At 67.2% G+C, this 40,696-nt stretch carries 29 protein-coding genes; 16 read left to right on the top strand and 13 right to left on the bottom strand.

What is annotated here, in order from left to right; genetic code table 11:
• The coding region (locus ACFTZB_RS11710; protein WP_378431754.1) for a sulfurtransferase at nt 1–377 on the bottom strand (377 nt) is incomplete at its 3' end.
• A 75-nt stretch (nt 378–452) separates the two neighbouring features.
• Here ACFTZB_RS11710 and ACFTZB_RS11705 point away from each other — a divergent pair.
• Entirely contained in the window at nt 453–1,538 is a 1,086-nt protein-coding gene (locus ACFTZB_RS11705) for a beta-mannosidase (protein WP_378431745.1), read from the top strand.
• A gap of 3 nt (nt 1,539–1,541) precedes the next feature.
• Here ACFTZB_RS11705 and ACFTZB_RS11700 read toward each other — a convergent pair whose 3' ends face one another.
• Genes ACFTZB_RS11700 through ACFTZB_RS11685 form a run of 4 tightly spaced genes read right to left on the bottom strand, consistent with a single transcriptional unit; the run spans nt 1,542 to nt 8,185 of the window.
• Nucleotides 1,542–3,131 (bottom strand): ArnT family glycosyltransferase, encoded by a 1,590-nt coding sequence (locus ACFTZB_RS11700; protein ID WP_378431752.1) that lies wholly within the window; start codon nt 3,129–3,131, stop codon nt 1,542–1,544.
• Nucleotides 3,132–3,175: 44 nt separating this feature from the next.
• Nucleotides 3,176–4,675: a glycosyltransferase gene (locus ACFTZB_RS11695; RefSeq protein ID WP_378431743.1), complete on the bottom strand. Its 1,500-nt coding sequence runs from the start codon at nt 4,673–4,675 to the stop codon at nt 3,176–3,178.
• Nucleotides 4,672–6,132 (bottom strand): hypothetical protein, encoded by a 1,461-nt coding sequence (locus ACFTZB_RS11690; RefSeq protein ID WP_378431741.1) that lies wholly within the window; start codon nt 6,130–6,132, stop codon nt 4,672–4,674. The genes ACFTZB_RS11695 and ACFTZB_RS11690 overlap by 4 nt, the downstream gene beginning before the upstream one ends.
• Before the next feature lie 10 nt (nt 6,133–6,142).
• Nucleotides 6,143–8,185, bottom strand: coding sequence for a hypothetical protein (locus ACFTZB_RS11685; protein WP_378431739.1), 2,043 nt, complete (start codon nt 8,183–8,185; stop codon nt 6,143–6,145).
• A 384-nt stretch (nt 8,186–8,569) separates the two neighbouring features.
• Between ACFTZB_RS11685 and ACFTZB_RS11680 the strand changes: the two genes are divergently transcribed.
• Genes ACFTZB_RS11680 through ACFTZB_RS11640 form a run of 9 tightly spaced genes read left to right on the top strand, consistent with a single transcriptional unit; the run spans nt 8,570 to nt 18,477 of the window.
• Complete coding sequence (locus ACFTZB_RS11680; protein WP_378431737.1) at nt 8,570–10,093, top strand: sugar transferase; 1,524 nt, start codon at nt 8,570–8,572, stop codon at nt 10,091–10,093.
• Nucleotides 10,077–11,195, top strand: coding sequence for a glycosyltransferase family 4 protein (locus ACFTZB_RS11675; protein ID WP_378431735.1), 1,119 nt, complete (start codon nt 10,077–10,079; stop codon nt 11,193–11,195). The genes ACFTZB_RS11680 and ACFTZB_RS11675 overlap by 17 nt, the downstream gene beginning before the upstream one ends.
• Nucleotides 11,192–11,905, top strand: a complete 714-nt coding sequence (locus ACFTZB_RS11670; RefSeq protein WP_378431733.1) for an acyltransferase — start codon at nt 11,192–11,194, stop codon at nt 11,903–11,905. Before ACFTZB_RS11675 ends, ACFTZB_RS11670 begins: the two co-directional genes overlap by 4 nt.
• A complete protein-coding gene (locus ACFTZB_RS11665; protein WP_378431731.1) occupies nt 11,902–12,900 on the top strand; it encodes a glycosyltransferase family 2 protein in 999 nt (332 codons plus the stop codon). The genes ACFTZB_RS11670 and ACFTZB_RS11665 overlap by 4 nt, the downstream gene beginning before the upstream one ends.
• Complete coding sequence (locus tag ACFTZB_RS11660; RefSeq protein WP_378431729.1) at nt 12,881–14,227, top strand: hypothetical protein; 1,347 nt, start codon at nt 12,881–12,883, stop codon at nt 14,225–14,227. Before ACFTZB_RS11665 ends, ACFTZB_RS11660 begins: the two co-directional genes overlap by 20 nt.
• Nucleotides 14,224–15,318 (top strand): polysaccharide pyruvyl transferase family protein, encoded by a 1,095-nt coding sequence (locus tag ACFTZB_RS11655; RefSeq protein WP_378431727.1) that lies wholly within the window; start codon nt 14,224–14,226, stop codon nt 15,316–15,318. The genes ACFTZB_RS11660 and ACFTZB_RS11655 overlap by 4 nt, the downstream gene beginning before the upstream one ends.
• Entirely contained in the window at nt 15,315–16,526 is a 1,212-nt protein-coding gene (locus ACFTZB_RS11650; protein ID WP_378431725.1) for a Coenzyme F420 hydrogenase/dehydrogenase, beta subunit C-terminal domain, read from the top strand. The genes ACFTZB_RS11655 and ACFTZB_RS11650 overlap by 4 nt, the downstream gene beginning before the upstream one ends.
• Nucleotides 16,523–17,197, top strand: coding sequence for an antibiotic acetyltransferase (locus ACFTZB_RS11645; protein WP_378431724.1), 675 nt, complete (start codon nt 16,523–16,525; stop codon nt 17,195–17,197). Before ACFTZB_RS11650 ends, ACFTZB_RS11645 begins: the two co-directional genes overlap by 4 nt.
• Entirely contained in the window at nt 17,194–18,477 is a 1,284-nt protein-coding gene (locus ACFTZB_RS11640) for an oligosaccharide flippase family protein (protein WP_378431722.1), read from the top strand. Before ACFTZB_RS11645 ends, ACFTZB_RS11640 begins: the two co-directional genes overlap by 4 nt.
• 13 nt (nt 18,478–18,490) lie before the next feature.
• Here ACFTZB_RS11640 and ACFTZB_RS11635 read toward each other — a convergent pair whose 3' ends face one another.
• Together ACFTZB_RS11635 and ACFTZB_RS11630 are read right to left on the bottom strand one after the other, a co-directional pair.
• The gene (locus ACFTZB_RS11635; RefSeq protein ID WP_206006213.1) at nt 18,491–19,588 is read right to left on the bottom strand and encodes a glycosyltransferase; all 1,098 of its coding nucleotides are present in this window, start codon (nt 19,586–19,588) and stop codon (nt 18,491–18,493) included.
• A gap of 43 nt (nt 19,589–19,631) precedes the next feature.
• Nucleotides 19,632–21,452 carry a DUF4012 domain-containing protein gene (locus ACFTZB_RS11630; protein WP_378431719.1) on the bottom strand — a complete coding sequence of 607 codons (1,821 nt, stop codon included), beginning with the start codon at nt 21,450–21,452 and terminating at the stop codon, nt 19,632–19,634.
• A 184-nt stretch (nt 21,453–21,636) separates the two neighbouring features.
• Here ACFTZB_RS11630 and ACFTZB_RS11625 point away from each other — a divergent pair, with 184 nt between their 5' ends.
• Complete coding sequence (locus ACFTZB_RS11625) at nt 21,637–30,537, top strand: amino acid adenylation domain-containing protein (protein WP_378431717.1); 8,901 nt, start codon at nt 21,637–21,639, stop codon at nt 30,535–30,537.
• Entirely contained in the window at nt 30,538–31,950 is a 1,413-nt protein-coding gene (locus ACFTZB_RS11620; RefSeq protein ID WP_378431715.1) for a polysaccharide biosynthesis tyrosine autokinase, read from the top strand.
• 6 nt (nt 31,951–31,956) lie between these two features.
• On the opposite strand, the gene ACFTZB_RS11615 is transcribed toward ACFTZB_RS11620, so the two are convergent.
• Both ACFTZB_RS11615 and ACFTZB_RS11610 read right to left on the bottom strand, forming a co-directional pair.
• On the bottom strand, nt 31,957–34,299 hold the full coding sequence (locus tag ACFTZB_RS11615; protein ID WP_378431712.1) for a glycoside hydrolase family 65 protein: 2,343 nt from the start codon (nt 34,297–34,299) through the stop codon (nt 31,957–31,959).
• A 2-nt stretch (nt 34,300–34,301) separates the two neighbouring features.
• Entirely contained in the window at nt 34,302–35,027 is a 726-nt protein-coding gene (locus ACFTZB_RS11610) for an HAD family hydrolase (RefSeq protein WP_378431750.1), read from the bottom strand.
• Nucleotides 35,028–35,162: 135 nt separating this feature from the next.
• Here ACFTZB_RS11610 and ACFTZB_RS11605 point away from each other — a divergent pair, with 135 nt between their 5' ends.
• The gene (locus ACFTZB_RS11605; protein WP_378431710.1) at nt 35,163–35,699 is read left to right on the top strand and encodes an ester cyclase; all 537 of its coding nucleotides are present in this window, start codon (nt 35,163–35,165) and stop codon (nt 35,697–35,699) included.
• A 61-nt stretch (nt 35,700–35,760) separates the two neighbouring features.
• Nucleotides 35,761–36,894 carry a glycosyltransferase gene (locus tag ACFTZB_RS11600; RefSeq protein WP_378431708.1) on the top strand — a complete coding sequence of 378 codons (1,134 nt, stop codon included), beginning with the start codon at nt 35,761–35,763 and terminating at the stop codon, nt 36,892–36,894.
• A gap of 22 nt (nt 36,895–36,916) precedes the next feature.
• On the opposite strand, the gene ACFTZB_RS11595 is transcribed toward ACFTZB_RS11600, so the two are convergent.
• Nucleotides 36,917–37,663 (bottom strand): hypothetical protein, encoded by a 747-nt coding sequence (locus ACFTZB_RS11595; RefSeq protein WP_378431706.1) that lies wholly within the window; start codon nt 37,661–37,663, stop codon nt 36,917–36,919.
• A gap of 190 nt (nt 37,664–37,853) precedes the next feature.
• Between ACFTZB_RS11595 and ACFTZB_RS11590 the strand changes: the two genes are divergently transcribed.
• Nucleotides 37,854–38,225, top strand: coding sequence for a hypothetical protein (locus ACFTZB_RS11590; RefSeq protein ID WP_378431704.1), 372 nt, complete (start codon nt 37,854–37,856; stop codon nt 38,223–38,225).
• A 29-nt stretch (nt 38,226–38,254) separates the two neighbouring features.
• On the opposite strand, the gene ACFTZB_RS11585 is transcribed toward ACFTZB_RS11590, so the two are convergent.
• The gene (locus tag ACFTZB_RS11585) at nt 38,255–38,557 is read right to left on the bottom strand and encodes a hypothetical protein (protein WP_378431702.1); all 303 of its coding nucleotides are present in this window, start codon (nt 38,555–38,557) and stop codon (nt 38,255–38,257) included.
• Between the two features lie 43 nt (nt 38,558–38,600).
• A complete protein-coding gene (locus ACFTZB_RS11580; RefSeq protein ID WP_378431700.1) occupies nt 38,601–38,759 on the bottom strand; it encodes a hypothetical protein in 159 nt (52 codons plus the stop codon).
• Nucleotides 38,760–38,933: 174 nt separating this feature from the next.
• Between ACFTZB_RS11580 and ACFTZB_RS11575 the strand changes: the two genes are divergently transcribed.
• Nucleotides 38,934–39,377, top strand: a complete 444-nt coding sequence (locus ACFTZB_RS11575; RefSeq protein WP_072937494.1) for an SPW repeat protein — start codon at nt 38,934–38,936, stop codon at nt 39,375–39,377.
• 81 nt (nt 39,378–39,458) lie between these two features.
• On the opposite strand, the gene ACFTZB_RS11570 is transcribed toward ACFTZB_RS11575, so the two are convergent.
• A complete protein-coding gene (locus ACFTZB_RS11570) occupies nt 39,459–40,649 on the bottom strand; it encodes a TerC family protein (RefSeq protein ID WP_378431747.1) in 1,191 nt (396 codons plus the stop codon).
• Nucleotides 40,650–40,696 lie beyond the last annotated feature (47 nt).

Raw genomic sequence — 40,696 nt, 5'->3', positions numbered from 1 at the left:
CCCGCCGACGTCCACGCGCCGAGGCCGCCGTCGAGCATGCTCACGTCGGCAACACCCGCCCACCGCAGCAGCCACCAGGCCCGCGCGGCGGCGAGGTTCCCCGTCGCGTCGTAGACCACGACAGTGCTGCCCGCCCGGACGCCCCACCGGCGCGCGGCGACCTGGAGGTCGGCCACGTCCGGTAGCGGATGCCTGCCGAGTTCCGGGCGTCCCGGGGCGGCGAGTTCGGTGTCGAGGTCCACGAACACGGCCCCCGGAATGTGCGCGTCGAGGTAATGCTGCCTGCCCTCGGTGTCGCCGAGGGCCCACCGCACGTCCAGCAGAACCGGGGGAGCGTCGCTGCGCAACAGCGCCGCCAACTCGTCGATCGTCACCACAGGGCTCATCGCACCACTGTCGCACACGGTGGATTCGGGGTGCCGTTGACGCGAGAACCTGGCACCCTGGCACGCATGACGGGACGTCGCACGACGGCGCTGCTGCTTGCGGCCGCGCTGTTCGGGCTGACCGGGTGCGGAACGGCCGAACCGGCGAAGACGCCGTCGCCGGTGCCGCGGGTGCAGGCGTCCGCGTCCGGGCTGACCCTCGACGGCCGGCCGTGGTGGCCCGCCGGGCTGAATGCCTATCAGCTGGCCACCGACTGGTCCGTCAACCGCGGGTGCGGCGCCGAGGTGGATCTGGACGGCTTCTTCGGCGTCCTGCCGGAGGGGTCGCTCACCCGGTTCAACGCGTTCCAGTGGCTGGCGATCGACAAGGTGACCGGCGCGCTGGACTTCACGGGCATCGACAACGTCTTCCGGGCGGCCGAGGCGCACCGCCAGCTGGTGATCCCGGTGCTCGCCGCACAGGACGGATCGTGTGGTGACGAGATCTTCAAGTCGAGTGAGTGGTACGACGGCGGTTGGCGCAGCGTCGCCCCCGGTTCGGTGCTCAGCTACGAGGACTGGGTCGCGACGGCGGTGAAGCGGTGGCGGGATTCCCCGTCGCTGGCGATGTGGGAGCTGATGGGGGAGCCCGAACCGCTGACCCCGTTCCACAGCTGCACGGACACCGCGGGCGAGACACTGCGGGTGTTCGTCGACGAGGCCGGCGGCCTGGTCCGCAGCCTCGACGACCGGCACCCGATCACGCTCGGGATGATCGGCGGCGGCCAGTGCGGCACGGCGGGAACGGATTACGAGTTGGTGGGCGCGTCGCCCGCACTCGACGTCCTGCAGTACCACGACTACGGCGCCGACGGTGTTCCGCTGCCCGGCGACCGTTACAACGGTCTCGCCCTGCACATCGAGCAGGCCGAACACCTGCGCAAACCGATCCTCGTCGCGGAGATCGGACAGTATTCGGGGGCGGGATGCGTCTCCGTCGTGGAGCGGGCCCGGGAAGTGGCCGTGAAGATCGACGGCCAGCGTGCGGCCGGGACCGCGGGCGCGCTGCTGTGGGCGTTCGTGCCCGACCCGCGTCACGGCGAGTGCACGTACGACATCGGACCCGACGACCCGGTGCGGGGAGTGCTGCGCGAACGCAACGGCACCCGCTGAGCGTCACAGCACCCGGTACAGCCGCCAGGTGGGCTGGTCCTGGCCGTCGTTCGGGATCTCGAGTTCCAGCGTCGCGATGTCCGCGCCGGTCTCGTACAGCGTCGGGTACCGCCGGTTGACGGCATCGGACTCGCCGCGACCGGTGTTGGGGACGGCGAGGACGTACTGGATTCCGTGATCGGCGGGCCGGTTGACGATCGACGTGAAGTCCTGGTCGGACGGGATGACGAACGTGCGCGGGTTGTCGGTCGCGGTGTAGACGGCGAACCCGTAGACGGTGTCCATGAGCACCGACCCCTCGGGCAGATTCATCGAGTCGATGTGGCGGGCCAGTTCCCGTTCGGTGCGGAACGACGCGATGATCCGCCGCTCGGTGCGCCGCTTGTCGGACGTGTCGTTCGGCGCGGGGAACACCACGGACTCCAGCGCGTACTGCTGATCCGACAGGGTGGGGGACACCATCAGCGCACCGGTGGCGACGGGAGTGAAGACGACGAGGGCCACGGCGAGGGCCGCCGGAACGGAACGGGAGCCGACGACGAGGCGACGGGTGAATCCGTGCGGACCGTGCCGCCGCTCCACCAGTGCCCCACCCGGCGGGACGAGTTGGAACGCGAGCACCGCCATCAGCGGAAGCGCGCAGATGTAGAACCGCAGGAACGGGAACGTCAGTCCGCGCATGTAGCTGAGCGTGGCGAACGCGATCACCGAGGCGAGCACCACCACGGCTGCCACCACCTCGAGGTCGTGGCGACGCCACGCCAGCACCGCGACGATCGGGACCAGCAGCGGGAGGACGGGCCCGAGCACGACGGTCTCCGCGATCGAGAAGACCAGGGCGTATCCGGGGTCGGTGGATCCGCCGCCGCTCTGGGCGAGGATGCTCGCGTTGCCGTACGTGGACGAGAACTGCTGCAGGGCCTCACCCGTGATGAGCCAGCTGGTGGCCGCCCACGCCAGGAACGCCACCCCGGTGGGCAGTGCCACCAGCACGGCGTCGAGGGCCGCGGGAAACAGCAGTTCCCGCTTGTTCTTCCACCCCTGCCGCAGCAGGGTCGTCGCGAACACGAACACGGTCACGGCCAGTCCGGCGGCCAGCGCGTCGTACCGGGTCAGGTAGGCGAGGCCCAGCGCGACCGCGACGGCGACGAGGTCGTGGATGTCGTCGGTGGTGCACCACCGGATCAGCCTGCGGGTGGCCCAGCACATCAGCAGCAGGAACGGTGCCTCGCTCATGCCGTTGCCGCCGTAGAACACGATCATCGGGTTGAGCGCGAACAGGGCGGTGACCGCCCAGATCAGCCACGGCGGGCAGCCGCGATCGGCGCCGATCTTGTAGATCTGCACCACCGCGCCCGCCATGAACGGCGCAGACATCACCACCCCCGTCACACCCCACGCGGTGAGACCGGGCCACCAGTGGCTGAGCAGCACCGTCGGCAACTGCACCACCGCCGTCAGCGGCGTGAACACGAAACCGATCGCGGCGAGGTGCGGGTCCCGGCTGAACAGGACGCTGCGTGCGGCGGAAATGCGACTGAGCGCGTCGCCCATCAGAAATCCGTGCCCGACAGTCAGATACAGCCCGACCATCACGTACAGCGCGGTGCAGCCCCAGAACAGCCAGCGTGCCGGCCTCACGGTGCGGCCCCCGAATTCGACTTCGCCGCATCCGATTCGGCCGCGGTCGGTGTGCTCGCTCCGCTCAGCCCGTGGAACGTCTTCTCCCAGTACGACGGGTTCCGGATCAACTGGTACGTGCCCTTGATCGCCGCGATGCTCATCATCACCCAGTACAGCGGGGTCGTCAGTCCCGCGATCAGCAGCGCCGAGTTCCGGGTCTCCCGGCACGCGATCAGATTCATGTAGAGCACCGCGACGTTGCCGAACAGCAGCGAGATGAGCGCCGGGAAGTACACGTACGCGGGAAACTCCTCCTGGATCACCTGTGGCTGACCGAGGATCCAGGCCAGGCTGATCAGCCAGAACACCATGTTGAGGCACGCGATCAGCGGTGTCCCCGCCATGAGGGCCGTGAACCGGAAGAACCCGACGGCGCCGAGACCCCGCCACAGGCCGACCGGCCTGCGCATGTGCACCAGCCACGTCTGCAGGTAGCCCTTGTACCAGCGGGACCGCTGCCGGATCCAGTTGATGGCGTCGCTGTTCGCTTCCTCCAGCGTCGTGGAGTCGAGGACCGCGGTGCGGTATCCCGATTCGGCGATGCGCACCCCCAGGTCGGCGTCCTCGGTGACGTTGAACGGGTCCCAGGATCCGATCTCGTCGAGCACGCTGCGCCGCAGGTGATTCGACGTGCCGCCGAGCGGGATGGGTGAATCGCTGCGCATCAGTCCGGGCAGGATGAATCCGAACCACAACGCGTAGTCGGCGGTGAACCACGCGGTGAGCAGATTCTGGGTCCCGTTGTGGAACGCCAACTTCGCCTGCACGCACGCGGTGTTGTCGGGGAGCCGGTCGAACGCCGCGACGACCCGCCGCAGTTGCAGCGGGTCCGGGTGATCCTCGGCGTCGTAGATGGTGACGATCTCGCCGGTGGAGAAGTGCAGTCCGTAGTTGCAGGCCTTCGGTTTGGTCCGCGGATCGGCGGGCGGTACGAGGAGGATGGTGACCACGTCGCCGACTCCGGCGGCGTTCGCGGCGTCGATGGTGACGTCGTCGTCCTCCTCGAGGAGCAGGAGCACCTGCAGTTTCTCCTCGGGGTAACTCAGTGCCCGCATGGCCGCGATGAGATCGGCCACCACTTCCGGTTCGTTGTAGGCGGGGACCAGGATCGTGTACGGCGGCAACCGGTCGTCGGTCAGTGCGAGGGCGTCCTCGTCGGAGATGCTGACGATGGTGCTGCCGTCCAGGCCGCGGAAGAACAGGATCAGCCGGTCGGCCAGCGTCCAGACGTACGCGATGGTGCAGAAGAGGGTGACCGCCACCAGCGTGGGAATCGGGAAGAAGTACGCACACACGATCCCGACGGCCAGCAGGGCGAGCAGCAGGTTGCGCTGCCACGGGTAGAACGCGACCGAGGCGGACGACATCGGATGCTTCTCGCGCAGGCCGTTGACGGCGTCGTGGAGGGCGGCGGCCTTGAACTCGGTGTCGTACGTGTCGTCTTCGCGGGTCACCACTGCTGCGCCTCCACGATCTCGCGTGCCAGGGTTTCGAGCATCTCCCGGTCCTTGTACTCCGGTTCCGTGTCGGAGACCGCGGTCTTGCCCCGCAGCAGGACGGCCAGCGAGTTGGCGCCGTTGGACGCCATCGACGGCGCCGGTTCCGGGAACAGCGCGTCGGGTTCGTGGTTGTCGACGGTGATGAGGCTGACCCGCTGGGTGAGACCCGGACCCCGCACCCACACGAAGTTGAGATTGCTCCAGGTGAGCAGGAGGTCGTCGTCGACGACGGTGTACATCTCCGCGGTCACCCCGCGGCCGACGTCGACGAAAACCTTCGAGCTGACGCGGGCGTTCTGCAGTCGGTATTGGGTGTGGCTGGGGTACACCTCGAGTGTCGTGGGCCTGCGCACCGACAGCGTGTCCACCTGCACGGTGCGGGGGCGGTTCTGCACGTCCCACGCCGGGTTGGGTTCGGTGGTGCGGATGGTCTGCCGGGTGAGCCGCGACGTGGAACCGAAGTACTTGCGCGGCCAGCTGTACTCGGTGTAATCCAGTTCCTGCCAGCCGCCCGGCACGACGATCCCCGCGTGCGCGGCGGGAGAGGGGCCGGGCGAGACAGGGGTGAGGTTCTGGTCGGGCAGCGGCGTCACGAACAACGCCGCGGCGACCACGAACACCGCGACGAACGTGAAGCCGCTGTTGATGGTGGTGGGGCGGCGGACGGGGCGGTCGAACGGTGCCAGGCTGCCGCCGCGCCGCTTGTACACGTAGAAGCAGGCTCCGACGATGATCGAGGTGGCCAGGGCCGGACCGAGTTGGGTGGCGAACGTGGGCGCCGTCGGGAACATCCTGATCGTCACGTACAACGCGACGCTGCCCAGTGTCACCGAGCAGGCGAAACCGACGGCCGCGCGGCGGTTGCTCCGGCTGACGGCGATGGCGGTGGCGCCGGAGGCGAGGACGACCATGATCAGGCCGTAGTGGAAACGCTGGCCGCCGAGCAGGATCGCCAGCGAACGGTACGTCAGCGGACCGAGCGCCAGCGCGAGCACCCACACCGGCCAGAACCGGCACACCGGGCGGAGCCCGAAGACGAGGACCGCGGAGCTGAACACGAACACCCACGCCGCGACGACGTCGATGTGCATCAACTGGTAGTCCTCGGCGAACCGGGGCAGGAGCAGCACCTGGATCGCCAGGGTGACGAGCAGCCCGATACCGCCCACGATCTTGTCGGTCTGGCGGTCGTGGATGGGGAGTTCGCCCTCCCGCCGCAGCGAGATGCCGATCGCCGCGCAGATGCACAGTGCCGGGACGACGAAGACGTAGCCGATGGCGGTGCCCTCGGTGGTACTGCGCCACACGTCCTGCCACGTCTTCCAGAACGCGAAGACCGTCGCCGCCACGATGAGGATCCACCGGGCGGTGAGCCGGATCGCGGCGTCGAGGGCGACGTTGCCGATGATCATGGGGAGCCGCTCAGCGTGGCAGCGGACGGGTCCGGCGATGACGCATCACGACCGCCGCCGCGATCACGATTCCCACCAGCAGCAGGATCCCGGCGACGCCGAGCACCCACCCGACCGTCGTGGAGACGCCGGACGAACTCGCACCGCCCGCGGTGTCCGGTATCGACAGTTCGACGGGGTCGCGGTTCGCGGCGGTGAAGAGGATGTCACCGTTCAGGCTCGCCCAGCGATCCGGTGTCGCCCGAAGCCATTCGAGTGTCCGGTCGAGTTCGCCGGGCACACCGGTGGATCCGGCGACCACCACCTGCCGGGTGCCGTCGAACGCGGTCTGCAGTGACGCGAAGTCGATCGGTGCGCCGAACGTGACGGTGGTGGAGCCGTCGGTCCCCGGATCGGTCAGTTCGAACGTGGAGCCCTCGGTGCTCGACAGGGGCAGGGGGACGCCATCCGGGAGATTCCCGTCGGCGGCGATGAGGATGGCGGGCGACTCCGAACCCACGGCCTCGTCGATCGACACCCAGTGGGGGTCGAGTTCGACGGTGGTCAGCGATTGCAGTCCCGTCACCACGGCCACGGCGCGTGCTGTGTCGTCGAATCCGCCGACGGTGCCCGCGACGTCGACGCTCGGCAGCAACGACTGCGGCAGCGACTCGAACCCACCCGGATGGGGGGTGCCCGACGGTTCGCTGGTGACCTCGCTGTCCGGGTCGATCGACAGGGTGACCGGTTGTTCGAGTCCGCACTGGTTGGTGGCGCCCGTGGTCTGCAGGGCGACGGTGAGCGTGGTGACCCGGCGCAGCGCGTCGTTCGGCACGTCGATCCACCGGTCGATCGCACCGCTGGGTTCGGCGGCCCAGCTGGCCACCTGCCGGTCGCCGGCGGCGACGGAGATCAGACCGTTCTGATTGCTCGGCAGCGGTGTGTACGTGCCCTGCAGGTTGACTCGCACGGTGTCCGAGGCCCGGCCGAGCCGCGTCTGGTCGAGTCCGAGGGCCACCTCGACGCGGCCGTGCGCGGTGGCGCCGAGGTTGGTCTGGCCGAGCCCGCGCAGCGTCGTGGACGTGGGGGCGAGGATCGGCGGGTTGTCCATCGAACCGGCCGTCGCACGGGCCTCCACCGCGATGCTCGCCACCTGGCTGGTGATCAGCCGGCTCTGGTTCTCCAGCGTGCGGTCGTCGCCGGTCAGGCGCAGCGCCGGCGGACCGCTCGGTGCCGGGATCAACTCGGTCGCGGCGGTGCCGCTCTCGAGGATCACCACGGAACGCTCGAACGGGCTGTCGGCGGACGTCGGCGCCGACTGCCCGTCGGGAAGCCGCCGCACGTCCACCCGCACCGGTTGCGCGCCGTAATAGGCGACGACGGCCGCGCCGAGGTCGACCGCCGCCGCACTCTCCGCCGAACTGGGATCGCCGGGAACGTAGAGGTGCAACTGCTGCAGGACCGGCGGCAGGAAGTCCGCGACGACCGTCGGGTTCGCGGGAGTCCCGCTGTACGCGGCCCGGACGTCGCGGAAGGTCAGGCTGCGTCCCGTCCAGTCCTGGGGGCAAATGTTGTCCAGCGGCACCAGCGTGGTCCTCAGCGTGACCGCGACCGCCTGATCGGTCAGCTCGGCGCCCGCGAGGGGAATCGACACCGGCGCACTCTGAGCGGGCGCTCCCGGCAGATCCACCCGGCCGAGCGAACGGCCCGCGGACTCGACGTCGATCCACGCGCGCCCGACATTGCCGGGAAGGTCGACCACCCCGTCGAGCGATGTCGGCGTGAGTCCCTGCGGGACCGGCACGGTGATCGTCACCTCGTCGTGATTGCCGCGGAACGGCACCGCCTCACCGAACCCGAGCGTCCGTGAATCCAGCGAAACAGCCCCACTGGGCTGCGGTTCGATCTCCGTGGTCACCGGATCCTGCGCATGCGCCACCGGGAGCGACAACAATGCCAGCCCGCACACCGCGAGCACGGCGAGAAGTCGGGGAGTGTGTGAGCGGACAGGTGCGGCAACGGGCATCGGCGAATCTTTCGGTGCGGCGTGGCGGGCGAAGTCTGGAATCGGCACAAATGGGACGGTCGTGCCTGACGCTACAAGGGAATACGGCCGTGCGTGTGGCGAACAGAATTTGTCGGGCGGCAAACACATCCGTGCGGGCAAGTGGATTGGTACGCAGCGGTATCGCGCGACGGCGGTACTGAAACTATCCGAAAACTGGATATAGGACCGGTTTTTTGTGTGGGTTGGGAGCCCGAGGTCGGCTCGTCCGTCGATTCGCCAGGAGGCGGCGTGTGGATCAGAAGTTGTTGCTACTCGCCGGTATTCGCATGGATGTGGTAAAGATTGCCACAGAGTGAGCAGGAGACCGTCCGGTCTGCAATCATCATCACGGCAATATCACCACATACAGGTTCCGAACCCCGAGAGCTTGATCCGGAGGCGAAGCAGAGAATGGCGTCCAGTTCGACCGTTCGCAGCGCGGTGGACGCACATGCCTCCGATCTCGGACCTCGCGTGGTCGGGGATGTTCACCGCGTAGTCCGTCGCCGCTGGCAGACCGCGTACATCCGTCGTCTCGCGGTCACCGACGCCCTGGTCGTGACGGCCGCGGTCGCCACGGCGCAGTGGTGGAGATTCGGAGGCTCCGACGCCCAGGTACAGTCGCAGTCGCTCGACAACGTCAGCTACACACTCATTTCCGCAGCACTGGTTGCCATGTGGCTGGGAATGCTCACCGTGTTCCATGCCCGGTCGCCGCGAGTGATCGGCAGCGGGCCGGAGGAGTACCGGCGGATCGCGACCGCCACGATGCGCTTGTTCGGGATCATCGCCATCGCCGCGCTGCTCGCCAGGCTCGACCTCGCCCGCCTCTATCTCGCCATCGCGCTTCCGGCAGGTCTGGTGGGACTGTTGGTCAGCCGGTGGATGTGGCGTCGAGTGGTGTCGTACAAGAGGGCGCACGGACACTTCCAGACATCCGTTCTCGCTGTCGGTGCCCATCAATCGGTGCGAAGCCTCGCCGAGTCCTTCGATCGCGGCACCGCGGACGGCTTTCTCGTGGTGGGAGTATGTATTCCGGGTCATTCCCGTCGATTGGACGAGCACATCACGGTAGGCGGCCGCGCCATCCCGGTGCTGGGAAGTGAAAACGATATCGTGGACGCGTTGCGCGAATCCGGCGCAGACACCGTCGCGGTCACGGCCACCGAGCATCTCGGACACCACGGACTGCGGCAGATGGTGTGGGATCTCGAGAATCACGAGGTCGATCTCGTGGTGGCGCCGGGGATGATGGACGTGTCCGGGCCGCGCCTCGAGATCCGTCCGGTGGCCGGTCTGCCGCTGATCCACGTCGAGAAGCCGAGCTACCACGGCGCGAGCAAGTTCGGAAAGACCTCGTTCGACATCGCCTTCGCCCTGTTCGCGCTCGTCCTGGTCAGTCCGGTGATGCTCGCCGCCGCGGTGGCGGTCAAGCTGACCAGCAGGGGACCGGTGTTCTACCGGTCCGAACGGATGGGTCTCGACGGGAAGCCGTTCCAGATGTTGAAGTTTCGCTCGATGGTGCAGAACGCGGACACGCAGGTCGCGTCGCTCATGGACCGCAACGAGGGTGCCGGGATTCTGTTCAAATTGCGTGAGGACCCGCGTGTGACGCGGGTCGGACGGGTGCTTCGCCGGTTCAGCATCGACGAACTGCCGCAGTTCGTCAACGTGCTGCGACGCGACATGAGCATCGTCGGACCGCGTCCGCCGTTGCACCGGGAAGTGGAGGCGTACGACGGAGACGTCCACCGCCGGCTTCTCGTCAAACCCGGTGTCACCGGACTGTGGCAGGTGAGCGGGCGTTCGGACCTGTCGTGGGAGGAATCGGTGCGGCTCGATTTGTCGTACGTGGAGAATTGGTCGATGGTTGGCGACATGCTGATCATCGCGAAGACTCTGAGGGCTGTGGTGGCGAGTGACGGCGCGTACTGACATGCGGGTGTTGCTCGACGGGTACTGGTGGGTCGACGGACCACCCTCCGGCCGGTTGGTCCTCAGGGAGGTCATCGGTCGATGGGCACAGTCCTACCCGGGAGACGAGTTGTTTCTCGCCGTTCCGGCCGGGCTGGCCGCATCGGCGAGAGCGACTGTCCCGGAAGGAGTTCGCGTCGTTCCCACTCGTTCGCGGGTGCATCCGCTGATCAACGGCGTGGAATTGCCGCTCGTCGCACGCAGGATCGGCGACGTCGATGCGGTGCTGGCGCAGAACTTTTCCCCGCTGGGCTCGCCGTCCGTCGTGTACGTGCACGACGTGTTGTTCCAGTCGAACCCCGAGTGGTTCACGCGAGTCGAACGCGCATACCTGTCCCTCATTCCCCTACTCGCGCGCCGCGCGGGTTCCGTGGTCACGTCCTCCGAGGCGGAGCGGGTGCGGATCCGTACCCACAACCCGGACCTCACGCGGGTCGCGGCCTCCGGACTCGGCGTGGCACGCGGACTGTTGTCCGCCGAATCGGTGGCGCCGCCCGCCGTCCCGCGCACGGCCGAATTCGTTCTCACGGTGGGCCGGCTCAACGTGCGCAAGAACGTCCAGCGAATCATCGACGCGGGTGTGAACTCCGGGCTGATCACCCCGGAGTACCCGCTGGTCGTGGTCGGCGAAGCCTCCGGTAGGAATGCCCCGGTCGACCCGTCCTCCCGCGCCGCGATCGACGACGGCAGCGTGATCTTCACCGGGCGCCTGTCCGACGGTGAACTGCGGTGGCTCTACGAGCACTGCGACTACTTCTGCTGCCTGTCCCTCGGAGAGGGGTTCGGGCTGCCGCCCGTGGAGGCTCGGGCCTTCGGCGCACGCGTGCTCGTCAGCGACCTGGAGGTCTTCCGCGAAACACTCGGAGCGGACGCCACCTACGTCGACCCGCTCGACGTGGGGCGGATCGCGGCCGCCATGGCGGCACTCGCGAAGGCCGGAACGGATGGTCCGCGAACGACCGCCCACCGGGAATCGGCACACGACGACTGGCCGGAAGTGATTCGAGTGCTTCGTGACGAGTTGCGGCACGTCTCCACTCCGATCGTCGGTGCGACACGGTGACGGTCAGCCTGCTCGGTAACGCGTACCTGCACCTGCGTGGACGGGAACTTCCTCCGGACGTACCCACGTCGGTGATGGCGGGGTTTGCGGTACGCAAGGGAATCGAGGCTGCGCGCGGCCTGGCGCTCGGGGCCCGCTACGCGGGTGTGTCCACCCTGCACTTCCGTGGACGGCGCGTGACGGTGACGGGTGGAAGGTTCCTCAGTGTGGGCAGGGGCGTCTGCCTCGGTGACGACGTCCGGGTCGAGGCATTTTCCCGGAACGGAATCGAACTGGGCGACAACGTCACGGTGGGGCGCGGGGCGACCATCGCGGCATCGGGGGTGATCGCGAATCCCGGGACCGGAGTGGTGATCGGCGACCGGACCGCGGTCGGCATGTACAACACGGTCTGGGGTCAGGGCGGCGTCGTGATCGGACGCGACTGCCTGCTGGGCCCGAATGTGGTGATCGTCAGCGAGAACCACGTCTATTCCGACCAAGACACTCCCATTCGGCTCCAAGGTGAACAGCGACTACCCGTGATCGTGGGCGACGACTGCTGGCTCGGAGCCGGCGTGGTCGTCGTCGCCGGGGTCACCATCGGCGCGGGGTCGGTTGTCGGCGCGGGATCCGTGGTGACCGGTGACCTTCCGCCGGGAAGTGTGGCCGTCGGTTCACCCGCCCGGATAGTCGGCAGCAGGCGTGAGAAGGGTGGTGAGACCGGATGAGCGAGGAACAGAGAATCCGCGTCTCGGTGCTGGTCGTCACGTACAACAGCGCCGCCGTCATCGGCCGGTGCCTCCAGTCGCTGGCCGACGAGCCGGACATCGAGATCGTCGTTCTCGACAACGACTCGCACGACGGCACTCTCGACACGGTCGAGCGCGTCGCTCCCCGTGCGCGGATCGTCCGCAGTTCCGCGAATCTGGGTTTCGCCCGAGGAGTCAACGCGGCCGCAGCGCAGGCGCGCGGCGAGCATCTGCTGCTGCTCAATCCCGATGCCCGCATCGCCCCCGCCGACGTGCGCGCGCTCAGCCGGGTTCTCGGCGACGGCGCAGGCGTCGCCGCCCCCGTGCTGGAGAAGCCGGGTGATCGCCTCACCATCCGCGAGGGTGGTCGCCGGCCGGGCCTGTGGCGCGTCGTCTGTCACTACTACGGCTTGTCGCGGCTGTCCTCGACGGCGAGGGCAGTCGAGGGTCTGTATCTGCTGAAGCGGAACTCGTTCGTCAGCAGGGACGTCGACTGGGTTTCCGGTGCCTGCCTGATGACGCACGCCGACCTGTGGCGGGAACTGGGCGGGCTGACCACGCGCTGGTTCATGTACGCGGAGGATCTCGAGTACTGCCTGCGTGTCCAGGAGGCGGGCCACCGGATCGTCATGTCCGCCGAGGCGTCGGGTGTGCACACCATCGGCGAGAGTTCGGCGCCGTCGGGGGAGAGCAGGCCGAACTCGGCATGGGTGGTCAACCTGTACGACCTGTACAAGTGGAGGCTCTCGCGGTCGCGCGTCCAGAATCTGGCGTGGAAGTGCGCGGTGGGCGGCGGACTGCTTGCCCGCTCGGCGGCGTACCGCGTGCGGGCCGTGCAGGACCCGCCCCGCCGGCAGTCCTGGCTGGAGGAGTCCCGAAAATTCTCCTGGTATGCGCGGGACCTCCTGCGGGTGCCGTCGAGCGCGACGAACGGCGCCGGGGAGGTGATCGATCGTGAGCCTGCCCGTACGTGACGCGGTGGACCGGCTGTCGCCATCCCTGTGCCTCGTCCCCGGCGTCCTCGTCGTCGCCCTGCTCCTGCCGTCCCTGGTCGGCACCACGATCACACTCGCGGTGCTTGCCGGCATCGCGATCTCCGTTCTGTGCAGCCGCCAACCGAGGATCGCGCTGACGCTGTGGCTCCTGGTCGTGTGCTTCGTCCCGTTCTGGTTCGGCGCCACCGACCCGTTCTACCTGTCGCCGACCGCGCTGATGTCGCTGCTGGTTCTCGGTGCGATGCTGCTCTTCAATCGGTGGGAGCCGAACACGATCGACGTGTGCATCCTCGTCTTCTTCGCGTGCTGCGCGATTCTCGTAGTCGTCGGGTGGGCGCGGCCCGGAGACGTGACGAGTGCGTTGTCGCAGTGGCTGCTGTCGTTCCTGGTCGGCAGGCTACTGGTTCAGCGCGTGGGCACCGAGTTCACCTATCGCGTCATCGCTGTCCTCTTCACCGTCGTCGCGGTGTGTGCGGTGGCCGAATTCGTGCTGCGCTGGAACCCGTATTACGACCTGGCGAACGCGACGGTGCAGTACCGGCTGTGGGGACATTCCCAGTTGCGGGGCGGAATCATTCGTTCGGAATGGGCGTTCGGCCACTCCATCGCACTGGCCAATTCGGTCGCGCTCGCGATCCCGATCGTGTTCGCCACGACCTTCCGGACACGTGTGAAGGTGGTGTGCATCGCGCTGATGCTCGCCGCCGCGGTGGTCTCGTTCAGCCGTTCGGGCATGATCAGCGCCGCGTTCGCCGTGTTCCTGACACTGTTCTTCATGAAGGGCCGAAGCGAATCGCGGAGCGGGATGCTCGTTCTCGCTGGTGGTGTCGTCGGCGCAGCGCTGGCCAGCCCCTGGATCGTCGGCATCTTCGAACAGGCCGGTTCTGAGGCGGAAGACAGCGCCCAGTACCGATCGAAACTGAACGGCCTGATCCCGACGATGAATCCGATGGGAATCGCGAACGGATACGTCGAATCGGACGGGGTTCCCTACTTCAGTGGATTCAAATCGATCGACAGCACGTTCGTGCTGCTGGGTCTGAGTTTCGGCCTCTTCGTGGCCGCCGCGGCCATCCTCGGAACGGTGTGGCTCGCGTTCCGCGTGATCACCCGCACCGCGACGCCGCCGATGATCGGCGTGGCGGCCGTCGTACCCGCTCTCTTCACGGTCGCACTGATCACCCAGTTCGGTGCACTGCTGTGGTTCTTCATCGGGATGGTCTCCCTCACCGGAGCGAGACGGCAGGAAACCGAATCGCGATTCCGCCACGATCGACAATCGCAACTGACAGGGGCGGACTCATGACGAAGGTACTCGTACTCTGGGCCGACACCAGATCGGCCAATTTCGGTGTGCAGGTGCTGGCACGGGGTCTCGCCGAACTCGCGACCCGCGCGTGGGGACCCGAGACCGTCGTCGAGTTCCAGAACTACATGCCGGGCGACTCTCCCGTCTCGTTCACCACCCGATCGATCGCGCGCGATGTCGGCAGACGCAACGGGCCGATCAAGGCGAAGCTCCGCGAGTACGACGTCATCCTCGATTCGGGTGCCGGAGACAGTTTCACCGACATCTACGGGCTGAAGCGCCACGCGTTCATGGTGTACGCCAGCAGGTCGGCCGCGAAACTTGGGATACCCGTCGCGATGGGACCGCAGACGATAGGTCCGTTCACCACGGCAGCGGGACGGCGGGGCGGGAAGTACTGCCTCGACAGAGCGTCGGTCGTGCAGTCCCGCGACGACGTCAGTGCCGAGTACTCGGCGACGCTCGGCAGACCCGTCGATGCGCGCGCGACCGACGTCGTGTTCGCACTGCCGCGCACCGAGGTCCCGAAGTCGCGGGACGTGGTGGTCAACGTGTCGGGCCTGCTGTGGTTCTCGAATCGGCACGGCGACTCCGCCGGCTACCGGAATTCCGTGCGCTCTCTGCTCGGCGAGTTGCGGTCGGCAGGAAGGCAGGTCAGTCTGCTCGCGCACGTCGTGGATGCGGTCAGCGTCGACGACGACGTGGCGGCCGTCCGGGACCTCGACCCCGAGTTCCGTTCCGGACTGGAGGTCGTGGTTCCCCGCACGCTCGACGAGGTCAGGAACACGGTGGGTTCGGCGGAGTGGGTCGTCGGCGCGCGGATGCATGCGTGCCTCAATGCGCTGTCGATGGGCACACCCGCCATTCCGTGGGCGTACTCGCGAAAATTCGCACCCCTGATGTCGGACCTCGGGTGGGATCTGAGTGTCGACCTCGCCCACGAGCAGAACCCGGGCGAGGTGACGGCGCAGGTCATCACGACTCGAAAGGCCGCGGAGGTCGGTGACCAGGTAAAGGGGATTCACGACCTCGCGGAGCAACGCCTGAGTGCCGCGGTCGCATCCCTGCAGACGGTGGGGGCGGCGTGACCCGCACCCTCGAAGATGCCGTCCGCCGGGTGGTCGTGAACGGAAATTGCACCGGTTGCGGTGGGTGCACGCTGGTGTCGTCCCGCATCGAGATGCAGTTGGACGCGACGGGATACATGCGCCCGTCCTTCACCGCAGTCGCGAGCGATCCCGGCACCGATCGCCAAGAGCGTGCGCTGTTCGACGCCACGTGTCCGGGCAAGCGGGTCCGCGCACCCGAACTGCCGGGCGGCACCGCCCATGCCGTCTTCGGCAGCCACGTCTCGGTGTGGAAGGCGTGGGCCACCGACGAGAACGTCCGTGAATCGGGTAGCAGCGGCGGAGTTCTCACCGCCCTTGCCGGGTGGCTGGTGGAGACGGGACAGACGAGGTCGGTCATCGGCAGCAGCCCCGGGGACCGGCCGACGCGCAGTGTGCCGATCCGGATCGTCTCCAAGGATCAGGCTTTGCGGGCGGCGGGGTCCCGCTATGCGCCGGTCAGCAATATCCCGCTGCTGGCAGCCGGAGCCGCCGGCACCGCACTCATCGGTAAACCCTGCGAGGCGACAGCCGCCCGGCAATACTTCGATGCCATCGGCGCGCCGCAGGCGGATCATCCGATCCTGCTGTCGTTCTTCTGCGCCGGCACTCCCAGCCAGCAGGCGACCGACACTCTCGTCGAGGATCTGGGCTTCACCACGGAGGGGGTCACGGCGCTGCGCTACCGCGGCAACGGATGGCCCGGAACGTTCGCGGTCCACTCGGAATCGGACGTGCGGGAACTGTCGTACGACGAGTCGTGGGGGCAGCATCTGGGGCGCAGACTCCAATGGCGGTGCAAGCTCTGCGTCGACGGAACCGGAGGACACGCGGACATCGCCGTCGGTGACTACTGGCGGTGCGACGAGCGCGGCTATCCGGTCTTCGACGACGCGGACGGCGTGTCCGTCGCCATCGCTCGCACCCGGCGCGGTCACGAGTTGCTGCTCGACGCCGAGCGCCGCGGGATACTGCACCTCGAAGAGATCGACATCGACAGTGTTGTGCCGGTGCAACCGCTGCAGGTCGGACGCAAGCTGACCCTCGCGGGCAGGTTGCTCGGCCGGCTGGTGGGCGGAAGGCGCGTTCCCCGGTACGCGGGATACGGTCTGCTCGCACTCGCCGCGCGCACTCCGGTCGCCGCTCTGCGGTCGGCGGCAGGCACGTTCGTCCGCACCATTTCGGGTTGAGCGGGACAGGGTTCGACAAGATGGGTGGATCGACAGTGCCGACGGAGATGCAGCAGAGTTGGTGCGGACGGGTCGTGGCCCGGCACTTCGCGGCACTGCCGCTGAAACGACGCATTCTCGCGCTGGTCTCGCGTAGCGAAGGCGGACAGTTCACGTCACTCTCCCTCCGCGCAATCCTCGACCGGCACTACGGCGTGCGCGTGGGAAACCATTCCTACGGGTCGCTGCTCGAGCCCGGAATGGCAGACAGGGATACCGTCATCGGGTCCTACGTGTCCATCGGCCCCAACGTGCGCAGGCTCGGTGCGGCCCACCCCGTCGACTCCCTCAGCATGCACCCGTACTGGTACAACCCCGTACTCGGGCTCGTTCCGGCGGACGCTGACGTCGAGCGCACGGGGTGCGAGATCGGGCACGAGTCGTGGATCGGTGCCAATGTGACGATTCTGCCGGGATGTCGGCGCATCGGGATCGGTGCCGTCGTGGGAGCGGGTGCAGTGGTCACCAGGGACGTGCCCGACTTCGCCGTCGTGGTGGGAAGTCCCGCGCGACAGATTGCCGAGCGGCTCACGGAGGACCAGCGCCGGGGTCTGCTCGATGCCCGTCCCTGGGAACTCGCGCCGGCCGACTGCCGCGCAGCCCTGGAACGACTCGGAGACGGTGTCCGATGACGGCGGCCGCACGGCTCCGCACGCTCGTGGTCGCGGATTCCCCGGTGCAACTGGTGGTCGGGAATCTCGGGGCCGCCGCGCTTTCGCTTCTCAGCGCACCCATCGTCGCGCGGGCGATCGGTCCGGACGGCAGGGGAGAGACGGCGGCGGCGATCGCTCTGTTCTTCATCGTGCCCATCGTTCTCGCGTTCGGGATTCCGCTCGAGGTGCGGAGAGTGGCGGCGACGACGGACGGTAAGGCAGTCCTGCGCAGCGCGCGGGTCTTCTGTGCTCTCAGCGTGCTGTTGTCGGTGCCAGTCGCGGTCGTCGCCGCGCTGACGTTGTTCGCGGATCTCGAGGACACGGCGCAGATGATGGTCGCGGTGGGCCTAGCCGTCAGTCCGCTGGCGATGAGCTGGATGTGCGACAGCAGCGTTTTGATCGCACACCTCCGCTACCGGGCGGTTCTCGTCGTGCGACTTGCGTACCCGGCGATCTACGTCTCGCTCGTGTCGGTCTGGTGGATCCTCGGACTCGCTACGACGGCAACCGTTCTGGCAGCCAACGTCGCGGGAACGGTGGGGACGTTCGCCGTGGCTCTGACGCTGACGAAGACCTCCGTCCGGGGCGAGTACCACCCGCTGGGCTCGCTACGGAGAGGTGCGGTGCGATATGCGGGAAGCGCGGTCGCAGAATCCGCGTCGAGCAGGCTCGACCAGGTTCTCGCCCTACCGCTGCTCGGCGCCGCGCAGGCGGGTATGTATTCCGTCGCGGTGACCGTGGCGGCCGTTCCGCTCGCACTCGGGCAAGCGCTGGGGGCGTCGTTCTTTCCGCTCGTCGCCCGCACCGAGGGTGCGGAGCGGGCGAAGCTGAAGGCGGAGGCCGCGAGGGTCGGTGTCGCTCTTGCCCTGCTGAGTACACCCGTTCTCGCGGCAGCGTCGTACGTAGGGATCCCGATCGTGTTCGGCGACGCCTTCGAACCGGCGGTCCGAGCGGCCGTGGTGGGCACGATCGGTGGCGGTGCGATGCTCGCCGCTTACGTGTGCTCGATGGCCCTCGCGGCCGAAGGGCGAGGCGTGCGCATGACGATCGCGCAGATCGTCGCCCTGGCTACGGGCATCGGACTTCTGTTCGTGCTGGGGCCGCCGTTCGGTGCGGTGGGCGCCGCGGCGGCATCGTCGGTGTCCTACCTGCTCCTGCTCGCGATCCTTCTGGTGTCGCTGAACGTGCCGCTCGGGAATCTGCGATTGCGGACTTCGGATTTCACGGAGTCGGTGGCGCGTCTGCTGCGCCGAGCCTGACCAACCCGCGGCCTCACCGGGCGAGGTCGAGCAGGGCTTCGTGGTATGCCGCGCACACCCCTTCCCACGTGTAGTCGGTGGCCTGTCGTGCGAGTGTTCTGGTGCTCAGCGTGTTCTGTAATTCATGATCCGACAGGACTTCCGCCATCCCATGGGCGATGGCGTCGCTGTCCGGCTCGACGAATCGTGCGGCGGTGCCGAGCACCTCCCTGTTGAAGACGGTGTCACGGGCCACCGTGGGTGCCCCGCAGGCCATGGCCTGAACCAGCGCGGGATTGGTACCTCCCACACTGTGACCGTGGAAGTAGGCCCCGGCGTGCTGCCAGAGGGCGAACAGTTTGTCGTCGTCACTCACGTGGCCCAGCCAGTGAATGCGCTCGTTTCCCGCCGCGAGTTCGGCCGCTCTGGCGTCGAACTCGCCCCCGTAGCCCGAAGATCCGACGATGACCACGTCCCACTCGTCGCTCAAGTCCTGGGCGGCGGAGAAGAACTCGCCGACCGTGTTCTCGGGGACGAAGCGGGCGACCATCAGAGCATACGACCGGGTATCGAAACCCTCGACTGGATCGAGTTGTGGCGGGACGGTGCCGCCGTAAGGGATGAACAGCCCGTCGCGGCGGAACTCGTCGGACCACCGGCGTTCGAGTTCCTTCGAGTCGTAGACGAGCCGGTCGCCCAGCCTGGCGGTGAGATGGGCGCCGCCTTTGAACACCGACTTCGCCAGCCCACCCCACTTGGCGCGTTCCCATTCGATGCCGTCCACGTTGATCAGGGTGGGAATCCCCCGTGCCTTCAGGAGCGGGAGCCAGTACCCGTTGGCCACGTTCATGATCAACGCGACGTCGGGTCGGCGCCGCGACGCGTGCGCTGCCGAGGTGAGGCCGTACGAGAGCGTGCTGAGTGACTTCGAATCCATGCCGCGGGTGACCACGGTGTCGATCCGCGGATCGGCGAGGGGGTCGTCCGTGCGGGTGGAGTCCTCTCTGCCGTAGACGGTCACCGACCACCCGTGCTCGGCGAGATACGGCGCCAACTGACGGACGAGTGTCTCAAAACCGCCGTAGTAGCTGGGGTAACCGCGAGTTCCGAGTATGGCGACCGACTTCTTCATGAATCCTCTTCGACTGTTGGAGGGAGGGACGGCAGTGCGAGTGTCAGCCGCCGCAGGCGGGGACGTTCACGCTGACCTTCGGGTCGTCCACGAGGGGCTGGACAGGTACGCGCGCCGCACCGGGCGCCGCAGGCTCCGTCAAGGCGTAGTGCAGTTCCACGGTCTCGCCACGGGGCACGGTGGTCGGAATGCTGAACACGGGGTGCCCGAGTTCGTTGCCGCTGACGGTGAACGCGGGCTTGCCGTTGACCGTGGCCTTGTTCAGTTTCGCCCCTCGTGTCGCGAGCAGGGAGATCATCGCGACGTTGGTCCCGGGCGGGACCTGGCGGTTGTTGTAGGTGCCTGCAACATAGCGTGGATAGTCGCCTGCCGGGAGATTGTTGGTGAGGCGCACCGTCACTTCCGAGGTGCGGGTGTCACCGGTGCAGGTCGATGCGGTGTAGTCGATTTCCCGGCTCAGGTAGTAGTCGAGCTTGTTGCCCGCGTTGTTGTTGACGACGACGCTCGCATACGGTGCGTCGTCCTCGGGCACCGTGTGTCCCAACGGGGTGCCGGCGAGGACGGCCTGTTCCTCGGGGTGCGCGCTCCACACTGCGATCCGTCGCTCGCTCACCGCCTTGCCGATTGCGTCGAGGAGCAGTGCAGGCGACTCGATGTTTCCGGTCATTTTCTCGACCACCTTCGCTGCAATCGTCTGGAGGTAGGTCTTGCGGGCGACGTTGTTGGCGACGATCTCGGTATCGCTCGTCCCCGCGTACCGAATGTATGCGGTGGATTCGGTGAGCTCGACGACATTCCCGGCGTCGACCACCTCGCCGTCCGGCATGGTGATCGGTCCCACCGCGCCGAGCACGTAGCTTAGTGCGACAGGGTCGGTGGCGATGGCCCCGTCGACCCTTTCCCCGGATTCCTGTTCCCACAGTGATTGCCAAATCCGCCCGGCGTAAGGAAAGTGGGTACTGAGATTGCTGTTTCGGATGTCGGTCGACGGGTTGTAACTCCCGTAAAGCCCGTTGAAATCAGACCCCAGGTTCAGTGGCTGGTGCTCGTAAGAAACTTCAGTGTTTTTTCCGAGCGTATCGACGTGTGCCTCACCATCGTTCGCGCGGATGATCCCGTATCCACCTACGAGGCCGCCGGTTCCACGCGCCTCGGCGTTGGTTTGGAACGCCATGAAGTAGTTGCGTGGTCCGTCCGCACCCAGCATTGCGGGGAGGATGTCTGCCCCGATTGCCGTGTTCTTCAAGAGTTTCGCGACATCATCGGTCTGGTTCTGCAGCTCCGAACGCGCGTCGTCGACGAGTCCGAGGTAGCCCGCGTCCGGCACCTGGTGTGCCTGATCGGCGAGCGCGCGTGCGGCGATAGACGTCTGTTTCAAGGCCGGAGCGGCGTCCCGAAGTGGTTGCAGTTTCACCTTCCCGCCGTCCGAGATCAGGTCTCCCGGAGACAGTGCGGTCCCGGTCTCCACCGCGGGAGCGAGCACGTCCCGCGTGAGTCCGACGACGACGTCCGACATCTTCTGGATCGACCCGAAAGGGGCACCGACCCCGGGTATTCCGGCGAGCTGACGCCACGGCGCAGAATATAGGCTGACCTGCGCATTCTCCGCCTGATCGGCGGCTTCGGTGGCCGCATTCCGGGCGCCTTCGGTGTCGCCGCTCAGTAGCGAATTCTTGGCAAGTTGGGCGTTGTCCCTGGCTCCGGCGAGGTTGTGGTGAACGTCCCAGGCCGAGTATCCGAACCAGGCGACGACGGCCAGTGCGAGGATTCCTGTACCCGCGAGTACGTATCGCCGAGGGCGTCTCGCGGGCCCGGTGACGGGTGAATCTTCCTCGTGCGAAACGCTCTTGTCGTTCGTGCCCATGCAGTGCGGCTCCTATTCTGTCTGTGCGAAAGGATATCTGTGACATAAGTCGCGGCGCGCACCGAACGAATTGAACCAGGGCGGTATCCGAGTATGGTTTCCGATACGGACTCTTCGACACCCATAGGTGTAGTGCCGCTTGGATCGGGTTCTTCAAAACTGTGGCTGGGGGGATGTAGTGCGTATGCGTGACGATGCCGGTGACCGCGACGCGCGAGCCTTTCCACTCTCGCATGCGCAGAAGGGGCTGTGGTTTGCACAGCAACTCGACCCGACCGTGCCGATCCTGGTGGCCCAATATGTCGAACTTCGGGGACACGTCGACGTCGGCGCACTCAAATGGGCCTCCGAGCAGGGATCGTTCGATATCGAGTCGCCCGGCATCCGCCTCGTCGAATACGCGGGCGAGCCATATCAGTTGGCGGACGAGACGATCGAGGACGAACTCGGGTACGTCGATCTGCGACTGCACCAGGACCCGGTGGCCGAGGCCCACCGGCGAATGCACGAGCGGCGGCGCAGGCCCCTGGACGTCTATCGCGACAGATTGATCTCTGCGGAACTTCTGCACGTGGGCGACGATCACTACTTCCTCACCACGTTCGCGCACCATCTGATTCTCGACGGCTACGGCGCAATGGTTTTGATGAACCGCGTCGCGGAGCTCTACACGCACGCCGTCCATCGCACCGCGGCACCGCCGTCGAAAGCGCTTCACCTGCGTCAACTCTACGAAGCCGAGGACGAATACCCGGCCACCCGCAGATTCCAGCTCGATCGCGAGTACTGGGCCGAACGGACCGCAGGGCTTCCCGAACCGGCCCGGCTGACCGACGAGAAGGCGTATCCCGCGGCCGTGTCGCTCCTCGAGAGTGCGGTGATGAAAACCGAGCTTGCCGACAGCATCGGCGCACTCGCCCGCCGGTGGCACTCGTCGGAGGTGCCGGTCGTGGTGGCCGCGTTCGCGGCGTATCTCGCTCGAATGACCGGTAGCACCGACATCGTCCTGAGTCTGCCCGTTTCGGCACGGACGACGGCCGCGGCGCGGCGGTCGGGCGGCAGCGTGGCGAACGTCGTTCCGCTTCGGATCCGGATCGACCCGCACAGCAGTATCGAGGACGTGGTCCGCCGAGTTCAGCTGGAACTGACCGGCGCTCTCCGTCATCAGCGGTACCGCTACGAGGACATCCTCCACGACATGCGGGTGAACTCGGACGGCCGCAGCAGTTTCGGCCCGATGGTGAACATCATGATGTTTCATCAGGAGACGTGGTGGGGTGATGTTCTCGGAGAGTTCACCGTCCTCACCGCCGGGCCCGTCGACGACCTCACACTCGCCATCTACCCGGCGGTGACCGGGCACAGCATTCGTGTCGACTTCGAAGCCAATCCGGCTCTGTACGAGCAGGACGAACTCGCGCGCCATCATGCACGCTTCATGTCCTTCCTCACCGAGTTCGTCGCCGCTGCGCCTGTGGGCGAGGTCGGCGACGCGGCGCTGCTCACCCGCGGCGAACACGACTCCCTCGTTCCCGCCAGCGGACCCGCCCCCGCCGCCGCGGTGACGTTGCCGGAGCTGTTGGACGCGACCGCCGACTCGAGTGGTGTCGCCGTTCGTGCCGCGGGAGTCGATACCGGTTACCAGGAGCTCCACGATCGGTCCAACCGGCTCGCGCGCCGACTGATCGATCGTGGCATCGGCCCAGAGGATGCGGTCGCAGTCCTCGTGCCCGCCTCGCTGGAACAGGTCGTCGCCGTGTGGGCGGTCGCACGATGCGGGGCCGCCGCCGTTCCGCTCGACCCTCACGTCGACCGTGAGCGGATCGAAGATCTGCTCACGGATTCCGGTGCGGTGGCCGTCCTCGCCGTGGATGAGTCCGTCGTGCCGGCGGGCATCGACTGGGTCGACGTGACGGATCAGCCCGGTGATGCGACGCCGATCGCCGATTCCGATCGGGTTCGGACTCTGGCGCTCGATCACACCGCCTGCGTGGTGCACGGCTCCGTCGCCGGAGCCCGTGGGGTGACGATCAGCCACCGGGCGCTGGCCGCTCGCGCCGCGGCGCTCGTCCGCGTGTATCGCGCCGACGAGCACTCCCGCATCCTGATGGCCGGTCACCGGTCGTGCGGTCAGGCCCTGCACGCGCTCGTCGCCGCGGTCTGCGGCGGAACCTTGGTGATCGCACCCGGCGATCTACGCGGCGGAGAAGAGCTGTCCCGCTTTCTGCGCCGCGAACGTGTGACGCACTGGGCCTCAGGGCCCTCGGCTCCGGCCGACACGAACCCGACCGGACTCGACAGACTCGAGGTGCTGGCCCTCATCGGCCGCACCTACTCCGCAGACCTGGTGTCGCGCTGGGGCGCGGGCCGGACCGTGCTGAACCTGTACGGGCCGGGGGACTCGGGACTGTGGGCGACGGCCACGGAGGAACGAACACCCGCCTCGCCCGAGTCTCTCGGACGACCGATTGCGGGAGTGTCCGCTGTGGTGCTGGACCGGACGCTGAAGCCGGTACCGGTCGGCGTCGTCGGCGATCTGTACCTGTCGGGGGCCGGCATCGGGCGTGGCTACGCGAGCCGTCCAGCCGACACCGCTGCACGATTCGTGGCCAATCCTTTCGAGTCCGAACACGCACGGATGTATCGCACGGGCGACCTGGCCAGGTGGACCGACGACCACCTTCTCGAATACGTCTCGCCGCCCGAGGACTCCGCGGTGCACGACGGTATCGCGTGGTGGGCCGGGGCCCTTCGAAGTGTGGGTTCCGCCGCACCGCTGCCGACGGATCTCGCCGGACGCGGCGACGGCGGCCGGGACGTGTACACATTCTCCGTTCCGGCCGAAACCGGGAACGGCTGCAGAGACCTGGCCCGGGACCACGGGACTTCCCTTTTCGAAGTTCTCCACGGGGCGCTGGCGGTGCTGCTCGCGTCGTTCGGCGGCCACAGCGACATCGTCGTCGGTGGGCTGGTGAATCGAACGGGGCGCGCGCACGTCCTGCCCCTGCGCGCAAGCGTCGACCGGGACGTGACGTTTACGACGCTGCTCGGGCAGGTCCACGAGTTCGATTCCGCAGCCTTCGAATACGCCGATGTCCCGTTCGACTCCGAGGACGAACTGTTCGGCGGTCGCAGGCCGCAGGTGGTCCTGTCCCTTCGGTCCGGTACGGACACGATCGACCGGACGTCGCCGTTCGACCTCGAGTTCGCGTTCGTCACTGCCGGGACAGACGGCGAACCGGAATCGCTGACCGGATCGATCACCTATTCGTCCGCTCTTTTCGACGCCGGGACCGTGCGGTCGCTGGCGGCGGCGTTCGTCCCGTTGCTCGGGGCGGTCGCCGGTGACCCGGACGCCACGATCGGTGAGGTGCCGTTGCCGGGCGCTGCCGACCTCGTCGGCGGAACAGCTTTGGCGGCAAGGACTCTCGCGGACATGCTGTCCACGACCGCGGACGCGAACCCCGACCTCCCTGCGCTCACGGACGGCACCGTGACGCTGTCGTACCGGGAGCTCGCACAGGTCTCCGATTCCCTCGCCCACGAGCTGGTTCGTCGCGGCGCGAGGGTCGGAACCGTTGTCGCGCTTGCTCTACCGCGGTCTGTCGACTACGTGATCGCGTTGTGGGCGGTCGCGAAGACGGGTGCTGCTTTCCTTCCCGTCGATCCGACGCATCCGGTGGAACGGCTGTCGACAGTCTTGACCGAAGCGGCGGTCCACGTGGGAATTGCCAGGAAGGCCGACGAATTCACATCCGCCGCGCCGGGGGTCTCGTGGCTGACCGTCGCCGACGGTGGGTTCGATTCGCCCCGCCCGGAAACTGCACCGGCGGGCCCTGACGACCTGGCGTACGTCATCTACACGTCCGGTTCGACCGGAGCCCCGAAGGGTGTAATGGTCACCCACCGCGGACTCTCCTCACTGATCGACGAGGCGGTGCGCCGGTACGACGTGACCACGGATTCTCGCGTCCTGCACGGGTACAACCCCACGTTCGACGCTGCGATGCTGGAGATTCTCCTGGCGTTCGGCTCGGGCGCCTGCCTCGTGGTGGCACCGGCCGACGTGTATGCCGGGCCTGACCTGCAGCGAGTTCTGACCGGTCAGCGTGTCACGCACTACCTGTCGACGCCGGCGGTGCTCGGGTCCCTGGAGTCGTCGGAACTCGACGCACTCAGGGTCGTCGCCGTCGGAGGCGAGGCGCTGACCGCCGAACTCGCCGCCGAGTGGAGTCGCGGGCGAAAGATGCTCAACGCGTACGGGCCGACCGAATCGACCGTCGTCGCCACCCTCGCGGAGGTCGACGAGCAGGTGACCATCGGTGCCCCCCTTCGCGGCACCACCGCGGTGGTCCTCGACGCCCGTCTGCGGCCGGTCCCGATCGGCGGTGTCGGAGAGTTGTATCTGCGCGGCGCGGGTCTTGCGCGGGGGTATGTGGGGGCGTCGCAGCGGACGGCGTCCAGATTCGTGGCCTCCACAAACGGTTCACGCATGTACCGAACCGGCGACCTGGTCCATCGCCGCGCCGACGGGCGACTCGTCTTCGTCGCGCGCGTCGACAGGCAGGTCAAGATTCGCGGGGTCCGTATCGAGCCGGGTGAGATCGACGTCGCGATCGCCCGCGTCGCGGACGTGGAGAGCGCCCTGACCGTGTCTCGTCCCAACGCAATCGGCGTCGACGCCCTCGTCTCCTATGTGGTGCCGCGCGGTTCCCTCGACGTCGACGTGGTTCGGGAATCACTCGCGCAGGTTCTGCCGTCCTACCTGGTTCCCACCACGATCGTGGTTCTCGACGCGTTCCCCCTCACCGCCTCGGGCAAGACCGATCTGGATGCACTCCCGGTGCCGGTGCTGGAATCCCACGAGTTCCGGGCGCCGACCTCGGTGGTGGAACAGGTGGTGGCCGGGGTTTTCGCCGAGGTGCTCGGCGTGGAATCCGTCGGTCTGGACGACGACTTCTTCGCACTCGGCGGCAACTCGCTGATCGCTGCACAGGTGGCGGCCAGGCTGGGCTCCGCAGTCGACGCGCACATTCCGGTGCGCATGCTGTTCGAGTCGCCGCGGGTGGAGGCGCTGGCGACGAGGGTCGATGCCGAGGCCGGGACCGGCCGCAGGGTTCCCCTCGTTGCGGGAGACCGGCCGGACCGGATTCCGCTGTCGCCGGCGCAGCAACGACTGTGGTTCCTGAATCGGGTCGACCCGGAATCGCCCGCCTACAATCTTCCGCTCGCCGTGCGGTTGACCGGTGCACTGGACGTCGATGCGCTGCAGAACGCGGCGCGGGACGTGCTCGGCCGTCACGAATCGTTGCGAACCGTCTTCCCCGCGTTCGACGGTGTTCCCGCCCAGGTGATCCTGCCGGTCGGTGACGTTTCGCTGGATTTCACGCCCGTGGAGGTCCCGCAGCGCTCGGTCGACGGAGAGGTGCTCTCGTTCCTGTCGGCGGGGTTCGATCTGACCGTGGACGCCCCGGTCCGCGGACGACTGCTGAAGGTGGACGATCGCGATCACGTTCTGGTGATGGCGGTTCACCATATCAGTGCGGACGGCTTCTCACTCGCGCCGCTGGCACGTGATGTCGCCACAGCGTACGACGCTCGCGTTCGTGGGGCCGCGCCGACGTGGACTGCGCTTCTCGTCCAGTACGCCGATTTCTCGCTGTGGCAGCGTGACACACTCGGTTCCGGCGACGACCCACACTCCCGGGCGGCGTGGCAGCTGGACTACTGGACGCGGACCCTCGCCGGCGTTCCCGACGTGATCGACCTGCCCACCGACCGGCCGCGCCCGCCCGTGGCCTCGTACCGGGGTGCGAGCGTGCGACTGAGCGTCGGCGCCGAGACTCACCGGAAGCTCACTCTGATTGCGCAACAGCACAATGCGACGCTGTTCATGGTGGTGCATTCCGCCCTGGCGGTTCTGCTCGCTCGTCTGTCGGGCTCTTCGGACGTCGTGCTGGGCACGGCGGTCGCCGGTCGAGGTGAGCGCGAACTCGACGAGCTCGTCGGGATGTTCGTCAACACCCTCGTGCTGCGTACCGGGATCGACCCCGACGAGACGCTGTCCGACGTGCTCGAACACGTCCGGGAGACCGACCTCGGTGCGCTGGCGCATTCGGAGGTGCCGTTCGAGCAGCTCGTCGAACGAATGAACCCCCGGCGTTCGCAGTCCTTTTCGCCGCTGTTCCAGGTCATGCTCGCGTTCCAGAACCAGGTGGACGCGACCTGGGAGTTGCCCGGGCTGACGCTGTCTCCGATGAACTTCGACGCTGCCGTCACCAAGTTCGATCTCGATTTCTCCCTGTCCGATCGATACGACGGAGAGGGGAGGGCCGCCGGCTTGTCGGGTCGGCTCACCTACGCGACTGATCTGTTCGACGCTGCGACAGCCGAACGCGTGGCACGACTGCTCGAGCACCTGCTCGGCGTTTTCGCGGCAGATCCCCGGGGCCGTGTCGGCGACATCGGTCTGCTCACCGACGCGGAAGCGCCCGGCATCCTCGTCACGCCGAACTGCACGGCCGTGGAGATCCGGCCGCAGACGGTGGTCGACTTGTTCGACGTCCAGGTTCGGCGTGCACCGGACACGGTCGCTCTCGTCTTCGAGGGCGAGGTCGTGACGTACGCCGAACTGGACGAGCGCGCGAACCGACTCGCGCGGCTTCTCATCTGCCACGGAATCGGACCGGACACGCTGGTGGCGCTGGCCGTCGAGCGGTCACTCGAACTGGTCGTGGCGACACTCGCGATCCTGAAGGCCGGTGCCGGATACGTGCCGGTGGATCCCGAGCATCCCGCCGAACGTATCGCCGCCGTGATCGACGCGTCCACACCGAGGCTGGTGGTGACGGTGTCGACGGTCGAGTTGCCGTCGATCTCGGGCATCCCTCGTGTCGAGATCGACACCGCAGACGTGTCCGGTTACCGGCCGGACCGGGTCTCCGACGCGGACCGGGTGGCACCTCTGCGCCCGGACAACGTCGCGTACACGATGTTCACGTCAGGCTCGACGGGTACTCCCAAGGGCGTGGCGGTGAGTCACCACGCCATTGTGAACCAGCTGCACTGGCTCCGGAGCGAGTACCACGTCACCGCAGACGATCGAGGCATTCTGCGGGCACCGTCCACGTTCGACGTGTCCGTCTGGGAGTGCCTGCTCCCGCTGTGTGTGGGGGCCCGGCTCGTGGTGACACGACCCGGCGGACACCGCGACGTCGACTATCTCGCCTCGGTGATCCGGCATCAGCGAATCACGATGGTGCACTTCGTTCCCTCGGTCCTGGCGGCCTTCCTCGCGGACGGGCACGGTGACTCCCTCACCTCGGTGCGCCACGTGTTCGCCGGCGGCGAGGAACTGTCTCCCGCACTCGCGGCGAATGTTCTGGCGTTCGCGCCCGGGGCGTTCCACAACACGTATGGACCGACGGAGGCGGCCGTGACGACCACGGCCTGTGAGATCACCGGACGGCCGGAAGCCTCGGTTCCGATCGGGGGCCCGGTCTGGAACACACAGGTATTCGTGCTGGACACGCGTCTTCGGCCGGTACCTGCAGGTATGGCGGGTGAGTTGTACCTCGCGGGCGCCCAACTCGCCCGAGGATACGTCGGCCGTGGGGACCTCACGGCGGGTCGTTTCGTCGCGAATCCGTTCGGGCCCGCCGGAAGCAGGATGTACCGCACCGGCGACCTCGTGAAGTGGGACGGATCCGGGCGGTTGGTGCATCTGGGGCGCACGGACTTCCAGATCAAACTGCGAGGACTGAGGATCGAGCTCGGGGAGATCGAGACGGTGCTCGAGCGCGCGGAAGGGGTGTCGCGAGCGGCGGTCGCATTGGTCGACGACGTGCGCGCGGGGGAGCACCTCGTGGGCTACGTGCGGGCCGACGGGAATCAGGCGCTGGATCCCCAGCTGCTCAGGACGGCGGCGAGGCGCACTCTGCCGTCGTACATGGTGCCCACCCGAATCGTGGTGCTCGACGAATTTCCGCTGGGTCCCAATGGAAAGCTCGATCGCAAGGCGTTGCCTGCGCCGCAGTTCGAAGCGCGCGGCTACCGGGCGCCGGAGACTGCCTCCGCGGTCGCCGTTGCGACCGCGTTCGGTGAGGCGCTCGGCATCGACCGGGTCGGTGCCGACGACAACTTCTTCGAACTGGGCGGCAACTCACTTCTTGCGGTGCGGGTACTGAACCGGCTGGCATCCGATACCGGGGTGGAGATCCCACTGCGGTCGCTGATGTCCGACCCGACACCCCACTCGATCGGACAGCGAATGGACTCGGGGGAGTCCGACGACGAGGAGGCGCTCGGCGTCGTCCTCCCGATTCGGACGGCTGGTACGCTGCCACCCCTGTTCTGTGTCCATCCCATCGTGGGACTGTCGTGGTGCTATTCGGGGCTTGCCCCGCATCTTCATCCGGAGCACCCGATCTACGGGCTCCAGTCGCCCGCCGTCACCGCCGACGGGCCGGCCCCCTCGTCGCTCGAGGAACTCGCGGCCCGGTACGTCGAGGAGATCCGCCGCATTCAACCCGGCGGGCCGTATCACCTGCTGGGTTGGTCCCTCGGTGGAGTTCTGGCACACGCGATGGCGGTCCAACTCCAATCGACCGGCGAAGAAGTCGCCACCCTGGTGATGCTCGACAGTCGAACGGAGCACGCCCCCGAAGCGCTCCCGGTCGGTGCCGAGGACCTGCTTGCCGGGCTGGGTTTCGAGGACTCCCTGCCATTCCCGGTGTCGGATCTCACCCTCGAGGCCGCGGTGAACCTCCTGGGCAGGCTGGGTGGCCCGTTGTCGGCGATCACGCCCGCGCATCTCCACCGAATGATCGGTGGGGCCGGGAGGCACCACGAGTTGACGAGGACTCACGAACCCCGTGTCTTCCGCGGTGACGTCGTGTTCTTCTCCGCGGGGCGGGAAGAGTCGGGCGCTACTCGCGCGGCGGCGGGCTGGGAGCCCTACGTTGTAGGGAGTATCAGTGAGCACGTCGTCGACAGCGGGCACTGGCACATGACGTCGCAGGCGGCGTTGAAAGTGGTCGGAACGGTACTGCGGGATCGTGAAGCGAAGCGGAAAGAGAGGGTGTAAGTGGACATCCAGGACTATGTGCGCATCGTCAAGGAGCGCTGGAAGCTCGTCGCGATAACCGTGGTAGTGGTGACGCTGGGCGCTTTCATTCCGACGCTGTTCACGAAGCCCGTGTATCAGACGTCGACATTGCTGTACGTCTCGTCCACGCAGCCCCGCCTCGCCACGTACGCCGAGTTGCTGACCGGGAAGAAGCTGGCGCAGCGGACGATCGACGAACTCGGTCTCGACATGACGCCCGCCGAACTCGTCGCGAATGTGAAGGCGACGCCGGTGCCCGAACTGCTGCTGCACGTGAAGGTGCAGGACACGTCGCCGGAACGGGCACGCGACATCGCCGACACACTGTCGGCGCAGTTCGTGTCGATGATGGACGAACTGGCGGCGACCGACATCGAGGCCGCGGCGGCCAACAAGGATGCTCAGCCGCCGCAGGTCCTGGCGAATCCCGGTACCGCGGAGTCGGGGTACTCGATCACGATGGAGGACCCGGACCCGAAGCCGGCGCGCGTGTCCGTCGAGCAGAATGCGACGGTTCCCACGGAGCCGCTGCCCACGTCCGACAACCGGAACGTGGTTCTCGGACTCGCCGTCGGTCTACTGCTCGGCATCGCACTCGCGGTGATCCGCGACTGGCTCGACGCAACGGTGAAGGACCGGCGCGCCGTCGAGGGGCAGATCGGTGCCCCGCTGACCGGCATCACGCCGGACGGCACGGAATCGTCAGGCGTCGTGGACATGTCGGATGCCACGTCGCCGATGGGAGCGGCGTACCGCCAGTTACGCACCAACCTGCAGTTCGCCGACGCGGCGAACCCGCCACACGTCATCGTCGTTGCGAGTCCGTCGCCGGGTGAGGGGTCGGATGCGACTGCGCTCAATCTCGGCGTCGCGCTGGCGGCCGCAGGACAGAACGTGTGCGTGGTGGAAGCGGACCTCAGGAAGCCGCTGGTGGCGTCGACCCTGGGAATTCGGGGCGCTACCGGTGCCGGACTGAGTTCCGTGCTGCGCGGCGAGACCGATCTGGCGGACGCGATCCGGGCCACGACGTTCGAGCACCTGTCCCTGCTTCCGTCCGGTCCACTGCCGGCCAATCCCAGTGAACTCCTCGGCTCTGCTACCGCGAGAACCGTGGTGGCGACACTGCGAGACAGGTTCGACTACGTGGTGTTCGCCGGCGCCCCGCTGCTCCCGGTCACCGATTCCGCGGTCCTGTCTGCGATCTCGGACGGCGCGCTGATCGTGGCCCGGTATGGCAGGACGAAACGTCAGCACCTCGCGGAGGCAGCGGATATCCTGCACGGCGTCGGCGCGACGATCGTCGGCGGACTACTGGTGGGTGCGCGCGAGGGCACCCGCGGCCCGGACACCTTCCGGGAATACCTGGAACCGCAGGCGGCTTCGACTGTGTAGTCCGGCTCAGCCGCCGCGACGCGCGGGCGCCCGGCCGTACGGTTGCCGTACGGCCGTGGTGTTCGGCGGATCCGGGATCGGCCGTGTCACCGGGAAGGTGTCGAGAGTGAACCGGTTCCCGTGATGGGCGAGCTCGACCGGTTCGCCCGACAGCAGGCGGTAGGTTGCGGTCCTGGCGCGGATGTCCACGTGGATCTGGCTGCCCCGCACCGTCATCCGGAACGACAGGTTGACCAGCTGTGGTGGTATCCGGGGCGCGAAGGAGATGTCGCCGTCGTGGTCGCGCATCCCGCCGAACCCCGCCACACACGCCATCCACGTCCCGGCGAGTGAAGCGATGTGCAAACCGTTCTCTACGTTGGAGTGGAGGTCGTGGAGATCGGTCAGCGCCGCCTCGGCGAGGTAGTCGTAGGCGAGTTGGAGTTGGCCGACCTCCGCTGCCATCACGGACTGCACACACGCCGACAGCGACGAGTCCCGCACCGTCAGGGCCTCGTAATAGGCGAAATTGGCGATCTTCTGCTCGTCGGTGAAGGCGTCCCCGCGAAGGTACATCGCCAGCACCAGGTCGGCCTGCTTCACCACCTGCTTGCGGTACAGGTCGAAGTACGGGTAGTGGAGCAGCAGCGGATAATGTTCGGGCGGGGTTCCTTCGAAGTCCCACTCGGCATGGTGCGTGAAGGCGTCGGACTGCTGGTGGACGCCGAGTGCGTCGTCGAACGGAATGCGCATGTGCTCGGCGGCATCTCGCCAGAGTGCTGTTTCCTCGTCGTCGACGCCGAGTTCGCGCGCCAGTCCGGGGCGTCTTTCGCACGCGGCCGCCGCGTCGCGCAGATTCTTCTGCGCCATGAGATTGGTGAACACGTTGTTGTCGGCCACGGCGGTGTACTCGTCCGGCCCGGTGACGCCGTCGAGCCGGAACTCGCCCTGCGCATTGTGATGACCGAGCGACGTCCACAACCGGGCGGTCTCCACCAGCAGTTCGACGCCGCATTCGGCCTCGAAATCCTCGTCCCCGGTCGCGGCCAGATACCGGGACGTCGCGGCGGCGACGTCGGCACCCACGTGGAACGCCGCGGTGCCGGCGGGCCAATAGCCGGAGCACTCCTCGCCGTTGATGGAGCGCCACGGGAACACGGCGCCGGCCTGCCCCAGCTGGACCGCGCGGATCTTCGCCTTGTCCAGCGTGGAATGCCGCCAGCGCAGTGCGTCGCGCGCCGAATCCGGCACCGTGTACGTGAGCAGGGGAAGCACGAACGTCTCGGTGTCCCAGAACGCGTGCCCGTCGTAGCCGGGGCCGGTCAGGCCCTTCGCGGGGATCGCGCGCGACTCACCGCGAGCACCCGCCTGCAGCACGTGGAACAGGGCGAACCGCACCGCCTGCTGAAGTTCCGCGTCACCGTCGATCTCGACGTCCGCCGTCGCCCAGAAGATGTCGAGGTACTCCCGCTGCCGTTTCAGCAGGGTGTCCCAGCCGGTTTCGAGTGCTCCGGCGAGCGCTCCCTCGACCTGGCCGCGCAGGGCCGGTGTCGACCGCCTCGCCGACCACCCGTAGGCCAGGTACTTCGTCACCTTCAACCGTTCACCCTGCGGAATGTCGACGGCCACGGTGAGCCGGGCGAGATCCTCTTCCGTCTCGATGCTGCACCGCCCGCCTCCGGGGTACTCGATCTCGTGGTCCATGCCCGCGGCCATCCGCAGTCCCGAGGCCCTCGTGTGGTGGGCGAGTACCGCGCGGTAGTCGTGGGCGGCCGCGAAATCGGGCACCAGCGGACGGTCCAGGGCGGCCGCCACTCTCGGATCGTCCGTGCGGGTCGGGATCTGCTCGTTGGCGAGCAGATCCGATTGCAGGACGAGTTCGATGTCGCCGTCGAGCGGCTCGACCTCGTAGTGGATGGCGGCGACCGCGCGGGAGGTGAAGGACACGAGCCGCTCCGAATGGATCCGGACCCGGCGTCCCGTCGGTGACGTCCATTCGGTGGTGCGGCGCAGGGTGCCCGAGCGGAAGTCGAGGACGCGTTCGTGCGCCGGTGCGCTGCCGTACCGCATGTCCATGGGCTCGTCTTCCACGAGCAGGCGGATGATGCTGCCGTCGGTCACGTTGACGACGGTCTGCCCGTCCTCGGGATAGCCGTAGCCTGCCTCCGCGTACGGCAGGGGGCGCTGCTCGTAGAACCCGTTGAGATAGGTGCCGGGGAGACCGCGTGGTTCACCCTCCTCGAACGTGCCACGAATCCCGATGTGCCCGTTGGACAGTGCGAACGTGGATTCGGTGGCGTGCAGTGCCTCCAGATCCAGTCCGCGCCATTTGAGCTGCCACGGCGAGATCTCGTAGCCCTTGTCGTCCATGCTCACCTCTCCAGGAGTTCGGCCAGGTCGTTCACCACCACGTCGGCACCGTGCTCGCGAAGCGCGTCGGCCTGATCGCCCCGGTTCACTCCGACGACGTAACCGAATTCGCCTGCGCGCCCCGATTCCACTCCGGACAGGGCGTCCTCGAACACGGCGGCCTGGTCGGGGTGCACGTGGAGTGCGCGGGCGGCCGCGAGATACGAGTCCGGCGCCGGTTTTCCGCGGAGACCCTGCTCCCGGATCACCACGCCGTCGATGCGGACATGGACGTACCGGCTGAGGTCGGCGGCGTCGAGTACGGCCTTCCCGTTCGCGGACGAGGTGACCACGGCGATCTTCAGGCCCGCGTCGTAGGCCGCGCTGATGTAGCGAATCGAGCCGGGGTACGGGCTGGGGCCCTCCTCGTCGACGACCTTGAGCAGCAGCCGGTTCTTGCTGTTCCCGACACCGTTCACGGTCTCGGCGCCGGGCGGATCGTCCGGCGACCCCTCCGGCAACGTGATGCTGCGGGAGGCGAGGAAGGTGCGGACCCCGTCGGCGCGGGGCCGTCCGTCGACGTAGTCGTAGTAGTCCTGGTCGGTGAACGGGTGGAAGTTCGCGCCCTCCCGGTGCTTCAGGAACTCGTCGAATGTGCGTTTCCACGCCTTCCGGTGCAGTACCGCCGTTGCCGTGAGCACACCGTCGAGATCGAACAAGCAGGCCGAGATCGCATCAGGCAGTCCCATCACCTCCCCGACGGTACCGCCGCCGACCGCGGATTTGCTGAGGCGCGCGCAAATCCTGCACGTGCTTCGGCCGTTGACTTCCGGTCGACGGCGGTCGAATACTGAGAGTTCCAACCGACTGTTGCGGAGTGCACCGTGAACGTGGAGGAACCGGTCCCGTCGGACCACGTGAAATCTCTCGCTGTCCGGTCGATCGAGATCATGGCGAACGGAAGCCGCGCCGATTTCGACGTCGTCGTCCACCCGAACGCATTCAACCGGGAGAGCGCGACCGAACCCCCGCGGACGCGAGGACGCGGACCCGACGCGTTCTACGCCACCGCCGAATGGCTGCGCGCCGCCTTCTCCGAGCTGCGGTTCGACATCGAGAACGTCGTGGTGGAGGGCGACCTCGCCGTCGTCTACGCGATCATGAAGGGAAGGCACGCCGGCCCCTTCGTCGTTTACGACGAGCGCGGATCGATCGACCAGGTGTTCGCGCCCACCGGACGGGTGCTCGCGGTCGAGCAGTCGCACTGGTTGCGCGTCGCCGACGGACGCGTCGTCGAGCACTGGGCAACCCGGGACGACCTCGGTCAGGCAGTCCAGCTGGGCTGGGTGCCGCCGACGCCGCTGTCGCTGGTGCGCAACGCCTGGGCCAAGAGGACGGCGCGGAAGGCCGCGGGCATGTGAGTGCCGATGCGTGTCCGAGCACGCTTTCCCGCTCACGTTCCCACTGGCCTGGAGGCACCGCATGGCACGCATCCTGTTCGTGACCTGGGACGGCGGCGGCAACGTGCCACCCGCTCTCGGCATCGCGGCGGAGGCACGCAGTCGCGGTCATCAGGTCCGATTTCTCGGACACGCCCAGCAACGCGGGCGTATCGAAAGTCACGGTTTCCCGTTCACGCCCTATACCCATGCACGACCCTGGCAGTCGACGACCAGGCATCCCGGTATCGCGGGCATCTACCAATCGCTGGCTGTGTTCACCGATGCCGGGCCCGGAATCGATCTACTCGACTCCGTCGCGCGCGAGCCGACCGACGTGGTGGTGGTCGATTGCTTTCTGTATGGAGCCCTGCAGGCCGCCGACGACGCGCACCTGACGCGTGTGACGCTGGTGCACACCTACTACGAGTTCATGTATCGAGGCGTGACACGCGGTGTGACGCCCGTGATGGCCCGTCTGAAAGGTCAGCGGCCTCTGAGGCTGTGGACGTCGTCGGACCTGGCGCTGGTGACCACCGACAAGGACCTCGATCCGGCGTCCCGCCGAAGCCTGCCGGATTCCGTCCACTACACCGGGGTGGTGCGACATCCGATGCCGTCCACGTTGACGCCCGTGTCCGAACGCGATCCGCTGATTCTGGTCAGCCTCAGCAGCCTCAACTTCGACGGCCAGCAGCGGGCGCTGCGGAACATTCTCGAGGCCGTCGGTGGACTGCCCGCCCGTACCGTGGTCACGACCGGACCGTCCGTCGACTCGGCAACCTTCTCGGCGGCCCCGAACATCGAAATACACGGCTTCGTTCCGCACGAACAGATCCTGCCGACCGCCACCCTCCTCATCGGACACGGTGGCCACGACACCACCATGCGCGCCCTCGCGCACGACCTGCCCCTGGTCGTTCTGCCGATCCACCCCGCGCTCGATCAGAAGATGATCGGCCGCAGTCTGGAGCAGCGCGGCGTCGCCCGCTGCCTCCGCAAGACGGCCGCGCCCGGGCGCATCCGGTCGGCGGTCGGCGAGCTGCTCGTGGCCGGGCCGCACAGGACGACCGCAGCGACTCTGGGCGCGCGGATCCGCGCCCATGACGGTGCCGTTCATGCCGCGGATCTCATCGGTCGACTGCCGATCCGAGATCGACGGAGGGGAGTGCGATGACTGGCGGGCGTCGAGCGGGGGATCAGTCCGAGATGCCGTTGACGCGATCGGCGAGAAGCTCGCAGTAGGTGCGGTCGGTTCCCGGCGCGATGCGGACCCAGTAACTGGTGTGGTCGCCCCGGAACAGGTAACCGTTCACGTCGTCGATGGCCTCGGAGTACTGCTGCCACACCGTCCAGGGGCGCCACCAGTTCAGGATCACCGCCTGCCACCTTCTGGTGCGGAGCCGGTCGAGGAGGTCCACCACCCACGTCCTCGGGTCGGCGAGTGAGAAGGCCGCCGACTGGTCCGCGAACGTCCGCAGCGGCGAGTTGCCCGGACAGCAGCAGATGGCGTCCAGCGGGTCGGCGATCTGCCACACGGGCATCCCCGTGATCGGGCGTTGCCCCGCAATGCCCCAGCCCGGCAGGTCCGGAGATGCAGGCCGCAGCGGATCGGCGATCAGTCCGACCCCGCGCACGTCCAGGGTGGGGTGCTGCCCCCGTCCCACCTCGGCCGCCACGTTGCCGGCGAGCGCAGCGCCTCCCGAGTAGCCGAGCAGAACAACGGGATTCGGGTCGTCGGCGATCATCCGCAACAGGAGTGTCCGTCCTTCGGACAGCGCCTTGTCGAACGCTGATCCACCCGGATCGGGCACCGGTCCGTAGCTTGCCTCCCACGGAACCTGCTTGACGACGAATCGTGCGGGATCCAAGAGTTGTGTGGTGTTGGCGAGCATGTTGACGTCGAGATCCTCACCGATGCCGCGACAGCACAGAACCGTGATCATGCAACCTCCCAGGTGAGTGCCGATGCGTGCCCGAGCACACTTTCCCACTCACGTGGGGCGGTGTCCCCCGATCGGGGGAGCCGGGATTCATCCGAGGCACCGTCCTATCGGCGGACAGACGTGTGCGGCTGGGCGCGGGAGAGTTGTCCCGTACCGGGATCAGCCGCTCACGTGGACAGGAACTTTCATCATGTCACCCATCTCCAGCATCGAGGTCGCCCGAGCCCGCCGGTCTCGTCGCGTGTTGTTCATCGGCAATCCGACCCGCTACAACGACGTGTCACAGTGGGCGATGGTCCGGCAATGGGTGGCACTCCACGGCCTGGAACCGATCCGCGAGCTCGACGGTGACGTGCTCTGCGTCATCGTCACCGAGGACATCCTGGACGGGCGCTGCTCGGCGAAGGAATCGGCTGCCGTCCAACACGCCCGCACACTGGGTGTGCCGTGCATCAGCGTCCACGACACCACCCGGATCTGGCAGGTCACGGCCCGTGTGCGGTCGCGGATTCGTGAGTCGGCGGGAGGGGTGCCTGCGGGAGTGCGTCGGGGCGGCGCGTAAGGATCCAGCGGGGCCGCGGACGAGGTGCCTCAGTACCGCCTGTTGAGGAGCCGCCGGCGACGCTTCGGGCTCGGTTTCCACGCGCCGGCTTCGCGGAACCCCCACACCGCGACCGCGAGCGCGGCCACGGACAGCAGATCGGACACCGTGAGGCCGTGGGTGGCGTCGAATTCCCAGAGCACCTGGCCCTCGAGCGGGCCGTTGCCGAAGATCCAGACCACGGCGGCGACGACGGTGGCGCCTGCGGTCAGGTGGGAGGGGCGTGCGAGGCACAGTGTGGTCGCCGCGAACAGGAAGTTCATGAACACGAGGGGATAGAAGAGCGGCGCCATCCCGCTATTCTTCCAATCGGAGCCGGGCTCGCGCACGGCGCGGTCAGGCAACCGTGCGGTCGGGAGGGTCGTGCTTGCTCGTCGCGTTCTCCGTGGTGGGCAGTTCGCGCAGGTCTTTCTGCCGAATTGCCCGTCCGATGAGGATCGCGAGGGGCACGGACAGTGCTATCCACGCGAGCGCGATCCAGGCAATCCACCACACACTTCGAGTATGCCCGTCCCTGGACGCCTGCCCAAGGTCGGCTGATCGTCGCCGTTCGTGGGGACTGGTCGGTAGTCGGGTATTCGGAAAAATTACCTGGTCACCGCTGGTTTGCCGTACGAAGTTCGGGGCACCCCCTGGGTAGGGATTGGTTCTCTTTCTAGGAGGTGGGTGATGACGACACCAGGCATGTCGATCGAGAGACACCCTGATATCGCCGAGTTGCGGGCTCGCTACGACCGAGTCTCGGAACAGCCGATGACGCAGGTCACCGAGGGCCTGATGTTCATGGCGGGCCTCTACATGGCGGCGTCGCCGTGGATTGTCGGGTTCGCCAGCCAGTCTGGCCTGGCGATGTGCAATCTGCTGTCGGGTATTGCGGTGGCACTGCTCGCGGTCGGTTTCACGTCGGCCTACTCACGCACGCACGGCATGGCGTTTGTCGCGCCACTGCTCGGACTGTGGATGATCGTCAGCCCGTGGTTGGTCGTCGGAGTAACCACCACGGCGGGAATGATCTGGTCGAACGTGGTCTGCGGCATCGTCGTGTGTCTGCTGGGTCTCGGTATCACGGCCATGGGAATGGCGGACGGCGGCATGAGGATGAGGAGGAGGTAGACACGCACGTGCCCGCATGGGGATGGGGCACGAGCCGAAGAAGCGCCCGCCGGATCCGGTGGGCGCTTCGACTGCGTTCAGCTAATTCTGTTTGAGGAACGCGTCGTGCTCGTTGTGGGCGCGTTTGATGAGGTCCAGGAGTGCCGTTTCCTCGCGGACCATCTTCTTGAATTTCGGGTCGAGTTTCTTGAGTTGTTCTTCCTCGTTGATCAGCCTGTCGTACATGCGTTCGCGCTCGGCCATATCGGCGGTGTAGTCGAGGTCGAGGTAGTTGACGGCGTGCCGGCGCGCGCCGGCGATGGTGGACTGCGCCCTGCCCTTCTTGCTGGCGAGCGATGCGATCACGGTGATCACGAGGATGCCGATGATGACGCCCAGCGACACGAAGGTGCTGATCTCGATGACGTCGACCGGTTCGCCACCGTTGACGAACGGCAGGTTGTTCTCGTGCAGTGCGTGCAGGATCAGCTTGACCCCGATGAACGCGAGGATCGCGGCGAGGCCGTACGACAGGTAGATGAGGCGGTCGAGGAGACCGTCGAGCAGGAAGTACAGCTGCCGCAGGCCCATCAGCGAGAACACGGTGGCGGTGAAGACGACGAAGACGTTCTGGGTGAGGCCGAAGATCGCGGGGATGGAGTCGAGGGCGAACAGGAGGTCGGTGCCGCCGATCGCCACCATCACCAGCAGCATCGGCGTCATCATCCGCTTGCCGTTCTCGACGGTGAACAGCTTGTCGCCGTCGTACTGCTCGGTGGTGTGCATGAATTTCTTCGCGATGCGGATGATGAAGTTGTCGGCCGAGTGCGAGTCCTCGGTCTCGGGTCGCAGCAGGTTGCCTGCGGTGATCAACAGGATGAGGCCGAAGAAGTAGAACACCCACGCGAACGAGTTGATGAGCGCGGCGCCGAGGAAGATGAACCCCGTCCGGGCGAAGATCGAGAACACGATGCCGAACAGCAGCACTTTCTGCTGGTCTTCGCGCGGCACCCGGAAGCTGGAGATGATGATGAGGAAGACGAAGAGGTTGTCGACGGACAGCGCCTTCTCCGTCACGTAGCCGGCGAAGTACTCGGTGCCCATGTCGACGCCGCCGAAGATCAGGACGGCGACACCGAAGATCAGGGCGAGTCCGACGTAGATCGACGACCAGATCGCCGCTTCTTTCAACGTCGGGATGTGCGCGTGGCGGACGTGGAAGAAGTAGTCGAACCCCAGCAGAGCGACGATCAGCACGATCGTCAGAATCCAGGCGAAGGGAGTTACATGCACCGTTTCTGCCTCTCCGTCGAAGCGAACGCTCTGCTGGCCAGCGTAAC

This window comes from Rhodococcus sp. NPDC057014 (assembly GCF_042673295.1).
In the GTDB taxonomy this organism is placed as follows: Bacteria; Actinomycetota; Actinomycetes; order Mycobacteriales; family Mycobacteriaceae; genus Rhodococcus_F.
Note: the sequence above shows the minus strand (reverse complement) of the source record. Positions and strands in the feature narration are given on the sequence as shown.

What these genes read in the sequence shown, in the direction of transcription:
- ACFTZB_RS11705 (WP_378431745.1), top strand. Translation starts at nt 453, where the DNA reads ATGACGGGACGTCGCACGACGGCGCTGCTGCTTGCGGCCGCGCTGTTC.
- ACFTZB_RS11700 (WP_378431752.1), bottom strand. Translation starts at nt 3,131, where the DNA reads ATGGTCGGGCTGTATCTGACTGTCGGGCACGGATTTCTGATGGGCGAC.
- ACFTZB_RS11690 (WP_378431741.1), bottom strand. Translation starts at nt 6,132, where the DNA reads ATGATCATCGGCAACGTCGCCCTCGACGCCGCGATCCGGCTCACCGCC.
- ACFTZB_RS11680 (WP_378431737.1), top strand. Translation starts at nt 8,570, where the DNA reads ATGGCGTCCAGTTCGACCGTTCGCAGCGCGGTGGACGCACATGCCTCC.
- ACFTZB_RS11665 (WP_378431731.1), top strand. Translation starts at nt 11,902, where the DNA reads ATGAGCGAGGAACAGAGAATCCGCGTCTCGGTGCTGGTCGTCACGTAC.
- ACFTZB_RS11655 (WP_378431727.1), top strand. Translation starts at nt 14,224, where the DNA reads ATGACGAAGGTACTCGTACTCTGGGCCGACACCAGATCGGCCAATTTC.
- ACFTZB_RS11640 (WP_378431722.1), top strand. Translation starts at nt 17,194, where the DNA reads ATGACGGCGGCCGCACGGCTCCGCACGCTCGTGGTCGCGGATTCCCCG.
- ACFTZB_RS11635 (WP_206006213.1), bottom strand. Translation starts at nt 19,588, where the DNA reads ATGAAGAAGTCGGTCGCCATACTCGGAACTCGCGGTTACCCCAGCTAC.
- ACFTZB_RS11630 (WP_378431719.1), bottom strand. Translation starts at nt 21,452, where the DNA reads ATGGGCACGAACGACAAGAGCGTTTCGCACGAGGAAGATTCACCCGTC.
- ACFTZB_RS11625 (WP_378431717.1), top strand. Translation starts at nt 21,637, where the DNA reads ATGCGTGACGATGCCGGTGACCGCGACGCGCGAGCCTTTCCACTCTCG.
- ACFTZB_RS11615 (WP_378431712.1), bottom strand. Translation starts at nt 34,299, where the DNA reads ATGGACGACAAGGGCTACGAGATCTCGCCGTGGCAGCTCAAATGGCGC.
- ACFTZB_RS11610 (WP_378431750.1), bottom strand. Translation starts at nt 35,027, where the DNA reads ATGGGACTGCCTGATGCGATCTCGGCCTGCTTGTTCGATCTCGACGGT.
- ACFTZB_RS11600 (WP_378431708.1), top strand. Translation starts at nt 35,761, where the DNA reads ATGGCACGCATCCTGTTCGTGACCTGGGACGGCGGCGGCAACGTGCCA.
- ACFTZB_RS11595 (WP_378431706.1), bottom strand. Translation starts at nt 37,663, where the DNA reads ATGATCACGGTTCTGTGCTGTCGCGGCATCGGTGAGGATCTCGACGTC.
- ACFTZB_RS11590 (WP_378431704.1), top strand. Translation starts at nt 37,854, where the DNA reads ATGTCACCCATCTCCAGCATCGAGGTCGCCCGAGCCCGCCGGTCTCGT.
- ACFTZB_RS11585 (WP_378431702.1), bottom strand. Translation starts at nt 38,557, where the DNA reads ATGGCGCCGCTCTTCTATCCCCTCGTGTTCATGAACTTCCTGTTCGCG.
- ACFTZB_RS11575 (WP_072937494.1), top strand. Translation starts at nt 38,934, where the DNA reads ATGACGACACCAGGCATGTCGATCGAGAGACACCCTGATATCGCCGAG.